Origin of the sequence: Leucobacter luti, assembly GCF_019464495.1 — a bacterium.
Taxonomy (GTDB): Bacteria; Actinomycetota; Actinomycetes; order Actinomycetales; family Microbacteriaceae; genus Leucobacter; species Leucobacter luti_A.
The window spans coordinates 114,403-172,073 of record NZ_CP080492.1 but is presented as its reverse complement, the minus strand read 5'-3'; the positions used below and the strand labels follow the sequence as shown (position 1 = coordinate 172,073).

The window sequence follows — 57,671 nt, the reverse complement described above, 5'->3', positions numbered from 1 at the left end:
CACCTCACGGTCGAGCCGATCAAGCCCGTGCTCGTCCACGTCATACAGGGCGAGCGCCGCCTGGACCGTCGCAGTATCCCCCGGAGTATCGTGCACGAGACTGAAGTCTCGCACCCGGCGGAGCAAGCGGTTCGCGATGCGCGGGGTCCCGCGTGAGCGCCCAGCGATCTCCTCGATACCCTGCTCGGACAGCCCAAAGCCGAGCAGACCTGCGGCGCGGCGGACCACACTCACGAGCTCGTCAGTTGCGTAGAACTCGAGGTGAGCCGTAAACCCGAAGCGGTCGCGAAGCGGATTCGGCAGGAGCCCCGAGCGCGTTGTTGCGCCGACGAGCGTAAATGGGGAGAGCTCCAGCGGCACTGAGGTCGCACCCGCTCCCTTGCCCACCATGATGTCGACTTTGAAGTCTTCCATCGCGAGATAGAGCATTTCCTCGGCGCTTCGAGCCATGCGATGAATCTCGTCTATGAACAGCACCTCGCCCGGGGTCAGAGCGGATAGCACAGCCGCGAGATCCCCCGCGTGCTGGATCGCGGGTCCGGACGTCTGATGCAGCGGCTTATCCAGCTCCGTGGCAACGATCATAGAAAGCGTGGTCTTACCCAGCCCTGGCGGGCCAGCCAGCAGGATGTGGTCGGGGGTGCGTTGTTGCATCGTTGCCGCGTTGAGGAGCAACGCGAGCTGGCTTCGCACCTTCGCCTGGCCAACAAACTCGGCCAGTGTTGCCGGGCGCAGCGCGCCCTCGTACCCCTGCTCAAACGTGGTTGCCTGCGGCGACAGCTCATCGCTCATCGGCCACCACCGGCCGTGCGTGAACCGGGCCGACCGGCCTGCAGCAGCGCGAGCGCAGCCCGCAGCAGCTCAGCGTTGGACTCCGGGGCACCCGCGTCCAGAGCATCGGCAACAGCGAGCTGAGCGTCAGCTGCCCCCAGCCAAGGCCCACCAGCCCGTCAGCCACGGCGTCAGCGACACTCGCGGCCGCTGGGCCACGCCCGGCAACGGACGGTTCGCCCAAATCAAGACTTGCGAGCTTGCCGGCGAGCGACACCACGATGAGCTTCGCGGTCTTCGGCCCAATGCCCGATACTTTGCGGAACGGCTTTTCATCTTCGCTTGCCACCGCTTCGGCGATTTCTGCGGGGGCCAACGCGGAGAGCACTCCGAGAGCGCTTCTCGGCCCGACGCCCGACACCGCAATGAGATGACCGAACACTTCAAGCTCGGCCTCCGAGTGAAAGCCAAAGAGCGTGAGCGAGTCTTCACGCACCACGAGCGAAGTGAGCAGCGCGAGGTCTTCGCCGGGCTGCGGCTGCGGCACGCGACCGCTCGGCACCTCCACGCGCATGCCGAGTCCGCCCAGGCCAATGACCGCCCAGCCCGCACCTGAGGCGAGCACCGGTCCACGAATCGAAGCAATCACATGCCCACCCTAGAATGCGCGACGAGGCGACGAAGCCCGCCACACCGATCATTCGAACAAAAGTACGAATACTCGGTTGGCGGGCCAGTCATTCTCGGGGTTCCGCGGCACGGATCCCCACAGCGATCGTCAGTGAGCGGCGACGGCGACCTCGGTCGGTGCGGCGTTGCGCACGGCCCGATTGACCGAGGAAATGATTGCCTTGAGCGTCGCACGGCTCGTATCGGGATCAACACCCACACCCCACAGCCGCTGCCCATCCACTTCGAGATCTACGTATGCCGCCGCCACAGCATCACCGCCCGAGCTCATCGCGTGCTCAACGTAGTCGAAGAGGGTGACACTGTGTCCGTCGGCGTTGAGCGCGTTGATAAACGCATCAACTGGACCGTTGCCGTGGCTTGTCGCTTGTTTCTGCTCGTCGCCTTCGCGGTAATCCACGACGAGTTCGGTCACACCGTCTCCCGCGCTTGTGCTCGCAGTGCGGAAGATCTCGTAGCGCCCCCAGCGTGCTGCATCCTCCGAAGAGGCAGGCAGATATTCGTCCTGGAAAATGCGCCAGATTGCGTCACTCGACATCTCACCGCCCTCACTGTCAGTGACGTTCTGGACCACGGCGCTGAACTCAATCTGCAACCGACGCGGCAGGTCGAGGCTGTGGTCCGTCTTCAGCAGGTACGCAACACCGCCCTTCCCTGACTGGGAATTCACTCGGATCACCGCCTCGTAGGAGCGACCCAAGTCCTTCGGGTCGACCGGGAGATACGGCACTGCCCACTCAATGTCATCGACGCTCTTGCCCGCGGCTTCTGCATCCGCGGCCATGCGCTCGAAACCCTTCTTGATAGCGTCCTGGTGCGAACCCGAGAATGCCGTATAGACGAGGTCCCCCGCCCACGGGCTGCGCTCTGGCACCCGGAGCTGGTTGCAGTACTCAGCGGTGCGGCGTACCTCATCAAGCCGGGAGAAGTCGATCTGCGGGTCGATGCCCTGCGTGAACATATTGATGCCCAAGGCGACGAGGTCCACGTTGCCGGTGCGCTCGCCATTGCCGAAGAGGCAGCCCTCAATCCGGTCTGCGCCCGCCAAATAGCCGAGCTCGGCTGCCGCTACGCCAGTGCCGCGGTCATTGTGCGGGTGCAGCGAGATGATGACGTTCTCTCGGTGGTTCAGGTGCCGCCCCATCCACTCGATCGAATCGGCGTAGACGTTTGGCGTCGCCATCTCAACCGTGGCTGGGAGATTGATAATGACCTTGCGCTCTGGTGTCGGTTCGAACACCTCGAGCACTGCGTTGCAGACTTCCGCAGCGTATTCCAACTCGGTGCCGGTGTACGACTCAGGAGAATACTCGTAGTACACGTCAACGTCAGGACAGATCGCTTCGGCGGCCTTGCACAGCTTCGCACCCTCGACGGCAATGCGCTTGATGCCCTCACGGTCCGAGCGGAACACGACGTCTCGCTGCAGGATGGAGGTGGAGTTATACAGGTGCACGATGGCTTGCTTCGCACCGATGAGTGACTCGTAGGTGCGAGTGATCAGGTGTTCGCGCGCCTGAGTCAAGACCTGAATCGTGACATCGTCGGGGATCGCGCCATCTTCAATCAGGTGACGTACAAAATCGAAGTCCGTCTGGCTCGCTGAGGGGAAGCCGACCTCGATCTCCTTGTATCCCATCTTGACGAGCAGATCGAACATGATGCGCTTGCGCTCGGGGCTCATCGGATCAATAAGCGCCTGATTGCCGTCTCGGAGATCTACGGCGCACCACCGTGGTGCCGTCGTGATCCGCTTCGTCGGCCAGGTACGATCAGGCAGGTCCACTGGAATGATCTCGTGGAACGGGCGGTAGCGGTGAATCGGCATACCGGAGGGCTGCTGCGTGTTCTTCATTGACTCGTCTTTCTCATCAGGTTCTCGTTCCTCAGCCAAACACAAACACCGCGACGAGGGAGGCCTGAGATTTAGGACTCGTCGCGGCAGCTAAGGAGAAGCGAGCCGAACAGCATATGGTCACTCTACCATGATCGTTTCCCGTCGCGCCTCCTAGGCTAGGGGTATGACCGCGCCGCGCCGACTCCGTGTTCTCCTCGCCACCGCCATAGCTGGGCTTGCTCTGACGCTCACAGGCGCACCCGCTGCCACTGCGCTTCCCGCGCCCCAGGACGCGGGGGCAGTCCGCACAGACTCCAATTCGTCAGTCGAGAATTTCCGCTACAGCAGCTGGGATGTGGACGTCGACGTCGACGTGACCGATGAGGGCAGAGCGATCGCCAACATCACTGAGACGATCGTCGCGGAGTTTCCTGAAACTGAGCAAAATCGCGGGATCATCCGCCGGATCCCGCAGGACTATCTCGGCGCTCGCACGGATCCGCGCAACATCACCGTCACCGACGCACGCGGTGCAGCCGTCCCGTTCGAAGTCGAGCGCGGCAGCGATGACGAGACCGATTCGGCATTCGTCGGTGTGCTCACTGGAACCGACGACTACGTCCACGGACGCCAGACCTACGTGCTGAGCTACACGCTCGATGACGTGATCTTGCACCGTGACGACCAACAGGCTGACGAGTTCTACTGGGACCTTGTCCCCCTCAATCGCGCGCAAGCGATCGACTCGGCGACCGGGTCGGTGACGTTCTCGCCACGCTTAGCTGCGCAGCTCACCGGCGCACAACGCTGCTATGCCGGCGCGTTCGAAGCGCAGACCGAGTGCACACTCGAGACCGGGGACGCCCCAGGCAGCATCACCGTCGCGCCGCTCCCCTCGCACCCCACGCGGGTCTCACCGTCGCGATTGGGCTCACCTCCGGAGCCGTGGTGCAACCCTCAACGAGACTGCCAAACTTCGCTCTTGACACGCTTCCGCTCATTCTCGGCGGCACCGGCATTGCCGCGTCCGGAGTCGGTCTCGCCGCCGTCGTCGCCCAGAACCGCAAGCGTCGCGGCAATCGCACCGTGATCGCGCAGTACGACGTCCCCGCCGAGCTTCCGCCGCTGATCGCTGGCCCGATCGCGGGGGCGCCAAAACCCACACCACCAGCAGAGCTCGTACACCTTGCGCTGCTCGGTGTGACGCGAATTGAGGAGCCACGCGCGCACGACGCGGCACGATCGAAGAAGAAGGATCCCGATCTCGCCCTGCGCCTGCTCGACCCCACGCGCACTCACGATGTGCTCGACGCAGAAACCGTCGCGGCGCTATTCCCCGACGCGGAGCCAGGAACGGTGTATGAGATCCCCAAGGAGGATAGCGAGTTCAGCGATGCAATGACGCGTCTCGCAGCCAGTGGTTCGCAGGCAGCGCTTGATCGCGGCTACTTCGAGCGAGTGCGGAGCCCGCTCGGCGTGGCAATGGGCTGGGTCAGCCTCGCCCTCGTTGCCACGCTCATCGTCTTCATCGTGCTCGGATTCACGACCCGGCTTTCACTCACCCCTATCATCACGATCGGCCTCGCCCTCATTGCCGGCGCCCTCGGGCTTATCGGGATGCTGCCTCACCGCGTCCTCACTCCGCTCGGTGCCGACACACGCAACGTCCTCCGAGGCGTCCGTGAGTTCATTCGCGTGGCAGAGGCCGACCGCATCACCATGCTCCAGTCAGTGGGCACCGCGGAGCGCCGGAGCGAGGGCAATACCGACGTCATACAGATCTACGAACGCCTGCTCCCCTACGCCATGCTGTTTGGTCTGGAACGCGAGTGGGCTCAGGCGCTCGCAACGCGATATCGCGAAGATCCAAGCTACCTCCCCCTGTGGTATCCCGGAGTCGCCGCTGGCGGATTCGATCGGCTCGATTCCTCCATCTCGCAGTTCTCCAGCTCGATCTCGGCGGCCGCGACATACTCAGCCAGCAGTTCAGGCGGGTCAACGGGAGGCGGCTTCGCAGGCGGCGGTGGAGGCGGAGGATTTGCGGGCGGCCGCTAGGCTGACGCTGGGGGGAAACACCGTTTCTGAATCGACCACCAAGGCAGGCACACCCATGATCACCGCAGCAGGCTGGTACCAGGACCCCGAGGGCGTCACACGCTACTGGGACGGCAGGCAATGGACCGCACACGTCGCAGCCAACACGCAGCAAGCGCAGCAAGCGCACCAAGCGACTGCGTACCAGCAACCGTTACAGCCCGAGTATGCAGTGCAATACGCCCAGCCGCAGTACCAGGCTCAGCCGTATCCCGGCCAGCAGGGCTACGGACCCGTGTACCGGGGCACAGCGTCGAACGGGATCGGCGTCGCCGGATTCGTCGTCGGCATCGTGTCCGTGTTTCTCCCCCTCATATTTGGCCTTGCTGCAGGAATCACCGGTCTCATACTCTCCATCTTTGGACTGACGCGGTCCACAATAACTGGGCGCTCTCGGGGCCTCAGCATCGCTGGCATCGTACTGAGCAGCGTCGGGATCCTCGTGATCATCTAGGTGCGTCTCCACTGCAGACTCCGTCACCGACGGAATACCCATTACACGCAAAACGGGGCCGTGGTGCATGCACCACGGCCCCGTTCATTGCTTCGTCTAGCGACGCGGCGTGTAGCGAGATCCACCGAAACCGAGAATCAGGTAGCCGATCGGTGAGAGGATCCAGAGCAAGAAGAACGAGAACACCCCGCCCTTCGCAAAGCGATCCCCGAGCCGAAATGCCACAAATATCGAGAAGATGAACCCGACGATCGGGATCACGTATAGCAGTGTCATCCAAGCAGAGTAGCCAGCAACTTTGACGAGCACGAAGATGTTCACGATCGGGATGATCGCAAGGATCCCCGGGTACCCCGCCTTCGAGAACACGCGCCACAGCGCGATCGCCACGACGACATACCAAATGATGGCGGCTGGACCGTAGTCCTGCATGAGACCGGTAATCGAAGCCTGATCAGTAATTGATTCCACGAGATTCCCCTCTGCGGTCGCTGAAGCCGGACCGGCTAGAACCCGAGCCTACCGAGTGCCTTCGGATCGCGCTGCCATTCCTTCAGCACCTTGACACGCATTGAGAGGAAGACTCTCCGCCCAATGAGGGCTTCAATCTCGTGCCGCGCGCGCTCGCCGACGTCACGCAGCCGCGAGCCGCCCTTGCCGATCACAATCCCTTTCTGGCTGTCGCGCTCAACATAGAGTGAGGCGTAGATCTCCAGCAGCCCGGGAGTGCCGTCCTCGGTTGGCTCCCGTTCGACCCGATCGTCCACCGTCGCCGCAAGCGAGTGCGGCAACTCGTCCCGGACGCCGTCGAGGGCGGCCTCGCGGATCAACTCTGCGATGCGGTCGTCCTCCCCCTCATCGGTGGTGTCCTCGGAATCATAGAGCGGCGGGGAAACCGGCATAAGGCCGAGCAGCACATCGGAGAGTACGTCGAGTTGTTCGTTGGTGAGCGCCGATACCGGAACGACCGCATCCCACTCCCGCAGTTCACCAAGCCTGGTGAGCTGATCGATGATCTCGCTCTGCGAGGCCTCGTCAACTTTCGTGAGGATCGCCACTTTTTTGGCCCGTGGGAAGTCTTCGAGCCGGTCGTTGATGAACCGATCGCCTGGCCCCAGTTTCTCAGTGGCGGGAACACAGAAGCCGATCACGTCGACGTCACCGAGTGTGGATTCGACGAGCGCGTTCAAACGCTCGCCAAGCAGCGTGCGGGGCCGGTGGATGCCGGGCGTATCCACGATGATGAGTTGGCCATCGGGACGATGCGCGATCCCGCGAATGGCCCGACGCGTCGTCTGCGGCTTCGGGCTGGTAATCGCGATTTTCTCCCCGACGAGAGCGTTCGTCAAGGTCGATTTTCCGACGTTGGGGCGTCCCACGAAGGAGACGAATCCGGCACGGAACTCCCCTTCTGGCTGATCCGTAAGATCCGTCATGCTGTGTCCTCCGCATCGTTGTTGCCCGCCCATCGGGCAGCGACGATCAGCAAGCGCTGCCGTCGGCGTTCCATAGTCATCGCCGTCAGTGCGATGCCTGCGACCGTGATGGTGTCTCCCTGTTCAGGGAGCCGCCCGAGTTGTTTTGCGACCAGACCCCCGACAGTGTCAACTTCGTCATCGTCGAGTTCGATCCCAAATAGATCTCCGAGTTCTTCCACCGACAGCCGCGCACTCACCAGGTACGAACCGTCGGGCTGCTGCGCCGCCTCCGGCACATCTCGATCGTGCTCGTCGCTGATCTCTCCGAGGAGCTCCTCAATAAGATCCTCAAGCGTCACCAGGCCTGAGATCCCGCCATACTCGTCAACGACGAGCGCAAGGTGGTTTGCTTCCGATTGCATCCGGCGCAACAGCTTATCGGCGCGCTGGGTCTCCGGCACGAAAACCGCAGGCTTCATGACCCGTGTCACGGGAGCGACAGGCGCCTCGTCCGGCCGGCGCAGCAGGAAACTGCTCAGATCACGCAAGTACGCGATACCAGCGACATCATCTACCTCACCTGCGATCACGGGTACGCGGGAGTGGCGTGAGGTGAGTACCTGATCGAGCGCTGCTTGCACGGTCGTTTCGCTGTCGAGTGTCACCATGTCGATTCTGGGCACCATCACTTCGCGCACGAGCGTATCTCCGAACTCGACGAGCGAGTGGATGTACTCCTGGTCGTCCGCTTCGAGCAGAGACTGCTCAGCGGCCTGATCCACCATCGAGAGCAGTTGCTGCTCATCGCGGATCCGTGCACCGCCATCACCGCGGCCCGGGGTCACTCGGTCGCCGAAGCGTTGCAGCCCGGTCGCCACCGGGCCCAGGATCACACGAATGGCGCGGATCGAGGGCGCTGCGAAGCGGATCACCTGATCCGGATGATGAGTCCCCACAGTGCGCGGGCTGGATCCCACCAGCACAAAGGTGAGTGCGGTCATCGCAAGTGTGGCAATCACCAGTTCAAGCCAGAGCTCATCAAGTGAATACGCAAGCACGAGCGTGATCAGCACCGCGGAGAGCGTTTCGGCGAAGACGCGCGCGAAGCTCAGGGCATTTGCGTGCCGCGCCTCATCCTCGGCAATTGCCTGAATCGCCGCCCCAGTGCGCGGGGACGCCTCGGCGAGCGCAATCAACTCGGCACGCGAACGCACGCCAAGCGCCGCGTCGGCAGCCGCGAGCAGGCCGCCGATTCCGAGAAGGAGGACGGCGGCGGCGAGCAGCAGAGCACTCAGGCCTAGCGTCATCGAGTGCGCTCACGCATCGCAAACGAGAGCAGGAGGTCTCGCTGCAGACCGAACATCTCAGCCTCTTCCTCGGGCGTCGCGTGGTCGAAGCCGAGCAAGTGCAGCATCCCGTGTGTCAGCAACACTGACATCTCCTGCATCAGATCGTGCCCTGCCGCCTCAGCCTGCACTTGTGCCACCTGCGGACAGATCACGATATCGCCGAGTAGTCCGGCCGGGGTCTGTGCCTCGGCGCGGCCGGGCCGCAGCTCGTCCATGGGGAAGCTCAGCACATCAGTGGGGCCTGGCTCATCCATCCACTGCACGTGCAGTTGCTCAATCGCAGCTTCATCCGACATCACGACGCCGAGTTCGGCGTCGGGGTGCACGTGCATCGATTCCAGTACGAAGGCCGCGAGTCGCTGCAGTCGTTCTTCTTCGACGGCGATCCCTGACTCATTGTTGATCTCGACGATCATCCCAGTTGCTCCTCAGCGTTCACGGATTCGGTGGCGGCACGTGCTGTGCGCGCAAGTTCTGCGGCCGATTGCGCGGCCGCACGCCGTTCATCGTGCACAGCGTAGGCGTCGACGATCCGACCAACGAGACTGTGGCGCACGATGTCGTCAGCGCCAAGTTCAGCGAAGTGGATGTCCTCAACGCCACGCAGGATGTTGTTCACGACGCGCAGCCCGCTTGCGGCGATTGGCAGATCCACCTGGGTGATATCACCCGTGACCACCATCTTCGAACCGTAGCCGAGCCGGGTAAGAAACATTTTCATCTGTTCGGGCGTGGTGTTCTGAGCCTCGTCGAGCACAACAAACGACTCGTTCAGCGTTCGCCCGCGCATATACGCGAGTGGGGCGACCTCGATCGTGCCGTTCGTGAGCAACTTCGGCACCATATCGGCATCCATCATCGATCCGATCGCGTCGAATAGCGGACGCAAGTACGGATCGATTTTGTCTTCGAGCGTGCCGGGCAAATAGCCGAGGCGCTCCCCCGCTTCAACCGCGGGGCGCGTGAGAATGATCTTCGCGACTTCGCGACGCTGCAGCGCTTGCACGGCCTTTGCCATCGCGAGGTACGTTTTGCCTGTGCCTGCAGGCCCGATCCCAAACACGATCGTGTTCGCGTCAATCGCGTCGACGTAGGCACGCTGCCCTCGGGTCTGCGGACGCACAGAATTCCCCCGCACCGTCAAAATCGGCGCGCTCAGCACCTGTGCCGCGGTGGGCCCATTGCCCTCGTGCACCATACGGGTGACCTCCTTGACATCAGAGCGAGACACCGGACCACTCCGGCGCGCAAGTTCGAGTACCTCACGGACGACGCTCTCCGCTGTGCGCACTGCGGCGACGGGCCCGCGGAGTGTGAGCACCTCGTCACGCGAATGAAAGGAGACTTCCGGGTGCTGAGATTCGAGGTCACGAATGAGCTGATCCCGGTGGCCGAGAAAGGACGCCAGATCGATCCCGGTCAGCAGCACAGTGCGCTGCAGTTCGGAACCATCAGCTGAGGTGGTGGAACTGGAATGCGTTGGTTCAGGATCCAACGAGTGAACTCTCCTCGAGATTTCCGGCGAGCACGTGTGCGTGCACGTGGAACACGGTTTGTCCTACGGATGCGCCATTGTTGAAAATAAGACGGAACTCGCCGTTCGCGTGTTCAGCTGCGAGCTGTTGTGCGACGGTCACCATTTCCGCTAGGGTCTCGGGATCGCCCGCAGCAAGCTCCGTCACATTGGCGTACGCCGTTGACTTGGGGATCACGAGCAGGTGCACGGGAGCCTGCGGGTGCATATCGGGGAACGCAATGACCCGATCTGTTTCCGCGAGAATCTCGACCGGGATTTCGCCCGAGACGATCTTGCCGAACACCGTTTCAGTAGCCATGCGATCAGTCTACGGCAGGGACGGGGCGCACACCCAGCGCTACCACCGCCCGAGCACCATGTTCAGCACAGCCAGGCCGGCAGGACCAGCACTGGAGGTGCGCAGTACTGTCGATCCGAGCGTGAGGATCTGCGCGCCGGCGGTGTCGAGCGCCTCAAGCTCTGAGTCATCGAAGCCACCCTCTGGTCCAACGACCAGGAAGAGATCGCGGACTTCCTGCGTGAGACAGACTGCTGCCCAACCGCTCAGCGTACCCAAGCCGCGCGGGTGCAACACCAACACCTCTGAGCCCTCGCGGCTGGCGTGCTGTGCAAGCTCTGCGAGGGTGGTAGGAGCCAAGACGTCCGGCGTCCATGGCCGCAGCGATTGCTTGGCGGCCTCCCGCGCGATGCGCTGCCACTTTGCCACTCCGCGCTCAGTCTTCTCGCCAGGGGCCCAGCGCGACACGGAGCGCGCGGCACCCCATGGCTGAATCGCGTCGATCCCGAATTCTGTGGCTTGCTCCACCGCACGTTCATCACGATCGCCCTTGGCGAGGGCCTGCACCAGCGTGATGCGCTGCCGAGGGGATGGCACCTGCTGGACCTCCGCGAGGCGAACGACGAAACGCTGCTTATCCGCAGCAATCACCTCACCGAGGCCGAGCGAACCCGCACCGTTTCCGAGCATGATGTGCTCGCCAACACGCAGGCGGCTCACCCGCACCGCATGGTGAGCCTCGTCACCGACCACCTCGAGTTCTGCGCCTGAGACAAACTCTGCGGCCGACAGCTCCTCGCGATAGTAGAGGTTCGCCACGGCTATCCCTGACGGAAGAAGCGATCGCGGATCTTGCCAAAGAAGCCTTGCTGGAACTCGCCGAGGTGTGGTGGCTCGTCCTTGCGGAGCGCAGCGAGTTGGCGCACGAGATCCTTCTCGCGTCCGGAGAGCTTACTCGGAGTGGCGACCTGGACCGCAATCTTCAAGTCGCCTCGCGTCGTGCTGCGAAGTCCCTGGATGCCGCGTCCGCGGACGGTCAAGACGTCACCCGACTGCACTCCGGCTTCAACCTCAACTTCGACCTCGCCGTCGAGGGCCTCGAGCTTGGCGTCGGCGCCGAGAATCGCGTCGGTCATCGAAACCTGCATGGTGCAGAGCAGGTCATTGCCATCGCGGCTGAAGATATCGTGGTGCATGACACGGAACTCAATGAAGAGATCGCCATTGGGGCCGCCACCGGGGCCAACTTCCCCTCCACCGCGCATTTGCAACCGGGTGCCGGTATCGATTCCCGAGGGAACATCGACGGTGAGCGTGCGGCGCTCGCGCACACGGCCCTTCCCCGCGCACTCGACACAGGGATGCTCGATGATGGTGCCGTACCCCTGGCAGCTGCCACACGGGTGCATCGTCACCACATTGCCGAACAGTGAGCGCACCTGGCGCTGCACCTGGCCCTGACCGCCGCAGACATCACAGGTGACTGGGTGAGTGCCCGGTTGCGTGCAGCTCCCCTGGCACACGGTGCAGAGCACCGCCGTGTTCACGGTGACGTCACGCTGCACCCCAAAGATGACATCCTGCAGGGAAACGTCCACACGAATCATCGCGTCATCGCCGCGTTCCGCGCGCGATCGTGGACCGCGCTGCTGGCCGCCGAAGCCACCGCCTCCGAAGAACGTCTCAAAGATGTCGCCAAAGCCGTTCGCACCGCCCTGGCCACCGCCCAGGTCGTACCGCTGCCGCTGCTCAGGATCGCTCAACACGTCATACGCGTGAGTCACGCTCTTGAACCGCTCCGAGGCGTCCTCGCTGGGGTTGACATCAGGGTGCAGTTCTCGCGCCAGCCGGCGATAGGCCTTCTTGATCTCCTCGGGCGTCGCTTCGCGCGAAACGCCCAAAGTCTCGTAGTGATCGGCCACGGGGTGTACTCCTCAGGGTTGTTCGTGTGTTCGTACAGTTCGGTGATGCTGACGGTGCGCGAGGCTACCGCTCTTCACCCAGGAATCGGTTCAAGTACCGTGCAACAGCGCGGACCGCCGCGATGTTCCCGGCGTAGTCCATGCGCATCGGGCCAAGCACGCCGAGCTTTGCGACCGTCGCTCCTTCTTCTTCGTAGCTCGAGGCGAGCACAGAAGCTGCTGAGAGTCCGTATGCGAGGTTCTCGCGCCCGATCGACGCGGTAACATCGCGACCATCCTGCACCAGCTCGTCAAAGAGACGCAGCAGGGTCACTTGCTCCTCGATAGCTTCAAGCACCACGGGCAACGCACCCTGGAACTCGCCGGGACGCGATACGTTGGCAGCACCGGCCACTGCGATCCGATCGGTGCGGTTCGCGCTCAGTTGTGAGCCAACCACATCGAGAACGCGGCGAACCAGATCAGCTTCGCCCGGCTCTGACCACTCAGAAATTCGGGCGGTCAGCGTGCCGATTGCCGCCGCGGCAGCCTCGACATCAGCACCCACCGCAGCCTCCGCGATCCGCTCACGCAGTCCGTGCACCCAAGCTTCAGTGACCTGTGAGGCGGGCAACCAAGCGACCTGTTGCTCGACGACTCCGCTACCCAGGATCAAGACGCAGAGCACTCGATCCTCCCCGATCGCCACCAAGTCAATATGGCGCACAACGGTGCGACGCAAGGACGGGTACTGCGCCACAGCCACCTGGTTCGTGAGCTGTGAGAGCAATCGAACCGTGCGTGCCATAACGTCGTGGAGATCGGTTGACTCGCCAAGGAATCGCTCGATCGCCGCGCGTTGAGCTCCGGTGAGCGGGCGAACGCTCGCGAGCGTATCGACATAGAGACGGTACCCCTTGTCAGTGGGTACGCGGCCGGACGAGGTGTGCGGTTGGGCGATGAGTTCGTCGTCCTCAAGCAAGGCCATATCGTTGCGAATCGTCGCCGCGGAGACGCCGAATTGGTGCCGATCAACAATGGCTTTCGAACCCACAGGTTCGTTGGAGGAGACGTAGTCGCTCACGATGGCGTGCAACACCGCCAGACTCCGTTCGGAAACCATGACCCCTCCTCCCGGCGCCGCACTATCTTTGGCACTCAGCATCACTGAGTGCCAAGTCTAGCGCAGGTGACCCGGCAGTTTCCGTGCACTGCCGAAACGTCAGCGAGCGCCAGCTGTGTCGCCAGCGAGCACCAGTTCCGGAGAGGTGCATCGCGCTCTCCCCCCGTACGCAGCGAAGAGCGACGACCGCTGTCTGCACAGAAGTGCAAGCAGCGTGCACAGATGGGCAAGGGCGCAGCTCTGGCCGGGGATAGCCTTGCCCCAGAGATCATCGACCTCCTCCCTTTGCGGCGTCCCGTCAGCCGCGTTGACGAACCCAGCGTTCAGGAGGAAATTGAGATGCGAAAACTCACCCCGCTCATCGCCGCAATTGCTGCGCCATTGCTTGCTGTGTCACTCGTTGGCTGCAGCAGCAACGACGAAGCCGGTGGCACGCAGACGATTCGCTTCGGCGTGGTTCCCGCCGAAACAGTTGAGGCGACGCTCGGCAACTATCGGATCTTTACCGAGCTATTCGAGCAGGAAACTGGGCTCGCGATCGAGATCCTCGAGGCCACCAACGTTGCCCCAGTGGTCGAGGCGACAATTGCCGGGGACCTCGATCTCGTGATGCTTGGGCCGTTCGCTCAGATCATGGCACGCGACAATGGCGCACAGATCGACACCATTGGCGCCCTGGTCGATGCCCCCACCGAGACTCACAATTCTGCGGTTGGACTGGTTCGTGCTGATAGCGCGATCACCGGGTTGGCTGACATGCGGGGAGCAGACGTCTGCTTTATCGACCCGGGTTCCGCCACCGGCTACCTATTCCCCTCCGCCGGCTTCCTTGAGCTCGGTATTGATCCGGAGGTGGACCTCAACGCTATCTTCATCGGCGATCACGCTTCCGCGGTGCAGTCGATGCTCGACGGGGAGTGCGCCGCGGTATTCACTTTTGGCACCAACCGCGAGTATCTGGACCGAGCGGACGAGTTCACCGAGGTGTGGCGGGCCGAGGTTCCGAGCCCGGGAATTTCGATTTCCACCGAGCTCGATCCGGAGCTTCGGAAGACCATCAGCGAAGCCGTCCTCAAGATCAACGGGGACTTCGCTATCGAGCAGAACGCGTGTCCAGCAGACCGGCGTAGTGACTCCGCCAACGGCGAGATTTGCCACGCCGTCGACGTGTTCTGGGGCGTCATTCCACAGGAAGAAAGCTACTGGGAAGCCCTCAGAGAGGTGTGCAAGATCACCCGTGCGCCGGCCTGCGAGGAGGTGTAGCCGTGCGGGATGCGGCTCTGGTTGATGCGCTCGCGAGTGCTGCACGCGTCGCGGCGGAGCTTGTCTCAGAAGATATCGCGGACCACTACCGCACCGACCTCGACATCAGGTACAAAAGCAGCGCAAGTGACCCGGTGACTGAGATCGACCGTCGCTCGGAGCAGCGAATCTCCGCACAGCTGCTGCGGGAGTTTCCCGGCTCAACAATTGTGGGTGAGGAGTTCGGTCATCGCACCGGAGGCGATGATGATGTGCGCTGGCACATCGATCCCATTGACGGGACGCTCAACTACATCAGCGGCATCCCGTACTTTTGCACCTCGATCGGCGTCGAAGTCGCTGGAAGGCTCGTCGCGGGAGCGGTGCATGACCCACTCGAGCGCGAAACGTTCTGGGCAGACACCACGGGAGCCTGGATCAACGACGCGCCACTCCCCTACACGAACACTCACGAGGGCAAGCCCGGCGTGCTGACGATCTGGCCCTTCGTCGGTGAAACACCCACCGCCCCAGGCTCGCCCCAGCTCCTCACGCACTTGCGTGCCCTTGGACCAGTCCGCGGACGCGGTTCGTTTGCGCTGCAACTGGCACACGTCGCAGCCGGGCGGGCACGTGTGGCGTTTGAACTCCGGGCAGCGCAACCCTGGGACGTCGCGGCAGGGTTTGCGCTCGCCAGCGCCGTCGGATGCAGCATTCGCGTGCTCGACCCCCCGCCCCCCGGATTCGGCCAGTGGGCCGGCCCGAGCTATGTGGTTGCGCGCTCCCCCCAAGTTGCGGATCAGATCGCCGCAGCCGCACACCCACTCCTGACCGGTGCGACACCGCAGTCCACCGTCGAGAAAGGAACGAAACATGGAAGCCACGACGCATCCGGCCGAACTGGCGGTTGACCTCCGCAACATCACGAAGTCGTTTGACGGGAGTGCGGTGCCAGCGCTCGCTGGCATCGACCTCGCAGTCCCGTACCGGCAACGTCTTGTCCTCCTCGGTCTCTCGGGCTCAGGGAAGTCAACCACGTTGCGACTCCTGAACCGACTCCACGATCCGAGCACAGGGGATCTGACAGTGCTCGGCACGGACCCGCTGGCGATGCGGGGACGCCAGCTCCGGCAGTTCCGCCAGCGCGTGGCGTTCGTCTTTCAGCATTTCAACCTGGTGGGCCGGCTCAGCGCGATTGAAAACGTACTGGCAGGCGGCCTCGGCACACTCCGCGGGCCACGTTCTGGCCTCCTGATGTACCCAAATCGGATGCGATTGGCGGCACTCGAACAGCTCGACCGTGTCGGGCTCGCTGATTACGCATTTCAACGCGCGGGCACACTCTCGGGCGGCCAACAGCAGCGGGTGGGGATCGCTCGAGCGCTGTTCCAGCAACCGGAGCTTCTGCTCGCTGACGAGCCAGTCGCCTCGCTCGACCCCGAATCATCGCGGCAGGTACTGGACATCCTCCAGCAGGTGAGTGAGGAAGACGGACTCACCGTGATCTGCAGTCTGCATCAAGTGGAGGTCGCGATCGACTGGGCCGACCGCATCGTCGGGCTCCGCGGGGGTCAGATCGTATTCGACCGGGATGCGGGCGACGTGCAACCAGACGACGTCGCCTTGATTTACCGAGCCGAAGAATCGAACGCACACACACCGGAGGCACCCGAATGACTCAGCGCTCGATGACGACACCCGTCGACCCTGCGCCGCTTCGAGCAGCACTGCGGCCGCCTCCGAACGCGCAGCGGCGCCGCCTCGTCGTCACCGCACTCATTCTGGCGGCACTGTTTCTGGCCGCGCTCTGGAACACGAACTTCACGCCATGGAACGTGTTCGGCCGCCTCGATTCGATCAGAGATCTGCTTGAGCGGCTGGTGCCACCGAACTTCACTGACTGGCGGCGCTATGTCCAGGCGGTAGTTGAGACGCTCTGGATGGTGACAGCTGGCACTGCCATCGCAGTCGTGATCGCGATCCCCCTCGCTGTGTGTGCTGCCCGGAACACCACAACGGGACCAGTGGCCTATAGCATTGCTCGCTTCGTGATCACGCTGACCCGAGCAATCCCGTCGCTCGTCCTCGCGCTCCTCTTCGTGCGCGCCATCGGCGTCGGACCGACCGCTGGCGTACTCGCCATGGGCTTCAGCTCGGTGGGCATGATCGGCAAATTCTTCGCAGATCGCATCGAGGAAATTGACGAGGGCATCGTGGAAGCAAGCAGGGCAACGGGCGCCACCAGACTGCAGACCTTCGTTGCTGCCGTGCTGCCGCAAGTCGCGTCGAACTGGATCTCGCTCGGCCTCTACCGCTTCGACATCAACCTGAGAAACGCGGTAATACTCGGCTTCGTCGGAGCCGGCGGGATCGGCTTTGAGCTGCAGCGCGTGCTGGGACAGATGGTGTACACCCGCGTGCTCGCAATTGCCCTCATCATCTTCGTACTCGTGCTCCTCGTCGAGCAGCTCTCCGCTATCGCCCGGACCGCGATCCTCGGGTCATCGGCCCCCGCACGGCACAATCCCTTCTCGGTACGTGCGCGCCTCATGTCGACACGAGCCCCCGTGAGTACCAGCACACACGCCACCTCGGCCCTCACGATTCCCGTGCGCCCAGCGCGCAGAGGCGGCCCCATCCGCGCAGGCTGGGGCCCAGATCGGCTGACCCGGTGGATTCTCGGCTGGAGTGCGCTCGCGCTGATCCTCACGAGCTTCCTCATGCTCAGACTCGGCCCAGGCCAAATAGGCGTGGCCCTCAGAGAGATTGGCCCGTATCTCCTGGGTATGTTCCCACCAGACTTCGTGACCAACCTCGCTCCCCACCTCTCCCTGATGCTGGAGACGCTCTCGATGGCGCTCGCCGCAGCGACACTGGGGCTGATTCTGGCGCTGCCAGTCGGGATCATCGCCGCGAAGAACGCCACGTTCCACCCGGTTGCCGCGCGGCTGAGCCGGCTGCTCACCCTCGTGGTGCGAGGCATTCCCGACCTCATGCTCGCCATCTTGCTCGTCGTCGCAGTGGGTCTTGGCCCCCTTGCCGGGGTCTTAGCGCTCACGATTGGTGCGATCGGTTTCACCGGCAAGCTCATCGCCGATGCCATCGAAGATACCGATCTGTCACGCACTACCGAAGCGCTGGACGCTGTCGGTGCCGGGTGGCTGCAACGTACCGTGACATCCACCATCCCGACCGCCTTCCCCGCAATCATCGGGGCCGGGCTGTTTACTTTCGACGTCTTTGTCCGTTCAGCCACCATCATGGGGGTCGTTGGAGCTGGCGGGATCGGGTTGGCCCTTGACGCATCGATTCGGGGGCGGCAGCTCGATCAAACGCTCGCGCTCATCATTATGATCCTCCTGACCGTATATGCCACAGAGCGACTCTCCGTTTGGCTACGGAAGCAGGTCTTGTGAACCGGAGAGCTCAGGCTGCGGGGCTGCGCTGAACTGCTGCGGTCACGGCTGGAGCGGCCGGGTTCAGTCGCGGCTCGGAGTCTCCTTCGCTGCAGTTCGCAGCTTCTGCAGGTTCTGCAGAAGCGGCAGGTTCTGCAGCATCTGCCGCGACAGCTTCTGCGAGCCCCGAGAAAGCCGCGCGGCACACGTTGCCAGTGTGCCGCCTGTCAAGCTCCGAGCAGGCGGTGCACCACGGTGTCGGCGAGGAGGCGTCCGCGCAGCGTTGGCACCACGCGCCCACCGATCGCCGCGCGGCCATCGACGAGCCCCTCGGCGATCAACGCTGAGACAACCGCCCGTTCGTCGGAATCCAGCACGTGGGTGGGCAGACCGTCAACAATCCGGGTTTCGAGGAGCACTCGTTCCTCGCGACGAGCGGTGTCGCTCAGCAGCTCACGGGCATGCGCCGGAGAGACACCCTCGTTCACCCGGGTGGCATAGGCACCGGGGTGCTTCACATTCCACCACCGCACTCCCCCGATATGGCTGTGCGCGCCGGGTCCAGCTGCCCACCAATCCTCACCGGTCCAGTAGGAGAGATTGTGTCGTGAGCGCGTGTCCGCACTCCGAGACCAGTTGCTGATCTCGTACCAGCCCAGGCCAGCTGCGGAGAATCGCGCGTCGGCGAGCTCGTACATCTCGGCGTGCAGATCCTCATCTGGCTGCGCAACTTCGCCGCGACGGATCTGTGCCGCAAGCTTCGTGCCCGATTCGACAATCAGGGCATATGCCGAAATATGATCCGGATTGCACACGAGCGCGGCATCGATAGATCGTTCCCAGTCAGCTAGCGACTCTCCCGGTGTCCCATAGATCAAGTCGACACTCACCTGCAAACCTGCCTCACGCGCCCAGGCGACCACCTGCGGCACGCGCTCAGGCTGATGCGTGCGATCGAGCGTGCGGAGCACATGCGGCACAGCAGACTGCATTCCAAAGCTCACTCGTGTGAATCCTGCGGCCGCCAGCTCTTGCAGGTAGGCCGCGTCAACCGAATCCGGGTTTGCCTCGGTCGTCACTTCAGCGCCTGGTGCGAGACCCCACTCGGTCTTGATCCTGCTCAGCATCGCAGTGAGGTCGCTCGCGGGCAACAGCGTTGGCGTACCGCCCCCGAAAAATACGGTGGACACCGCGCGCTCGGGAAGCCCAGCCTCGCGCATCACGCGGGCACCGAAGGCGAGTTCCCACTCCACCTGATCCGCGTACTCGTCGCGGCGGGTGCCCCCGAGTTCGCTTGCCGTGTAGGTATTGAAGTCGCAGTACCCGCAGCGCACGCGGCAGTAGGGCACGTGCACATACACGCCAAATCGGCGTGTCTGCGCACCGTCTAACACGCTCGCGGGCAACGCCCCGTTCGCAGGTGCCGGATCGCCCTCAGGCAGTGCGCTCGGCATCGGAGGTTCTCGCTCTCATTCGTTACGCACGGGGTGTGCCCGGGCGACGCTTATGTGTCACTCGTTGGTTCGCCGTATCGACTGAACCTGGAACCGGTGGGGCTTCTGGCGCCTGTGATCCCTCTGCGGTGTCGGTTGCGACCGAGCCGTCCTCAGATGAGCCCGCAGGAGCGGAGTCGTGCTCCCTCACAAGCTCCTGTTCCTGTTCCTGTTCCTGTTCCTCATCCTGCTCCGGATCCTGACGCGACGCAGTGTCACCGGCAGTCGCACTTGAGTCAGGAGTGGATTCCACCGGAACCGAAGGGTCAGCAGGCTCAGCAGGCTCAGCAGACTCAGCGGGAACCCCAGACGCTTCAGAGTCAGCAGGCTCAGCGGGAGCCCCAGACGCCTCAAGGTCCGCAGGTTCAGCGGGAGCCCCAGACGCTTCAGAGTCAGCAGGCTCGGCAGGAGCCCCAGACGCCTCAAGGTCCGCAGGTTCAGAAGGAGCCGCAGGTGCGGCAGCGCTCGTCGGGTCCGCAGCGTCCCCCGGCTCTGCCGCTGTCGGAGTACCACGCAATTCGGGGGCGGGATCCTCAGGAGCAGCTGTCGCCGTGGAATCAATATCCACGCCGTTGGCCTGCGCCCCAGGTGCGAGCGCCGCAAGCTGCTTGCGCACCGCCTCTACGGCAAGCTTGACCTCGGCCCGAGCCCGCAGTCCCAGTAGTCCGCTCTTCGGCGCCTCGAGGAAACCGCGGGAAATCGCCCACACGGTGTCGTCGTCACGGAGCTCGACGGCGAACAACTGCTCCCCGACGGGACCGTCCTCGTCTCTCGTGCCCCAGGCAAAGCCGACGCGGCGCGGCTCGGAGACCGTGTACACCACGAGAATATCGCGATCAGGCTTTCCCGGCGTACCGAGCACCGCCGTCGTTCCGGCAACCACGTACGGTTCACCCTCAGGGCCGAAGTGTTCCTCAACTTCGCCGGCGGCTTGCGGCATGCCAGCACCGTCGAAGCTCGGGCTGAGATAGGTGGCTCCCGTGCCGCGCTCAGTTTCGCGAACGGTGAACCCGCCGCCGCGCTGGGCGCCCCAGGTCATCAGCAGGCTGGATGCGAGGAGGAACCGTTCCTGCCCACTCCCCAGGCGCAGCTCCTCCTCGTAGGGAGTGCTGCCGCTCGGCGGGAAGCGCATCAGATCTGGTGCACGCGATGCGCCGACTGCCGCGTACGCAACGGGCATATCGACGTGGTTGCGGCGCCGCGGGGGCTGGCCCGCGCTCATCGCTTCGCCGCGTCCTTGCCTTCCACGTCCCCCGAAAGGGCGGCGATGAACGCTTCTTGCGGCACCTCGACGCGGCCGACCATCTTCATGCGCTTCTTGCCTTCCTTCTGCTTCTCGAGCAGCTTGCGCTTGCGGCTAATGTCGCCACCGTAGCACTTGGCAAGGACATCCTTGCGGATCGCACGAATCGTTTCACGGGCAATCACGCGCGCACCAATTGCAGCCTGGATCGGGACTTCGAACTGCTGCCGCGGGATCAATTTGCGCAGTCGCTCAGCCATCATCGTGCCGTAGGCGTAAGCCGAGTCGCGGTGCACAATCGCGCTGAACGCATCGACCGCTTCTCCCTGCAACAGGATGTCCACCTTGACGAGGTCGGCTTCCTGATCCCCCATCGGCTCGTAGTCGAGGCTCGCGTAGCCCTGGGTACGACTCTTCAGATGATCGAAGAAGTCGAACACGATTTCTCCGAGCGGCATGCTGTAGCGCAGCTCAACACGCTCACCGAGATACTCCATCCCCATGAGGTTGCCCCGTCGGCTCTGGCACAGCTCCATGATCGCCCCGACATAGTCTTTCGGTGCGAGGATGGCAGTTTTGACGACCGGTTCGCGGACGCTCGCGATCTTTCCGTCGGGGTATTCCGAAGGGTTTGTGACGGTCACTTCTTTGCCATCGTCCGTGGTGACCTGGTAAATCACACTGGGCGCGGTGGCGATGAGATCGAGGTCGAATTCGCGGCGCAGGCGCTCTGAGACGATCTCGAGGTGCAACAGGCCGAGGAATCCGCAACGGAAGCCGAAGCCGAGCGCGACAGACGTTTCCGGTTCGAACTGCAGCGCCGCATCCTCAAGCTTGAGCTTGTCCAGGGCTTCACGGAGCACCGGGTAGTCACTGCCGTCGAGCGGGTACAGCCCGGAGAACACCATCGGCTTCGGATCGGTGTAGCCGGGCAGCGCCTCAGAAGCGGGATTGCGCTTCGAAGTAATCGTGTCTCCGACTTTCGACTGACGCACGTCTTTCACGCCGGTAATGAGGTAGCCCACCTCGCCGACTGCGAGCCCCTTCGTTGGTGTCGGCTCCGGAGACGACACACCAATCTCAAGCGCTTCGTGATCAGACCCGGTCGACATCATCTGCACCTTTTCACGCGGTGAGAGTTTGCCGTCAATCATGCGCACGTAGGTGACAACACCGCGGTAGGCGTCGTACACCGAGTCAAAGATCATCGCCCGGGGTGGCGCGTCGGGGTCGCCAACGGGGGCCGGAATCCGCTGCACAACACTGTCGAGCAGCTCTTCGACGCCTGCCCCGGTTTTGCCAGACACCTTCAAAATGTCCTCGGGGTTTCCGCCGATGAGATCAGCGATCTCGCGCGACACGCGCTCAGGGTCCGCGGCAGGAAGATCGATCTTATTCAGCACGGGAATGATCTCAAGGTCGTTCTCCATGGCGAGATAGAGGTTCGCGAGCGTCTGCGCCTCAATCCCCTGTGCTGCGTCAACGAGCAGAATGGCGCCTTCACACGCTGCAAGTGAGCGCGAGACTTCATAGCTGAAGTCGACGTGACCCGGCGTGTCGATCATGTTGAGTGCGTACGCGGTGCCATCGGCATCCCAGTGCATGCGGACGGCCTGCGACTTGATCGTGATACCGCGCTCGCGCTCAATATCCATGCGATCGAGGTACTGCGCCCGCATTTCGCGGTCGGGTACGGTGCCCGTGACCTGCAACATGCGGTCAGCAAGCGTCGACTTGCCGTGATCGATGTGCGCAATGATGCAAAAGTTGCGGATGCGCGCGGGGTCGGTCGACGCCGGGACAGGAGGGTTCACGCTGCGTGGAGACATTGTGAGCCATTATCGCATGCAGCGAGCGCCAGTCGCTCATTGAGCCACGAACAGGCTCTGCAAAGATGGGGTCATGGCCACAGTCGTCGCGCTCTCGCGCTACCCAGTGAAGGGGTTTACCCCCGAACCCGTGCAATCGCTGCTGGTGCAGGATGATGGCAGGATCTCAGGTGACCGCGTACTGGCCTTCCGCTTCGCCGATGCGGTGGAGCCCGAGGACCGTGACGGCCTCGATTCGTGGCCGAAGGCTGGAGGGCTTTCGCTCCAGGACTTCCCAGCGCTCGCTGAGCTGCGTCTGGAGTATGCCGCGGAAAGTGGCACGGTTCGCCTCTCTCGTGACGGCAGGGTGCTCGTGCAGGCTGGTCTCGACACTGCAGGACGGCTGGCACTCGAGGACGCGGTGACCGAGTTCGTGCTCACCACTCCTGAGGCCAAACGTCTGCAGCGACCCGGACGCCTTCCCCTCAAACTCCTGGGTGACGGGATCACCTCCCGCTTTCAGGATCGCGCACGGGGCTACATTTCCGTGCACAGCAGCGCGAGCGTACAGGCGCTCTCCACGGTGCTCGACACGACGGTGGACGACCGGCGTTTTCGTTCGAACATCGTGATCGACGGCGTGCCCGCCGAGGCCGAGCTCGCGTGGCGCGGACCAGTCACAATTGGCGGCGTCGAGTTTGCTCCGCAGCACTCAATCGTGCGCTGCCTCGCCACCCACGCGAATCCAGACACGGGCAAGCGCGACCTGAGGATCTTGACCACTCTCACGCAGCAGCTCGGGCAACACGAACCAACGCTGGGACGGCTCTTGCTCCCCACCGGCTCAGGTGGCGAGATCCACGTCGGCGATGAGGTGAGCTGGTGAGTGGCGCTTGGCTCAGCTCCGACTTCAGAGAGGGAGACCCTCAAGCGCGCCGCGCCGCGTCCGGTCTCATTCGATTTACGCGGATATCTGCTAGAGTTGGTTCTTGGCTTGCGTGTGGCTCACACCACACACCCCGCAAGGTGCCCTCTCTCGCCGCGCGGATTCACCTGTTTAACCCGTACCGTTAAGGACACCCCACAACGTGGCAAACATTAAGTCGCAGATCAAGCGCATCAAGACCAACCTGAAGGCTACCGAGCGTAACCGCGCGTACAAGAGCGAGCTCCGCACCGCGGTCCGCGCGACGCGTGTGGCCATCACTGCCGGCGACAAGACCGTCGCTGAGGAGAAGCTCCAGGTCGCGAGCCGCAAGCTCGATAAGGCCGTTTCCAAGGGCGTTATCCACAAGAACCAGGCAGCGAACCGCAAGTCGGCTCTCGCGAGCCAGGTTGCTGCGCTCTAAGCATCGTGCTTCGAGATCCTCTGGATCTCACCCAAACGGGCTCCGCTACGGCGGGGCCCGTTTTGCGTTGCCCTCCGACGTCTCAGCCGCACCCGAGCGAACAGCCGTACCCCGCCCTCCCCGCAAACGATCCGAGTTGGGCGCGGCGCCGGGCAGTGTGCTGGCTCCACCGAGTACGCGGCGCCGGGCAAGCAATCTACTGCCGTTCGCGTCCCCGGCGCGCCACGAGGAGCACAAACTTCTCGAGGGCGTACTCGGGATCGCGTGTGCCGCCTTTGAGGAGCCACTCGGTCTCGGCCGCCTGGTCGATACAGCGAGCGAGATCAGCCTCGCGCCAGCCACGGAGCTCGCGCTGCGCACGCTCAACCTGCCACGGGGCCATGCCCAATTCCTTCGCGAGTTGGCCGCTTCCACCGCTCGCACCGTAGACGCGAGCCATAGCGCGCATTTTCATATTGAGCGCTGCGAGCAGCGGGATCGGGTCTGTGCCAGTGGAGAGCGCCTGGCGCAGCAGCACCAAAGCTTCCGCGCCTCGCCCGGCAGTAGCCGCATCAGCGACACGAAATGCGTTCGTCTCGACCCGGCCCTCTGTCGCGCGGTTGACCTCATCCTCGGAAATGCGCGCTCCAACGTCAGAGACGAGCTGCACGCAAGCGCCAGCCAGTTCGCCGATGCCACCAGAGTATGCACCGACGAGCATTCGGAGCGCTCCCGGGGTGATCTGCGCACCGAGGCGACGGAACTCTGCCTGGGCGAATGCGAGCCGGTCGGCGTCTTTCTTCACCTCAGGACAAGCGATCTCAATCGCATCGCCGGTTCCCTTACGAATCAGGTCCAGGAGCGCCTTGCCTCGCTGGCCGCTGCTGTGCCGCAGCACGATCGTCGTGTCGTCCGCGGGCTCGGTCAGGTAGCGTTTCGCATCCTCAATGAACGCATCTGAGCATTTCTCGACTCCGTCAATGCGGAGGAGTCTGGGTTCAGCAAAGAGTGACGGGCTCGCAAGCGTGAACAGCTCCCCCGCTGCATAGGATGCGGCGTCGACGTCGTGCACCTCCAGATCGGGGTGCGCTTCGACAAGTGTGGTGCGGATCGCCTGAGCGGCGCGGTCAGCAAGAAAGGCCTCCGGCCCGCTAATGAGCACGACCGGAGCAGGGCGTGCCTCCGTCCAGTCGAGCTGCGGGGTCTTCGCTTGGGTTCCTCGTGCTGCTGCCACCCCTCAACCCTAGCTGTGACCCCAGACACCCGGACTATCGACACTGTGAGAGTGCGGAGCGTTCAGTCTGAGCGGACCACGGTGGCTGATTCTGAGGGCGCCCTCGGAGATGTTCCCCACACGCGAAGCCGCCCCGGTTCTCCGCTCACCGCGATGCTCCCCAGTTCATCTGTGCGGGCTGGCCGCGTGCCCGCTGAGCGCAACTCAGCCAAGGTTTCTGTCGTGGGGTGTCCGTAGCGATTGTCCAGGCCCACCGAGATCAGCCCCAGTTCAGCCCTGACTCGTGCGGGCAACGCAGGGGCTTGGTCGCGCGAGCCGTGGTGCGCGACTTTTACGATGTCTGCGCGGAGCTCGCCAGCTGATCTGAGCAACTCAGTCTGTGATTCTTCACCGGTGTCCCCGAGAAACAACACCGTGAATGCTCCGGCACGCACGGTCATCACCACGCTTGCAGCGTTGGCATTGGCTGGCACGCGCTCCCCGCTCGGGCCCAGTATGCGCCACGGCATGCCCGCGCCGACAGTGCCCCGGGCACCGCCACGCGCGATGTCGACGGGGATACCTGCGCGCCCGAGCTCCTCGAGCAGGGGTCGCGTACGCCCACCCTCACGGTTTTCTGGGGCCACCAACGCTCGATCCACGCGGCTCGACACCGCGCTGAGTGCACCGAAGTGGTCCTGATGATCATGGCTGATGACCAACAGAGTGATCCGGTCGACCCGAAACCGTTCCAGGCATCCCAGGAGCGCTTCTGCGTCGTCACCGGTGTCCACGAGCAGCACCTCCGAGGGTCTCGCCGGATCACGGGCCAGAACGGCGTCTCCCTGGCCAACGTCGCACGCCACAACGCTCCAATCCTGCGGCACAGCAGTGCGCGCGGTGGTCGGCGCAACTACGGTGGGCCCCAGCAGCGTGCCCACTCCGGCTGTCGCGAGGCCGAGCGTCCAACGAACGGCCGATTTAGAAGCGGTCGTGGCGGAGCCCCAGGGCCGACCCCGCGCGGACCGACTGACTCTGCTGGAGAACAGCCACCAAGCGAGGCCGAGTGCGACCTCGACGCCCGCGAGCAGCAGAGCTCCTGGCCAGCCACCAGGCCACGGCCAACGTGCGTACGGCAATGCTGACGTCACTGCCGCCGTTCCAACAATCCACTGCCCTGCCACGCCAGCCAGCTGTGTGCACCACGCGCCCAAGTCCGGCGCGATCGGAAGTGTGATCAGGGCGACGAGGCCGAGCCCTGTTCCGAACGGCGCAGCAGGCGCGGCCACCACGTTGGCGAGCACGCCGACCGCGGGCAGTCCCGGTTGAATGAGCACCAGTAGCGGCGCACACGCCATTTGAGCCGCCGCGGCCACGGCGATCGGAAGGATGGCCCACCGGGGCACCCGCATCCAACGTGCGAGCGCGCGGGTGAACGCGGGCACCGCGAGTAAGATGCCGCCTGTTGCCGCAACGGAGAGCGCGAAGCCAGGATGCAAGGACTGCCACGGATCGCGCACCAGGAGTGCGATGATCGCACAGGCAAGTGCGGGAAGCGCGACACTGCGTTTCCCGCCATACCCAGACAGCAGGATCACCGCGGCCATCACTGCAGCGCGTTGCACGCTTGGGTCGGGACCGACGATATACACGAACACCATCAGCGCCGTGGCCTGCACGAGGACCCGTATCCGACGGCCCGCTCCGCAGCGCGCAACAACCCATCCGAGCGAGCTCGTAACAAGTGCGCAATTTGCTCCGGACACCGCGACCATATGGGTCAACGACGCGTTCCGCATCTGCGCATCGGTGTGTTGATCCACCAGAGCGGTGTCTCCGACAGCAAGGCCGGGGACGAGTTCCGCCCCTGAGATCTGCGCTGCCGCGGCCCGCAGGCCGGTCCTGAGTCCGGCCGCTCCAGTGCTCGCTGCTCCCCGCTGCTGCGTGACCGGGCCGCACTGACCCGGACACCGAACGCTGAGCTCGATCCTGCCTCCAGTTTGACGAGCGTACCGCGGACCACCACGGCAGCCCCTGGCCCCCACTCAGGTGCACACACGTCGCGTTCGTGCTCCGGCTCAGGCGCACTCCCCGACGGTGATCCCGACGGAGGCGGCGCGGCAGCGCTCATGGCTCCGGTCACTGAGCGAGCGGTCTCCGCGCGGGTATCGAAGGCATCGTTGCCACACCAGAGCACGATCGGCACCCAACCGTTCGCTCCGCGCACGCTCGCCACAATCCAGGTCGCGCCGTCCCCGGTGGTGGGGTATCCGCGCAGGATCACCTCGTAGCTGCGGGCGGTAGTTCGCTCCGCCTGAGCTTCGAGAGTCGCGTCACTGCGCACCGTCTCGCCGTGATCGATTCGAGCCCCGAGCAGCGCCACGAGGGCGCAGCTGATCACCACCGGCCCGGCGAGGTACCGCGGTGTCCGCGCGCGGGCAGTCGGTTTCCCGAGCGCTCGGTGGGCTGAGTCTGGTGGCTGTCGGCGATCATGCTCGCGCTTCCGCCGTGCGTCTTGCAGTCCGGCGAAGAGTTCGCCACACACGACGACAACGCCGAGCGCAGCACCACCGAGCAGCAGCCAGCGCCCCGTCCCGGGCCGGACCACCGCGAACGCGCTCAGCGCCCACGCGAGGAGTGCCGGAGCGAGGAGCCGCCAGATCCCGGGCGGTGGTTGCCCGCTGCGGAACGCTGGGTGAACAGCGCTCAGGAACTCACGGTCGGCTTCGACGCGGCTCGAGTCACGGTGAGCCCCAGTCATCGGCGAGTTCCAGTGTTCGCCCGGTGTCGGCCAATGGGCAGACCGGGCCCGCACTGCCCAGCCGCAGTCCCGCTCACGGCCACCGAAGCCCAGCGTCTCATTCGGTCACCGTGTGCCGGATCGGGAGGCGCACACACCGGAGCGCGCGCCCGCTCACTCTGCGCGGTCACGGCTCTACGCGGTCTCGAAACCCGTCCAGGGTCTTGACACCAATTCCGGGCACGTCGAGCAGAGCATCGACGGACGCATACGGGCCGTGCTCGATGCGCCACTCGATGATCCGCTGGGCGATTGCTGGGCCGATCCGTGGCAGTTGCTCAAGTTCGGCAGCATCGGCGATGTTGAGTCGAGTTTTGCCACCGGCCTCACCACGCGGAGACCGGGGATTCGCAGCCGCTGCCTCGGTCTCCCCCGCCACCACAGCAGCAGCATCGGGCACGACAATCTGTTCGCCATCCACCACGAGCCGCGCAAGGTTGACCCCAGCGAGCACCGCTTCGGATGTCGCGCCTCCCGCTGCGTCGAGTGCGTCCGATACCCTCGCGCCCTCGGGAAGCTCGACCACCCCGGCGCCAGGACTGCACCCACGACGTGGACAAAGTGTGGATCGTTCCCCAGCGCATCAGCGGGCTCGCCAGCTCGAGCTCCTGAGCCGCGAGTCATCGCAGCAGGCGCACCATCGGTTCCGGTTCCGTTGCCTCCGGCCGCCAATTCGAGCGCGTCCACCGTGCTGGGGGCCCCGCTTCCCGTGTCCTCCGGCAGCACGTTGCCCCGCGAACTCAGCAGGCTGACGACCAGTGCAACACCGAGCGCCACTACGAAGACCGTCGTCCCCACGGCCATTGGCGCGGCGATGCCGTGTCGTATGCGATCGCGGAGTGACACGGTAGCCGCCCAATGCAGGGCAGCGCCGTGACGTTCTGGCGTGGGCTCCCGCACCCAGGCTCCACGATCTGAGCGTGGCTCAGGCGCTGATCCATTGCTGTGCACCGGCTGTTCCCGGTGGGAGAGCCCGGTGAGCAGCACTTCCGAGTTCCAACGTTGCGGGGTCGGCTGCTGCGAGGCAGCGCTCAGCGACGAGGCGACGTCCTGCGGTACGACTCGCGAGTCGAGTGGGTATCGCTCGGGGTCCTCGCCCGGCGGCTCGGGTAGACGCAGAAGAGGCCGCTCGGTGGCTGGCAGGCGAGCACGGAGATGATCGGGAGTCATGCCCCTCAAACTAGGGAGACGCCGCGCCTCTCAACGCCCCTATGACGTCATTGGGGAGAACTTCGTGATTGAACCCTGAACCGCGCGGCTGGGGGCGAAGACCGTGTCAGGGCATTCCGAAGCGCGCCGGTGGCATCTTCTCACACGAGGGCATCCCGAATCGCGAGTACACCTCGCAGCGTCTCGGCATGGCTCGTGCTCAATGGAGACAGGCCGATTCGAATACCACCAGGATGCCGATAGTCAGGGAGCACCCCATCTCCCCACAGGCGCAGCGTGATCTCCTGGAAGCGCTCGTGCCCGAACGTCACGTGCCCACCACGCAGTTCCGGATCCCGCGCAGTGCGCAACGTCACCCCGAGTGGCGCCAGCACCTGGTCATACGCCTCGATCGCCAGGGCAGTCAGAGAGTGTGACTTCGCACGGATCCTCGCGAGCCCCGCTTCCTCCACCAGATCGAGCATGTCCATGAGGGGAAGCATGCCGAGCACCGGCGGAGTGCCACTGATGAATCTCCGCATGCCCGAAGCCGGCTCGTACTGCTCTCGCATCTCAAACACGTTGGCCGCGCCCATCCAGCCCCAGATCGGTTGTTCGGCGCTTCCCTGCAGGTCACTGCGGACATACGCAAATGCAGGAGATCCTGGCCCACCATTCAGATACTTGTACGTGCACCCCACCGCGAAGTCGACTCCGCAGCGATCCAGCTCGAGGGGCACGGCTCCGACCGAGTGGCACAGGTCCCACAGTATGAGCGCATCGGCCGCGTGCGCTGCAGCGGTGATCGCAGGCATATCGGCGACCGCGCCGGAGCGGTAATCGATGTGGCTGAGCACCACGAGTGCGGTCCGTTCTGAAACCGCCTCCGCGACGCCTTCGGCGGAAACTCCGGTCAGCGGATCACCCGCCAGCACCCGCAGTTCGAGCCCGTGTGCGGCCGCGATCCCCGACGCCACGAAGCGGTCCGTGGGGAAATTGCTCCCCTCGATGAGAATCTCGCTGCGTCCCGGCCGCAGGCCCACGGCCGCAGAGATGAGTTTGAACAGCATTACCGTCGTTGAATCGGCTACCACTGTCTGGCCAGCCGCGGCGCCGAGCGCGATCGCACCAACGCGGTCACCGAGAGTGAGCGGCAGTTCCATCCACTGCTCATCCCAAGATCGGATCAGACGCGAACCCCACGCACCGCGAACGAACGCATCAATCCGACTGCTCGTGGCGCGCAGGGGCCGCCCGAGCGAGTTTCCGTCGAGATACGCAACCACCCCGCTGGCGGGCACAAAGCGCTCAGCGAATTCCGCAAGCGGATCAGTAGCGTCAAGTGCGGCAGCGCGCGCGAGAAGCTGAGTCGTGTCATCGGTCATCGGAGATCTCCTGAATCAGGCAGTGTTGAGCTGGTGAGCGGCCGCGCCGCTGCGAGATCCAGGTGCTCCATGCCATCGCCTGGCACCCACAACAGCACACTGTCGTCCCGGGTGGGATCAGCCGGCGTCAGCGCCGCGAGCTGTGCAGCGGGGCTCAGCCCTGCCCGCCCGAGACCCGCGAGTTCCCGCGCGTTGAGCCGCGTCGGGAGCGGCCCGTTCCCGAGGTCAGTGCCGTACCGCACGCGCCCGCCCAGCCGGGCGAATCCTGCGAGGTTGTCGAGCGCGATCTGGAACTCCTCGTCTGGTGCGCCCCAGCCGTGGATGTCGAGAGTAGAGATCCAGATCGCCCCGTTCGCAAGCACCCGCAGCTCATCCTCACTGAGGCGCTCAGAAAACGGCGTGTGCGCGTACCAGGTCGCCCCGAGTTCGAACACCCGCATTGCCTCGCCTGGCCCCTCCGCATGCGCCACGACAGGGAGCCCAGCAGCTGTGGCAGCGGCCACCACCGCACGAAAGAGTTCATCACTCAGCACCGGGCCCGCTGCGCTATTGCTGGCCACTTTGATGTGGCTCGCACCGAGACTGGCCATCTCAGCCACGGCCGATGCGGCATCGGACACTGTTCGCAACTCGCGGAAAGAGCCGGGAGGCGCCCACGAGCGGTCACTGGGATAGCCACCCGGCGCGGTGAGGAAGGCACCAGCGAAATCGATCTGCGCAGCACTCCGCAGCTCCGCAGCCTGTCCGCGGTCACGCAACGCGCGGATCGTCTCCGGAGTACCGCCGAGGTCCAGCACGCGACCGATAGGACCGCCGTCGAGTTCAGTCGCGTCGATGAGCTGAAGATGCACATGCCAATCAGTGAAATGGCCGGTGACGATGCCCCCGCGCAGCACCGAGGGCGCGGGTCTCAGCACCAAGGGATCCGCACGGGCCCCGGTGCAGGAATCCGGTCGCATCCGGAGCGCGCCGTCCGCACGCACCTCCAGCTCACCCAGCCGAAGGTCCCCCGCCGCGTCGACGTACCGCGCATGTCGTGTCATCCGGGGTTCCTCCTCGAACAGCTGCGTGCGCGGAGCGCCGCGCTGTCTCCGAATGTAACACATCTCAAACGCCCGTCTGCATGGTGAAGCGGAGCTTGCAAGCGCTCGGCCCCATGAAACGCACAAGGGGGCCGCAGCCACCGGCCACGACCCCCTTGAGCGCACCCGCTAGGCGGGTTTCGTCGCGATGCTCACGATCTTCGGTACACGCACAATCACATTGACGATCTGGCGGTCCCCGATCGCGCGCTGTACCGCAGCCGACTCGCGCGCAGCCGCCTCAGCCTCGGCCTCAGTCACCGTTGCTGGCAGCGTCAAGCGATCACGCACTTTGCCGTCCACCTGCACGACCAGGGTGACCTCGTCCTCGACGAGCAGCGCAGGATCAGCCTTCGGCCAAACAGCGAGCGCCACAGTGGCCGGGTGCCCCAGCTTCGCCCACATGTCCTCAGCGGCATACGGTGCGAACAGCGAGAGAATCTGGGCGACCGCCTCAGCGGATTCGCGTACCGCAGGATCCGCAACGCCGGCGCCCGAGTCGATGGTCTTTCGCGTCACGTTGATCTGGTCCATGAGCCGCGCCACGACCACGTTGAACTTGTATGCCTCAATCAGGCCGGGAGCATCGGCGAGAAGCCGGTGTGTCGAACGCCGCAGCACTTTGTCACCCGCACTCGCGTCGGCACCTGCCGGCGCCCCACCCGACTCGACGTCATCCGCCACGCGCCAGGCGCGGGCCAGGAACTTCGCGGAGCCCTGCACGGAGACGTCAGCCCAGTCGATATCGTCCTCGGGTGGACCGGCGAACGCGAGTGTCACGCGCAGCGCGTCGGCGCCGTGCGCCTGCAGTTCGCTTGCGAACTCGACGAGGTTCCCCTTCGACTTCGACATCTTCGCACCGTCCTGCAGCACCATGCCCTGGTTCAGCAGTGCCGTGAACGGCTCTTCGAAGTCGAGGTAGCCGAGATCGTGCAGCACCTTCGTAATGAAGCGCGAATACAGCAGGTGCAGGATGGCATGCTCAACGCCACCTGCGTACTGGTCGATCGGCCCCCAGGCATTCACGAGCTCCGGATCGAACGCCTGCGTGTTGTCCGTTGCCGAGAGGAACCGCAGGTAATACCAGGAGCTGTCCACGAAGGTGTCCATCGTGTCCGGATCCCGCGTCCAAGATTCCCCGGTATCCGGATCCACCACAGTCGCCCACTCGGTGGCAGCGCCGAGCGGGCTACTCCCCTTCGGCTTCAGGTCGAGCCCCTCGGATGCTGGCAACTCGACCGGGAGCGACGCAGTATCGACCGGGCGCATGTCGCCATCGGCGCCGTGCAGGATCGGAATCGGTGTGCCCCAGTAGCGCTGGCGCGAAATCAGCCAATCGCGCAGGCGGTAGGTCGTGGCGGCGCGGCCAGTGCCGCGCGCCTCGAGCACCTCAACCGCTTTGGCGATCGCCTCGGTTTTGCCGAGCCCGTTGAGCTCGGCAGAGTTGACCATCACGCCCTCACCCGAGGTGGCCGTACCGCTCTCAGCCGGATCCGGCAGCGCAACGCCGTCCGTATCTCGGACGTCAACAACGACCCGCACCGGCAGATCAAGCTTCTTCGCAAAGTCGAGGTCTCGCTGATCGTGCGCCGGCACCGCCATGATTGCACCGTGGCCGTAATCAGCGAGCACGTAGTCGGATGCCCACACGGGAATGCGCTCGCCGTTGACCGGGTTCACTGCGAAGCGATCAAGGAAGACGCCCGTCTTCTCTCGCTCCGTGCTCTGCCGTTCAATTTCAGTCTGCTTTTGAGTCTGCTCCAAATATTCCTGGAACCGCATGCGCACCTCAGGCGAGGCATCTGCCACGAGCTCTGCGGCGAGATCGGCGTCAGGGGCGACCACCATAAAGGTGGCGCCGTGCAGTGTGTCGGGACGCGTGGTGAAGACGGGAACTTTCTCCGCCCGCCCCTCGATCTCAAATTCGACCTCGGCGCCACGAGAGCGGCCGATCCAATTGCGCTGCATGTTGAGCACCTTCGTGGGCCACTGGCCCTCGAGTGCGTCGAGATCATCGAGCAGGCGGTCTGCGTAATCGGTGATCCGGAAGTACCACTGCGTGAGCTTCTTTTTGACGACCATGGCCCCCGAGCGCTCGGAGGTGCCGTCCGCGAGGACCTGCTCATTTGCGAGCACGGTCTGGTCCACGGGATCCCAGTTCACCCAGCTGGCCTTACGGTAGGCCAGGCCCTTCTCGTACATCTTGAGGAACAGCCATTGATTCCACTTGTAGTACTCGGGGTCGCTCGTGTGCAGCACGCGGCTCCAGTCAAACGACGGCGCGTAGACACGGAAGCTGGCCTTCTGTTGCGCGATATTCGCGTACGTCCACTCGCGCGGATCGACGCCGCGCTTGATCGCGGCGTTCTCCGCGGGCAGCCCGAACGAGTCCCACCCGATCGGGTGCAGCACGTCGTAGCCCTGGCCTCGCCAGTAGCGCGCCAACACGTCGCCGAAGCAGAACGCCTCCGCGTGGCCCATGTGCAGATCCCCCGAGGGATACGGGAACATATCGAGGACGTACTTCTTCGGCCGCGAAGCGTCGCCAACGCCGACCTCAAACGGCTTCAGGTCCTCCCATACGGGAAGCCAGCGATCCTGAATCGCTTGGAAGTCGTAGCCCTCGGCATCACGGCTCAGCTGCTCGGTCACACACACCTCGATCTTGGTTTGGATCGCCGCACTCGCGCGCGGCACATACCCTCCAGAATACCGCGTCGGCGCCGGGAATCTGGCCGCGAGCAGAGCGAGCCGTCAGTCCCGGAGCGCTGTAAGCAGCGCGCTGGCCTTCAAGTGCTTCTCACGCACCTCGTTCTCAGGCACCGAGTCGGCGGTGATGCCACCTCCCGCCCCCACGAGTGCCCGTCCAGGGCGCAGCTCCACCCCGCGGATCGTCATCGCGAGCTCTGCGTCACCGCGATCGTCGATCCAGCCGAAACAGCCGGCGTAGAGCCCGCGTGGGCCAGCCTCAAGTCCTGCGAGAATCTCGACGGCGCTGCGCTTGGGCGCGCCGGTCATCGACCCACCTGGGAAACAGGTCGCGAGTGCGTCAGCGATGCCGCGTCCGCCGGCCAGCTGTCCGCTCACCGTGCTGACGAGCTGATGCACATGCGGGTGCGTCTCGACTCGGAGAAACCCGCTCACGGCCACACTGCCCGGCACGCACACCTGCGCGAGATCATTGCGCAGCAAATCAACAATCATCAGGTTCTCGGCGCGCTCCTTGGGATCCGCGGCAAGCTCGCGTGCGAGGCCAGCATCGAGCTGCGATGTGGCGCCGCGCGGCCGCGTGCCCTTGATCGGGTGGGTCGCGATGCGCCCGGAGTGCACGGAGAGGAACCGCTCTGGACTCGTGCTCACGAGTGACCGATCCGGCGTCACGATGACGGCACCACGGCTCGCTGGACCGTTCACGCGCAGCCGCTCAAACAGTGCGAGCGGATCGAAATCACCTCGCAGCTCTGCGGTGTCGGTGAGGCACAGCACATAGGCATCACCCGCTTTGATCGCCGCTTTGCAGGTCTCCACCTCGCTGATGTAGTCAGAGTCAGAGCGACGCCACACCGCTGAAGCCGGGGCCGGCGCTCGTTGCCCTGCCCCAGCACCCGCAGGATACGCCGCATCACCGGCGCCGGAAAGTACATCGCCGTGCGCCAGAATCCACGCGTCGAGCTCTCGCTCCGATCCTCCACGGAGCTCGCCCTGCTCGCCGGTCACGGCAAGCACGACGTCGAGGCGCAGCGCGAACCCTGCTGCAGCATCATCCGGTGCCGGATCGAGCCCGAGCAGGGCGACCCCGAACTCATAGCCGAGAGCAACGATCCAGCCGGAGGAGAAGCCTGAACCCGCAGCGCCTGAGTGTGGGTGATCGCTGCCAAGTCCCGCAAGAAACGCTCGTTCTCGACCCGACTCGGCGATCCGCACCTCGGAGGCGATGCCGCAGTAGCTCGTGCTCGTTTCACCCGGAGCCGGCGCTCCGCCGTCGAGCCAACACCACGCCGACTCGCGCGTCGCAATCCGCCGCGCAACCGCCGCAGCACCACCGGGAACCGCGACTGCGCGCTTCGCTCCGCCCTGTCCCCTCGCCGTCACGGGCACAGCATATCGCTGATGGTACGCTCACGGCATGACAGCGCCCCCCGAGCCCCGAAAGCTCCTCGTCGCGGATTCTTTCAGAGTCAGAGATCACGCTGATGTTGCCCAGGTGCGCGGGTTCGCGCACCACCTTGCACGGTTCAGCGGCACCGTGCGGGAGGCCTTTCTCGATTCACTCAGTGACACTGCCGCCCGCCGGCATGCACAGCGCCAGGCGGCAGCCGAGCAGAAGATGCGCGATTCCCTGGCGTCAGCCGACCGGGATTCGGCACTCATCGCAGCCCAGATCGAACTCCCAGATGGCGAAGCGACGCGACTCGACGCCTTCATTGAACAGGCACGGCACCGCATTGCCGCGTTCGGTGCGGGGTTTCCGCGCCTGGAGTTGTGGCGCACGGCCAGCGGACCTGAGTACGCGCTCTCGCTTCGGCCGATGCCCCAGCTCAGTGAGTCGCTCGCCATGCGCAGCGTGAGCGGGCTCAAGCTCACACACCCGGATCGCAAAGGGCCGAACATCGGCACCCTTACTGCGCTCAATCGTGAGCTCGAAGCCGAAGCCCTGCTCCTCGATACCCAAGGACGCGCGCTCGAGGGCGCCACAACGAGCCTGATCTATTGGGCCGACGACAGCCCGGAGTCCGGGCACATCATCTCGAGCCCGAACAGAGTGCGCTCAATTACCGAGTCACTCATCAGTAATGCGGCGTCGCGGAGGCTTGTTGGCGTCGCACCACACCGCCGCCGCACCGGGGGGTTCACACTGGGCGCGCCCACTCCGAAAACACTTCAGCAGAGCGAAGTCTGGGCGGTCAACGCGCTGCACGGCATTCGGCCGGTCACCGAGATTGACGGGGTACCCCTCTCTGCTCCAGTCCCGGGTCGGCTGCAGTGGTTTCGTGAGGCACTCGACCGCTGCTGGGAAACGGTTGCGTCGCTCCCCGCTGCGGGGCCCAGCGGCGAGGCCATGTTCTCCGAGCAGCGAGGCTGAGTTGCGCTGAGCTTCGAGCCACACGGACACGTGTGCAGAGAGCGATGCGGCTTCAGCGAGCTGGGCGGGTGCTTCGCTCTCGCTGAGCCCGCAGCACCCCCTGCCGCAGCTGGACCAGCCGGCCAATGCTGACAGACCTCACGCGCGCTGGCGCAGATTGGCAAGCCTACGCTGGCGCCGTCAGCTCCAGCGTTTCCGCCGGTATCTCGGCCGGCAACTCAGTGTGGGTGATCAGCACAACCGCGCGGTCAGCCGGCACGGCTCCGATCAAGTCCTGCAGCAGAAGATCAGCCAACTCGCGATCCACACCGGCGGTGGGTTCATCGAGCACCACAACCGGGAAGTCCGCAAGCAGGGCACGCGCGAGGGCAATGCGCTGGGCTTGCCCGCCGGACACGAGCGCCCCGTGCTCACCGACAGGCGCGTCGAGGCCGCCTCGCGAGCGGGCCCAGTCCCCCAGGCCGACGCGGTCGAGCGCGGCCATGAGCTCCTCGTCTGAGGCGGTATCGCGCGCAAACTTCAGGTTCTGGCGCAAATCAGCATCGAATAGGTGCGGGTTCTGCTCGCACAGCCCCACAGTGCGGCGCACCTCGGCAATCGGCAACTCGGAAACTTCAACACCGCGCAGCCGGTAGGACCCCGGTAGGCGAGGAAGCGTACGAGGGCGAGCGCCACCGTGGACTTGCCTGCGCCACTCTCGCCCGTGATCACCAGCGTCTCTCCCGCATGCAGCGCGAAGCTGAGGCCGTGCACTGCATCGCGCGGCGCACCGGGGTGCCGCACGGACATGCCGCGCACCTCGACCAGCGCGGCGGCAGAGTCGAACGGGATCGCTGTGCGCGCCTCCTCGCCGACCAACGCGAAATCTTCCGGGTCGGTAACGGGGATCTCGGCAGGGATCTCGGACTCCGTCAGCGCGGCGACCCGATCGGCGCTCGACTGCACTGCACGCCGCGCGGCCAGCGCCTGCGGCACCTGCGCAAACACTTCAAACACGGCGGCAGGGATCACCACAGCCGCCGCGAACAGTGGAGCCGATACCCCGCTCCCGAGTTGCGGGAGCAGCACCAGCAGGGTCAGGATCGACGCGAGGCCCGAGGCCAATGCGAGGATCGCGCCTGTCGCACCCACCGATCGCGCACGGCGCAGCTGCACCGCGGACAGCCGGGCTTCAGCCGCTGCGATGCGCGCGCGCTGCTGCGGAATCGCACCAAAGGCACTCAGCACCTCCGCGGCGGTAAACCGTTCGAGCAGTGCATCAACGAGCGCCGCGCGCGCAGTGCTGAGTTCGCGATCTGAAGCACCGGCAGTGCGCTGGGCAAGCACCACTGCGAGCGTTCCGGCAGCCACGAGCATCACAGCGAGCACGAGCGCCGCCAGCGGCGAGATCAGCGCAACTACCACCAAGCTCAGGATCACGACCACCGCGCTCACCGCAATCGGTTGGCGCACGCGCAGCGGCTCGTCCTGCAACTGATCCACGTCGTCGACAAACGCTGCGAGCACTTCGCCACGGCGGTGGGACTCGATCGCGCCAGGTACGCGCGGGAGCAGCGCGGTAAAGGTGTCAGCGCGGAGCGTGGCCAGTTGCGCGAGCGCAGCGTCGTGGCTGAACAGCCGCTCTGTGTAGCGGAAGGCAGCGCGTCCGATCGCGAGCGCACGCACGCCAACGATCGCGAAGGTCAAGTGCAGGATCGGCGGCTGCTCCCCCGCGCGCACAATCAACCACATACTCAGACCGAGCAGGCCAACGACGCAGACATCGGCGAGGACACCGAACGCGATCCCTGGGAACCGGCGCCGTGGGCTCGGCATCGCCCGAGCAAGCACTGCGTTGCGTGCTGCTTCCGTGTGCGCGCTCATCGCGTTCCCTCCTGCGCCGTCGCTGCGGTAATTCGTTCGACTCGGTCGGCGGCATCGAGCACCGCCTGCCGGTGGCTGACGACAAGCACGGGGCGTCCACTCTCCGCCTCTGCGCGGAGTGCCGCGCACACGCGCGCCTCTGTGGCTCGATCGAGCGCCGAAGTGGGTTCATCAAGCAACAGTGCCGTGCCCGGCCCAAGCGACCAGGCCCGGTACAGTGAGCGTGCAACCGCGATCCGCTGCGCCTGGCCGCCTGACACTCCCGCTCCAGCCGCGCCGAGCTCACGATCACCGGGAAGCTCGGGGAGCCCTGCCGTGTCGAGCGCGCGGCGCACACGGTCGGCGTCAGCCTGCTCGGCACCCAGCGCAACGTTGGCTGCGACAGTGCCCTGCAGCAGGCCGGCGCGTTGGCCGGTCCAGGCCAGCTCGGCCGGGCGCTCAAGCGCTCCCCTGAGAGCGGCACGAACCCGAGCAGCGCGCCAAGTAGCGTCGATTTTCCGGCGCCGGATGGGCCGGCGAGCGCGACGAATTCACCCGGCGAGACCGAGAACGAGACGGGGCCGACGACGTCGCGATCACCGCGAGCGATCCGCGCGGCGTTGAACCGCACGGCCCCGTCCGGAGCGACAGTGGAAGCGCCAGAAACAGGAGCGCCTGCGGAGAGATCGGTGACGGCAGTCGGATCTGCGGCGACTGGATCGGCAGCGGTGTCGATCCCTGATCCGGCACCCGCGTTCCCCTCGATGAGGCTGAATACTTCGCCTGAGGCGGCGAGCCCCTCAGTTGAGGCGTGGAACGCTGCACCCACCTGCCGGATAGGTATGAACACCTCCGGCAGCAACAGCAGCACAAAGAGGCCGAGACCGAGCGGGAATTCCCCGTTCACGAGCCGTGTGCCCACGGTGACCGCGACGAGCGCAATCGAGAACGTTCCTGCGAGGTCGAGCACAAAGCCGGAGAGAAAGGTGACGCGGAGCACCTTCATTGTGCGTGAGCGGTATTCCTCAGTCTCGGCGGCGATGCGCGCTGACTGCCGCCGCTCACGCCCGAAGATCTTGAGCGTTGCCAGCCCGGAGACGGCGTCAAGAAAAGAGGACGAGAGCCGCTGCAGCTGTGCCCACTGCCGATCCTGCACCGCCTGCGTTGCCATCCCGATGAGGATCATGAACACCGGAATGATCGGGAACACGATCAATACCGTGATGCCACTGATCGGATCCGCCAGCAGCACAGCGACCACGAGAATCGGCGTCGCCACGAGTGTGAGTACGAGCTGCGGCACATAGCCAGAGAAGTAGCCATCAAGCGCATCGAGTCCGCGACCGAGCGTGGTTGCGAGCTCGGCGTCCGAGCGGCCGTCCGACCGTTCCGGCGAGCGTCCGTCGAGCGCATCGAGCGCTGCTGCCCGAAGCTGCGTCTTGACGCGCACTGCCCCGCGCGCGGCCACAGCGTCCATCCCCCACGCAGCGAGCGAGCGGACGCACAGTGCCAAGAGCCCGCCACCGATGAGGAACGGGAGCTGCTCAGGGGTGAATGCCCCCTCCGCTACCCGTCCAGCCGCGCCACCGAAACCGCCGAGCGCCGGGAGCGCAACGGCGGTGATCGCCTGTGCGAGGCACCAGCTCCACGCGAGAATTGCGAGCGTCCGCACGAGGCCCAGCATTCCGCCGAGCAGGAAGACGCTGCGTGAGGCGCTCGCGTAGCGCAGCAGCCTCGGGTCAAAAGGTTTCACGAAAGTCCTGGTGTTGTGGTGACGGGAGAACGGCCATGAACGGGCGCCATTCGGGAGTCTACGGGAGGGCCGGCACGTACATCTGATGAAACACCGGACCTGAAGTGGGGCCGGACACGAACGCCCCGGGACGCGGTGAGGCGGCCCGGGGCGAAGATGCGGCGATGGCCGCACCGGCACACGCGAGCGCGTGCCGGTGCGTCATCTAGTGGGCGCCGGCCGGGATCGACTCCCGCGAGAGGCGCTTGCGGAAGATCCAGTACGTCCACGCCTGGTACGCGAGCACCAGCGGGAGCGTGCAGGCCGCGACCCAGGTCATGAGCTCGAGCGTCTTCTGCGAGCTGGCCGCGCCCACGATCGACATGGATTCAGCCGGATCGATGCTTGAGTGCATCAGATTCGGGAAGAGCGCCATGAATACTGCGAGCAATGCAAACACGATTGCCGCTGCGTTCGCGGTGAAGGCCCAGCCCTCGCGGCCACGCAGATTCGCGAGCCATCCGCCAATCAGGGCAATAGCCGCGAGTGCGGAGCACAGGATGATGGCCCAGAGCGTGTCGCTCTCGAGGTGCTGCATGATCGTCCAGATCAAGAATGCCGCTCCCACGATGATCGTGACAACTCCAACCTTCGTTGCCAGTGCACGCGCACGCTCACGCATGTCGCCCAGCGTCTTCAGCGCCACGAACACGAGGCCGTGAGTGAAGGTGATGAGCAGGAGCGTGAGGCCGCCGAGAAGACCATACGGGTTGAGCAGTGTGAGAAGCGTGCCCTCGTAGATCCAGCCACCGTTGTCCATCCGAGAAATCGGGAGCCCCTGTGCGAGGTTCGCGAACGCAACACCCCAGAGCAGCGGGGGAAGAACCGAACCCCAGAAGATGAAGTGGTCGAACCAGCGAGTCCAGCGCTGCCCCTTGCCCTGGTGGCGGTACTCAAAGGAGACTCCACGAAAGATCAGGGCAACCAGGATCAGCAGCAAGGCGAGGTAGAAGCCGGAGAACATCGTGGCATACCACTCGGGGAACGCCGCGAACAGGCACGCGCCCGCCACGATCAGCCAGGTCTCGTTCAGATCCCAGACCGGTCCGATCGTGTTGACGAGCAAGCGGCGATCCGTGTCGTCCTTGCCGAGGAAGGGCAGCGACATGCCCACGCCGAAGTCGAAGCCGTCGAGCACAAAGTACCCGATGAGCAGCACACCGACGATGAAGAACCAGAGTGTGGTGAGTTCCATGTTCGTGTTCCTCCTAGTAGACCGTCGCCAGCGACTGATGATCGGGTTCACCGTCAGCATCGGTTTCGATCTCCGGCGGTCCCTCCTTCGCAGCCTTGGTGATCAGTTTGAACTCGACGACAGCAAGGGCGCCGTAGACGAGCGTGAACACGATCAGCGAGACGAGCACTGCCCACCCCGGAACTCCGGGCGAGACACCTCGTTCTGTGGTCATTACGCCAAACACGATCCAGGGCTGGCGGCCCATCTCGGTGAAGATCCACCCAACGAGCGACGCGAGCATCGGGATCGGTGCGGTCCAGATTGCGACCTTCCACATCCACTTCGGGAGCTCTGCGTTCTTGCGCGTGACCCATAGGCCAACTACGGACACCAAGGTGGCAAGGATGCCAAGGCCCATCATCCAGCGGAATGCCCAGTAGGTGACCCAAATGATTGGGGTGAAGGAGCCATCTGTGGGGCAGGTGAGCGCGCTCCCTGCGTCACCGCAGTACATCTCGGTGTAGGCCGCCTGCAGGTCATTGATGCCCTCTACGGTGCCATCGAATGTGCCAGTGGAGAGGAACGACAAGAGGTACGGAATGCGAACAGAGAAGATCTCGTGCAGTCCGTCAGGGGTGCCAAGGCTGAACAGCGAGAACGATGCATCAGCGCCGGAGGAGGTCGCGTAGTGCGCCTCAGCCGCAGCCATCTTCATCGGCTGTGTCTCAGTCATGACGAGTCCAAGCGAGTGGCCGGTCAGTCCCACACCAACGAAGGCGAGAATGTTTGCCCACGCGCCAAAGCGGAGTGCCGTACGCATCTCATCTACGAACTGGTTGCGCTGCAAGTGCCACGCAGCGACCGCGACCAAGACAACACCGGCGAACATGATCGCGGCAAAGATGGTGTGCGGGAACTGGGTCAGCGCCACCGGGTTCAGCAGCACGGCCCCGATGCTCTCGAGCTCGGCGCGGCCACGCTCCTCGTTCAGCGTGTAGCCCTGCGGGTTTTGCATGAAGGCGTTTGCCGCGAGGATGAAGTATGCGGAGAGCACCGTTCCGATCCACACGAACCAGATCGACATGAGGTGGAGCTTCTTGGGCAGTTTGTCCCAGCCGAAGATCCAGAGACCAATGAACGTTGCCTCAAAGAAGAAGGCAATTAGGCCCTCCATCGCGAGTGGCGCACCGAAGATGTCGCCGACAAAACGGGAGTAGTCTGACCAGTTCATTCCGAACTGGAACTCCTGCACGATGCCAGTCACGACGCCCATCGCGAAGTTGATGAGGAAGATCTTGCCAAACAGCTTGGTGAGCTTCAGGTACTTCACTTTGCCCGTGCGCACCCACACTGTCTGGAGAATCGCGACGAGAAGGCTCAGCCCGATCGTCAGCGGAACAAAGATGAAATGGTACAGCGTTGTCAAGCCGAATTGCCACCGGGCAAGCGTCAACGCGTCGAGAAATTCGTTCATGTATCGCTCCTGAACGAAGAGTACGTCCCCCACGAAAGGGCCACACTCCCTTAGTGAGTTCCGCACCGAGATGTCATTCTCGCCGGAGCTACCGGTCGGCGACCAGTTGTGGCAAGACTACCAATATCTGTGAATGTCCTCCGAATCAGTTTTGACGTCGAGCAAGATTTTGCTTCGCGTGAAGCGACTTGCCCGGAGCCTCAGAAGACGCGCCCGAGTGGGCGTCCAGCGTGTACGGAACACCCCACCGCACCCCGAAGAATCACGGGCAACCGACAGCTTGTATTCGGCCTCGAATCAGCCCCGTTCTCTATCATTAGTGCAATGACCGAGCTGCTCGACACCCTGATCGCGGCGCTGCGCGACCTGGACCCCGTGCTGCGAACCATCATTGCGGGAATCGGCATGCTGCTCGAAACCTCTGTTTTTATCGGCCTCATCGTGCCGGGCGACACGATCGCGATCGTTGCATCGCTCGGCGTCTCGAGTCCCACACAGTATGGCTGGCTCGTGTTCGCACTCGTGTGCGGCGCTGTGGCAGGCGAGAGCATCGGATTCGCGCTCGGGCGGTGGGTCGGCCCGCGCCTGCGCACCAGCAGGCTCGGCCGCCGTCTGGGCGAGCGGAAGTGGGCACTTGCGGATCACTACCTCGGAAAGCGCGGCGGCGTCGCCGTCTTCCTCTCTCGCTTCCTTCCCGTGCTGCACTCCCTGATCCCATTGACCGCAGGCATGGCCGGAATGCGGTACCGCAAGTTCCTCGCGTGGACCGCCTCGGCCAGCATCATTTGGGCCGTGATTGTGGTCTCGCTTGGCGCAGGCGCCGCAGCGGGCTACGAGCAGTTGGCCGGTCGCGTGAAGGGCGCAGGATTCATCTTTGTTGGCGGCGCGCTCCTCGTCGTAATCGTGCTCTGGGTGCTGAAGCGCGCGTTCATGAAACGGGAGCGCGCACACCTGGAACTCGAGCCGACTGCGCCCGCCACCCCCGCGCCCAGTGTCAGCGCCGTGGACTGAACAGCCCTAGACTGAACTCGTGACTGCCGCCGATCAGCCCGACACCCGCCCTCGTTTTGCGGCGAGGCTCGAGGACTGGATCCATGTGCGCCGCTCGCGCCGCGCGGTGGCCAAGGGCAAAACTCCCTCGGTGATCCCGTACATCGGCTACGGGGGCACGGACTGGGTCCGTGTGCTCGGCCGCGTGCTGTACCTGAAACCTGACACGCGTGAGCACACCCGGTTCCGTCCGGACGTCGCGCAGGTGTCGCGCGTGCGGGGATGGCGCACCTTCACGAGCCTCTCCGTGCCGCACCAGCCGGTTCGCGTGCACATCGACGGCCAATTCGTTGCCGAGGTGACTGCCGATCGCGGCGGTGTGATCGACTCAATTGTGCCGGTAACGCTCACGCCCGGCTGGCACACCATCACGCTCCGCGCAGGCGAAGGCGAGGCGGCGGACGCGCCGGTGAACATCGTAGATCCGGAAGCCAAGTTTGGGGTGATCTCGGACGTGGACGACACGATCCTGTTCACTGCCCTGCCCAAACCATTTGTCGCCGCCTGGAACAGCTTCGTACTCGACGAACATGCGCGATCCGCGACCCCGGGAATGGCGGTGATGCTGGATCACCTCGTGGCACACCACCCCGGCTCCCCCGTGATCTACCTGTCGACCGGCGCGTGGAACGCAGCCCCCGCGCTGAGCCGTTTCCTCGCGCGCAATCTCTACCCGATGGGCCCGCTTCTTCTCACTGACTGGGGACCAACACACGATCGCTGGTTCCGGAGCGGTACCGACCACAAGCGTCGGGAGCTCAAGCGCATCGCTGTTGAATTCCCCGAGGTCCGCTGGGTACTGATTGGCGATGACGGACAGCACGATGAGTCGCTCTACCATGAGTTTGCGACCGCGCACCCTGAGAACGTGGCGGCGGTCGCGATCCGGCAGTTGTCTGTTGGTGAGGCCGTGCTCGCAGGCGGACGCTCCAAGGCGCGACTGAACCGCACCACGAGCGGCGTGCCCTGGGTCTATGGGCCTGACGGTGCGACGCTGCGGGAGGAGCTGCGGAAGCTGGGCGTCCTGTGACCGGCCCGGTGACCCGCCCATGGCGCCGCTTCGAGCGCGATGTCACCGGCAGGTTCACCGTGCAGGTGCGGCCGTCCTGGTACCAGCTCGCGAAGGGCGCGGCTGCCGCGATCCTGGCCTGGTTTGTGTGCCTCCTGATCTTCCCGGAGCAACTCCCCATTTTCGGGGCGATTGCCGCTTTGATCGTCATGCAAGACAACGTCGACCAGTCGCTCACGCGCGGGATCGAGCGAGTGGTCGGAGTGCTCGTCGGCATCTCCGTTGCGCTCGGCGCGGGCGCCCTATTCGGGCAGCAATCTTGGCTCTTCATCGCGGCGATCATTGTGGCGATGGCCGTAGGCTGGTTGCTGCGCATGACGCCGTCGTCAACGAACCAAATCGCCATCACGGCGCTACTGATGATCGCGCTCGGCGGGATCGAACTGCTCTACGGCGCCGAACGCCTGATCGAGACCGCGATCGGAGCGACGATCGGAGTTGCGCTGAACGCCCTCGTGATCGCTCCGGTCCGGACATCATCGGTGCATGACGCCATCGTCGGGCTCACTGAGCACTCCTCAAAAGTGCTGCTCCGCATCGCTGACGCACTCGATGCACCGCGCGACGCGGCCTGGCTCGCCGAGATGCTCGCCGACGCACGGAGCTTGCAGGCTGAGCGCGGCCGAGTGCACGATCTGCTGCGCCAGGCCCGCGAGAGTCTCCGCTTCAATCCGCGCAGTCGGCGCTATCAGCAGGGGCTCGCGGAGGACGACGAGTTGTTCCAGCGACTCCAGCGCATCGTGACCCAGGTGATTGGAATGGCGCGAGCACTCTCGGATCTCTACGATGCAGACCTCGTGACCGATCCCTTCGTGATCGGGATGGTCGAGGAGATGCGGCGTGCAGCTCACGACCTTGAGCGGCTGGGGCGGCCAGCGGCCGATCCTGAGGACGCAGCAGAGCCGCCGGCACTCACGAAGCCGTACACAATCGCCCGGCCACACCCGACACACTGGGTGCTCATCGGCTCCCTGATGGAGGATCTGCGCCGCGTACGCGGGCGGATCACCGGCGAGCTGGACTGATCCGGATCCCGCGTGAACTCCACGGTCTGGTCGGTGAACTCCACAGTCTGGTCAGCGTCGCGCACAGCGCAGTCCGCCGTGGTCATGGCGATGTGAGGAATCGGCTCGAATGGGAGCGCCACCGCGCACACGAATCCCAACACCACACGGGGTCACTCTCGCCGGCGTTCTTCGACTGAGCCGCGAGCCACGTGTCTCTCTGTTGGTCAGCCTTCCAGCAGACATGACGGTTCCGAAATGCACAGCGGGGCGGGGCCGATTGGCCCCGCCCCGCTGTCTATCTCGCGGTCAACGCGAGCGCTGCTGCCTACGCCTGGAGCGCTGCCTGCACGTCGATCGAGATCGTCACGTCGGAGCCGAGCAGCAGGCCACCCTTCTCCAGCGGGGCGTTCCAGGTGAGGCCGAAGTCCTCACGCTTGACGACAGTGGTGGCGGTGAAGCCGGCCTTGTAGTTGCCGTAGGGGTCTTCGCCGAAGCCACCGAACTCGAAGTTGAAAGTGACCGGCTTGGTCACGCCACGCATGGTGAGCTCGCCGTCGACCAGGAGGTCACCCTTGTCCTCGCGTGCGCCGGTGGAAGCAAAGGTGAGCTGCGGGAACTCTTCTGCGGCGAAGAAGTCGCCCGTGCGGAGGTGGCCGTCGCGGTTCTTTTCGTTGGTGTTGACCGAGGCAACCTCGGCGCTGGCCTGGACGGAGCTCTCGAGCGGGTTCTCGGCGGTCACGAAAGTGGCGTCAAAGTTCTCGAACTTTCCCTTGACCTTGCTGATCGCGAGGTGGCGGACAGAGAAGCTGACCTCGGAGTGCGTGGGGTCGATCACCCAGGTGCCTGCGCGGTAGCCGGGGATCTGATCAGCGGTGATAGCCATGTTGTGTTGCCTTTCAATCGAGTACGTCGGTCTGAGAGATGCAACAGATACATGCAGACGAATATTCCTTGGATCTTGAAAAAGTTTTTGCGACAGTGGCATTGCTCGAAAGGCACCGAACTTTCCCTGGCCACCCACTGCACTTCGCAGCCCCAACTCATAGCTGATCAATAGAACTCTAGGCTGAGGTCATGATCACCGAGACATTGAAGTTTTCAGACGCAATCGAACTGGCAAAGCTGGGTAGCGAGCCGCTCTCCGCCCTGCTTGGCAATGGGTTTAGTCGCGCATGCAGAGACGACACATTCAATTACGGTTCCCTCTGGGATCGCGCAGATTTCACTCTCACTGGCGAGAAGGTCGAGATTGAGGAAGCGATGAACAGCAAGGACTTTGAAACCGTCATTCGCCGATTGGACCGATGTGCAAACCTTCTTGCCGTCTACGGAGGCGACTCCGAGATAATTGGTCAGATTGAAGCGGATAGCACGGCGATTCGTACGGGACTTGCTGCGGCCATTGCACGGCTCCACCCGGCGCACGCTTGGACGCTTGACTCGGAAGAACGACGCAACGTCAACGAATTTCTCGCGCACTTCACATCGCTATTCACCACGAACTACGACCTGCTCCTCTATTGGGCCGTCAACCATGCCGCCAGTCAATCAGTCCCCAAAGACGATGGGTTCCGGGGCTCCTACGACAACGGCTTTAAGTGGCGCCTGTCGAACTCCCAGAAGATTTACTATCTACATGGCGCGATTCATCTTTTCGAGGAGAGTTCAGTGACGACCAAAGCGGCACGGCAAGACGGACTCATTATGGATGAAATTCGTGATCGAATTGCCTTGCAGCAACACCCGCTGATCGTCACAGAAGGGAGTTCCATAGACAAACGAGTTCGAATTGAGGAGAGCAAGTATCTGAGCAATTGCTACGACCAGCTGGGCAGCCTCTCAGGAGCTCTCTTCATCCATGGCTCCTCGCTCAGCAGCAACGACGAGCATCTCTTCAACCAGATCACCAGGGAAGAAAGCGGGATCACTACATTGTTTGTTTCGGTTCGCCCGGGTTCTTCTGAAGCTCAGATTCGAGTCCGAGCTCATGATCTCAGCAAGAAGCGTAGGTCCAACGGCGGAACGCCACTCAAGCTTCACTTCTACGACGCCGAGTCAGCTCATGTTTGGCGCTAGCCGCCTGCACCTCTCTCCCACCCCGACCAGCATCCTTGATGCGCAGATCACTCTTCGGTGCCGCAAGCTTCGGGAACAATCGAGACGTTCAGGATAGGTTCCGACGCTGAGGACGCAGAGGGCGGCGCTGGACGAAGTTGGGCGCCAGCTCGGATGGGCAGAGCAGGGCAGGGCAGAGGGCTAGCGGGGGCGGCGCTTTGCGCTTTCGCGGGCGCGGCGGACGGTTTCGTTGAGCTCGGCGCGAGGCTCGAACGAGCCGTAGCGGCGCCGGGCCGCCTCGCCAATCAGGAAGTCGCTCAGCGCAGGGTTCTTCGGCAGCAGTGAGCCGTGCAGGTAGCTGCCAATCACGTTGCTGCTGCGCGCACCCTCAACACCGTCATTCGGGTTGTTGCCGGCTCCCTGCACCACACGGCCGAGCGGCGTCGATCCCGGGCCGAGTGTTGTGTTGCCGCTGTGGTTCTCGTAGCCGATAATCTCACCGAATTCGGCCGTGTCGAGCACGATATTGCCAATCATGCGCTCGCTGCCACCGCGAGTCTCCACATCAAGCACTCCGATGCCCGCCAGCTCCTCGCCGGTGTGCGTGACGAAACGGTGGCCAAAGAGCTGGTACAGCCCGCAGATCATGAGCATCGGCACGCCGTCATCCGCCAGCGCACGGAACTGGTCAGCGCGCAGCGCAAGATCAGCGGCAACGCGGCCCTGACCGGAGTCCTGGCCGCCGCCACCCACGATCAGGTCGATGGTCTCGGGCAGCGGATCGCCAGGATTGACCTCGACAATGCGGGGAACAAACCCGTGCGCTGTTGCCCGACGTTCAATCGCGAGCACATTGCCGCGGTCACCGTAGATGTTCATATCGCGCGGGTAGAGCGACACGATCACGAGTTCCTGCGGGGTCTCCCCCGCGGCTGCAGCTGCGCTCACCAGATATCCTCCACGTCGGTCACTTCTGCGAGGGCGCGACGCAGTTCAAGCATCGCCGTGTAGGTGCAGTAGATTCTGCGCGGCTGACCCATCGTGCGTGCGCGGAACTCCGCCAGCGCGCGTCCGAGGTTCTCCTCGACAGCTGCGACGGGCACCTCGTCGTGTTCGAGCCGCAGCGCCATATCCCAGGCACGCGTTCCGCTCACCGTGTCGACTCCGCCGCTCTGCAACGAGGTGAAATCGACGTCCCAGAGCCACGACATGTCGCGACCATCAGCGTACTGATCATTGATCGCGATCATTGCGGCAACACCGTCAGCAGCGAACGAGGCGAGCCCGAGGCGGAACCCGGCCGGGTTCTTCACGAGCACAAGTTCAAGCGGTTGACCATCAAGTTCAAGCTGCTCGCCACGGCCAAAGGCGGGGCGCACCTGGGCCAGCGCCGCAACGATTTCCGCGGTATCTGGTGTCACCGTGACGCGCGCCTCACGGCCAGGGAGTGGTCCGGCCACCAGGATCTGACGCACCACCGCGAGCGCAGCAGCCGCATTGAAGGTGTTGTATAGCCCCTCAAGCTTGAGCGGTGTGCGATAGTCACTGCCCTCAACACGGAAGACAGCCTCGTGATCGCCGAGCTCAATGAGCGTGACATCCGCATCAGCGACAGCGACGCCGCCGGCAACGGCGGACACACTCCCAGCATGAAAGTCGTCATCGCTCGGGAAGGTTGCGAGCAGATCAGCGGAGAGCCCAAACTCACGAACGTCCACCGCTGCGGTGCGCTCACGCGTCAGATCACCGATCGTACGGATCAGTCGATCCTCGCGGTTGACTACGAGTCCTTCGGTCGTGGCATCGGCAATCCGCTGCAGGAGCTTCGCGGTCGTATCGATCTCGCCAAAGCGGTCGAGTTGGTCTCGGAGGACGTTCAGCAGCAGCGTGAAGCGCGGCGGCACGCGATCAATGAAGAACATCGCGTGGGCCTCATCAAGCTCAAGCACCGCAATATCGGCGTCAAGACGGCCACGCAGAGAGCCCTCGGCCACCGCCGCAGCAACAACGCCGCGAGAGAAGTTGGAGCCCGTGCGGTTCGTGAAGACGCGCAGCCCCTCGGCTTCGAGCATCTCGACGATCATCTTCGTCGTGGTGGTCTTGCCATTCGTACCGCTCACCGCAACGACGCCATACGGCAGCCGTCCCAGCACGCGCCCGAGAAAGCCGGGGTCCATCTTCTCAACGACGAGCCCGGGGAGTGCTGATCCGCCGCCTCGCAATCGGGCGACTTGCCGCACACTCTTCCCCACGAGGGCGGAGATCACATCACGCATGGATCAAGCCTAGTGGAGCGAAGCGCTCAATCAGCTGCGTGGCGCCCGCGGGACTCGCCGCGCTGCTCGGGGGTGAGCAGTTCGGGGCGCACGCGACGAGTGCGCTCGATGCTCTGCTCGGTGCGCCAGGCAGCGATTGCGGCGTGGTTGCCTCCGAGCAGCACCGGCGGAACTGCGCGTCCACGCCACAGCGCTGGCTTGGTATAACTCGGGTACTCCAGCAGCCCGTCCTCGTGCGACTCTTCGACCAGGCTCTCCGGATTGCCGACGACACCCGGAACGAGCCGAGCGATCGCCTCGACCATTGCGATCGTGGCGACCTCTCCCCCGTTCAGGATGTAGTCGCCGATGCTCACCAGCCGAACGCGACCGCTTTCGGCGTATTCCTCAAACACCCGCTGGTCGATGCCCTCGTAGCGGCCGCAGCCGAACACGAGGTGCGGCTCCTGTGCCAGCTCACGCGCCATCCGCTGCGTAAACACCTCACCGGCAGGCGACGGGAAAATGATGAGCGGTTCAACGCCATCTTCTGTGGTCCCAAGGACTGAGTCCAGCGCCTCACCCCACGGTTCAGGTTTCATCACCATTCCGGCGCCACCACCCGAAGGCGTGTCGTCAACCGTGCGGTGTTTGTCGTGCGCGTGCTCGCGAAGCTCGTGCACGCGCACATCGATCACTCCGCGCTGCTTCGCTTTGCCGAGCAGTGAGAGCTCGAGCGCATCGAAGTACCCTGGGAAGATCGAAACGATGTCGATCCTCATGCGGAGGGGTCCTCCGCTACCGGCTCAGTGGTGGCAACCTCAGAATCCGCTGGACCGGCGGTGGCATCGGCTGACGGAGTAGACGTACGCTCCGGTGCAGGCCCGGAACCCGGCCCACCAGCGATCTCCGCCTCGCGGTCTTCGAACAGACCGGTCGGAGGCGTCACGTAGACAATTCCGGCCTCGATATCAACGCGAGGCACAATAGCCTCGACGAAGGGCACGAGCACAGCGCCTGCCTCAGTGTTCACCACGAGGAGATCTTGCGCCGGGAAGTGACGCACCTCTGCGACGGTGCCGAGCTTTTCGCTGTCACGCACCACGTCAAGCCCGACGAGTTGATGGTCGTACCAGGCGTTGTCTTCTTCCCCGTCGGCAACCGCCTGCTCATCGATCCACAGGATCGCGCGCACAATGCTCTCCGCATCCGAGCGGTCGTTGAGTTCCTCAAAGAAGCCGACCGGCGACTCGTTGAACCAGCGCAGCTCGCGCATCGTGATCGCGCGCCCAAACCAGGGAGAGTCTTCCGGCACTTGAAGATGGAACTCGGCGCCAGGAGTGAACCGCAGCTCGGGGTTGTCCGTAAACAGCTCGAGCTTGATTCCCCCTTTGAGCCCGTGGGGTTTCGTGAGGCGGCCGACACGCAAACTCCCCGCCCCGCTAGCGGGACGGGGAGCATGCGCACGCCCGGGGCGTCGGCCATCAGGCGTCGCTTCCGGTCGTCGCGGTGTCGGTCGCTTCGACTGCGTCGCCGGAGTCACTCACATCGTCAGTGTCGACCACGTCGACCCGGACGCGCTCACCAGCGGCGAGCGAAGAAACTACGGTGCGCAGCGACGAGGCAGTGCGCCCGCCACGGCCGATCACACGGCCGAGATCCTCGGGGTGCACACGCACCTCAAGGACCTCGCCACGCGAACCGCCGCGCGCGTCGACACGCACCCGCTCGGGGTGGTCAACGATGCCGCGTACGAGATGCTCGAGCGCGTCAGCAAGCGCCTGCTCAGCCAAGAGAATTAGGCCTCGGTGGTCTCGGCTGCGTCCTCAGCGGGAGCCTCAGCGGCGTCCTCCGCGGGAGCCTCTGCAGCGGCTGCAGGCTTCTCGGCCTTGGGGCGGAGCACGGCCTTCTTTGAGGAGTCGACCTCGAAGGGAACCTTGGCCGTCGGTGCGAGCACCTTCGACTCGGTCGAGCCCTCGCCCGAGAACTTGCCCCAGTCGCCCGTAAGCTTCAGGATCGCAGCAACCTGCTCGGTCGGCTGTGCACCAACGCTGAGCCAGTACTGTGCGCGCTCCGAGTCAACCTCGATGAACGAGGGGTTCTCCGTCGGGTGGTACTTGCCGATCTCCTCGATCACGCGGCCGTCGCGCTTGGTGCGCGAGTCGGCTACAACGATGCGGTAGTACGGTGCGCGGATCTTGCCGAGGCGCTTGAGGCGAATCTTGACTGCCATGAATGACTCCTTGAATGTCTGATGACGACACGCTGCGGCGAAGTGCCGCTGCGCGAAAGCCTGGGCACGCGAATTGCGTGAACTTGTCTATTTTGCCACAGGTGGGGCATAAATCGCAATTTTTGTCGCGACCAGGGGTTTTTCACAAACGATCACGTGGAGTCCCGCCGATTCGGTGCGCAAGAGCCGTGAACAGGCGCTCTGCAACCCCCTCGTGGTGCACGCCGTCATGCTCATACTCGTTCGTGACCCAGGCGTTCACCCCTGACACACGCGCCGCAGTGTCCAGTGACAGCCCGGCGTCCACGTACATGTCTTCAAAATAGACCGCGGCCTCAACCGGCACGGGATTCTGTGCAAGCCGTTCGACGTTGTAGAGGTCAATCGGCCAGGTCCCCGCTGCCAGCACCTCAACTCCGGCGCGGAACCCGCGCAGCGCACGGATTTCCTCGAACATCCACGGAAACACCATCTCTCCGGTGAACTGCAGCGGGCGGGACGTCTCCGCAAACCCGGGCAACCCATCGCGGGCGCGCTGTGCGGCCCAGGCGGAGGGGCCCGGTCCATAGATGCTTTCCTGGAGCGCGATAAACAGCGGGTTCGCGGCAAAGCCGGTAGCTGATCCGACTGTCGCAAGGAACGTCTCACTCAGCCTCGTCTCGGCCTCGTCAGCAAATGCTTCATCGAGCAGCCAATGCACACGGTCGAAGCCGGGAGCCATCCCAAAGTCGAGGCCGAGCGTCTGGAACCGCCGCACCGTCAAGCGATCCCCATCGGGGAGACGCACGTCCTCAGCCGCGAGCAGATCGGCGATCCGCGAGATCCGATCGGTGAGGTGCGGAGTGCGTTCGCGGAACATCCGGTTCTTGGCCGCCACGCGAGGAAACGTGCGGCGATACACCTCATCGGGATCAGGGTCCAGGCCAGCGAGACCCCCGGTGACCGCAGACGCGATCAGCGCTTCTGGCGCGACGGACAGATAGTGCAGGGTCAGGAAGCCACCGTAGCTCTGGCCGATGCTCCACCACTGCCGCCCGTCGTAGTGCGTCGCGCGCACTGCTTCGAGATCCCGAACGATCGAGTCGGCTCGGTGCAGCGAGAGCCTGCGCGCTGCCTCCGCGGCAGGCATCGCAGCGAAGTCAGCCCCCGACAGCGGCGTGGAGCGCCCGGTGCCGCGCTGATCCGGAATGACGACCCGGAATCGCCGCAGCGCGGCCCCCACCCAGGCCGATCGCCCGAGTGGCCGCGTACCCTTGCCGCCCGGACCGCCCTGCAGGTGCACGAGCAACGGGAGATCCTCAGTGCGGCGTTCCGCGGCCACGAGCTCTCTGGCGAATACGCGAATCGTCTCCCCGTGCGGCTCCGCCCAGTCAAGCGGCACCGTGGTCCACACATCGCGGGCGACGATGTCGGTCCCGATGAAGTATTCAGCGCTGTGCGTCATTCCATTTCCCTCTCACTCACCAGCGTGTGCGGTGCTAGCTGTCAAGGATCCAGCCCAGCACGAACGGATAGCCCAGCATGATCGCAACGGCAAGCGCCAGGATCACGGTGGCGATCCAGCCCGATCGCCGCCTGAGCCGTTGCCCGGCCTCCGCTACTTGTGTGCGCGGCCGGAACGCGCGCGGATCAGAGTAGTGGGTGGCCTGCTGCACCAACTCGGACCCGACGAGCTCAGCGAAGAGCAGCATGGCACAGGTCTCGGTGCGATCGTTGCGCCGCCTGATCCGGTTCGACACCGCGATCAAGCGATCCTCGACGACTTCGATGTCCCACTCACGTCCGTAGTCGATGAGGCTCGCCATCACGTCAGGTGTCAGGAGTTCGAGCGCGTCCCGCTCATACCCCTCTGGTACATAGACCACAAAGTGGCGGTCGAAGTCACCCTCCAGTTTGAGGCGCAGCGTGCCTGGAAGGATCTGGCGGAGGCGACCATTGCGCACTGAGTCGATGAAAAGGTGCGGAAGCTGACGCGGCACGCTCAGCTGCAGATACCGAAACGCGGCGCGCGGACCACGCGGATCGTTCTTCCCGCCGGTGTACCCGGCAACGGCGATCTGCAGATCGGGTTCGACTCCTGCCCCGCCGCGCGACAGTGCAAAGTTCGCCCGGAACCGGCTCTGCGATCCGTCCAGCTCCGGTATTCCGCGCGAGCGATTGCGCGCATTCACCCGCGCCGTGCCATCTGTGCCCTCGGCGAACGAGATGCCTCTCGCGGGCGGTTGCACACCGTAGCGCGCGTACAGCAGCCCGCGCTCAGCGGCAAAACCGCGGAACGCCAGCTCGCGTCGCAGCTCACTCGGCCGGGTGATCAGCACCGCGGCACAGATCCCCAGGAGCAGACCGCCCCACATGATCGCGACGATGAGAAAACCACGCGTCCAGTCCAGCCACTCAGGGAGCTCCACTTGGATCGGAAATTCAAAGCTCAGCGCCACCCAGAGCACCAGCAACGCTGCCGCTGGGACACACAGGATCGCGCCCCACGCAGCCTGACGGAATACCGTCGGCTCCGCGGCGCGCACCTGCGCCCAGGTAATGCGAACCGGCCACTCCGCGCGAAACTGCGCGAGCCGCTCCCCGACGCCCCGTCGGAATGCGCCGGGGCCGTCACTTACCGCAGACCCTTGCCGAGCATCTGCTGCAACTTCGCCATCTCTTCTTCGGAGGGCTGCGCGTTGCCACCGCCGCCGGCGCCTAGGCCAAATCCTGAGCCAGCCGCTGGCGCGGCGCTCTGCTTCGCTGCGATCCCCGCCTGCTCCTGCGCACGCTTTGCCGGGTTTCCCGACTGCTTCTTGCCCTTGCTCTTGGACTGGACCTTCTTCTTGCCGCCGTGACCACCCATGCCGGGCATCGGCCCCATCCCCGGGATCTGGGGCACGCCGCCACGGGCAACGGTCTTCATCATCTTGGCTGCCTGCTCAAAGCGCTGCACGAGGGCGTTCACATCGGTGACGGTCATGCCCGATCCGCGCGCGATACGGAGGCGACGCGAACCGTTCAGTAGCTTCGGGTTCTGACGCTCGGCGAGGGTCATCGACTGGATAATCGCCTCGGTGCGCACGATCTCGCGCTCGTCGAAGTTCTCGAGCTGATCCTTCATCTTGCCCATGCCCGGCAGCATGCCCATCATCTTCTTGATGGACCCAGCACCTCGCAGCTGCTGCATCTGGCCGAGGAAGTCATCGAGGGTGAACTCGTCTTTCGCGATCTTCTCGGCAACTTTGCGAGCTTCGCCCTCGTCGAATGCGCTCTGCGCCTGCTCGATCAGGGTGAGGATATCGCCGAGATCCAGGATCCGGCTCGCCATGCGGTCCGGGTGGAACGGCTCGAAGTCACCGAGGCCCTCGCCGGTCGATGCGAACAGGATTGGACGGCCGGTGACGCCACGGATCGAAAGCGCCGCACCACCGCGAGCGTCGCCATCGAGCTTGGTGAGCACGACGCCGGTGAAATCAACGCCCTCTTGGAACGCCTGCGCCGTCGCGACGGCATCCTGGCCGATCATTGCGTCGATGACGAACAGCACCTCGTCGGGATCGATCGCCTTGCGAATGTTCGAGGCCTGCTGCATGAGCTCCTCGTCAACGCCCAAGCGGCCCGCCGTATCAACGATCACGAAGTCGTGCAGCTTGGCGCGCGCCTCAGCAACGCCTCCCCGTGCAACCTTGACCGGGTCGCCCACACCGTTGCCCGGCTCCGGCGCGTAGATCGCGACGCCGGCCTGCTCAGCAACCACGCTGAGCTGGGTCACGGCGTTCGGACGCTGGAGATCACACGCGACCAGCATCGGCGTGTGGCCCTGATCCTTCAGCCACTTCGCGAGCTTGCCAGCGAGCGTGGTCTTCCCGGCGCCCTGGAGACCGGCCAGCATGATGATGGTCGGCGGCTTCTTTGCGAACTCGAGCCGGCGTTGCTCGCCGCCCAGGATAGCCACAAGCTCCTCGTTGACGATCTGAACAACCTGCTGCGCCGGGTTCAGTGCCTGGTTGACCTCGTCGCCGAGGGCACGCTCGCGCACCTTGCCGGTGAAGTCTTTCACGACGTCGAGGGCCACGTCGGCCTCGAGCAGTGCGCGTCGAATCTCGCGCACCGTGCTGTCAACGTCTGACGCCGACAGCTTGCCCTTCGCCCGAAGGTTCTTGAAAGTGTCGGTGAGCCGCGCTGAGAGGTTTCCGAAAGTAGCCATGATGGATCGATTCTACCCCTGTCAGGGCGTGCCGGCGCTGCACCGGCACGCCCCGAGCGCTACTTCCCGCTGTAGTCGTAGAAACCGCGCCCGGAACCCTTGCCGAGCCAGCCCTTATCGATGTACTCGCGCTTGATGTACTCGGCGAACTCACGCATTTCCGGGTCATCGCCACTCATGCCCAGGTTGTACGGCGTCATCATGCCCACCACGTCGAAGATCTCAAATGGGCCGTTCGGCGACCCCGTGGCGATCTTCCACGTGTTGTCGATGTCCTCTGGGGAGGCGACGCCGCGCACGAGCAGTTTGGCCCCTGCATTGAGGAACGGCACCAGCAGCGAGTTCAGCACATAGCCCGGCTGTTCCTTATGGATCCGAATCGGGACCATGCCGATCTCTGCGGCGAAGTCCGCCACCTGTTCGAATACCGCGGGATCAGTTCCCGGGTGACTCATCACCTCACCGGTGTTGTGCAGCCACACCTCGTTTGCGAAGTGCAGCGCGAGGAACTTCTCCGGTCGACCGGTGAACGGAGCAATATCGCTCGGGAGCAGCGTCGAGGAGTTCGTGCAGAAAATCGTCTGCTCTGGAGCCAGTGTGCCGACCTGTTCCCACGTGCTCTGCTTGATATCGAGTCGCTCGGGAACAGCCTCGATGACAATGTCGGCCGCGGAGAGCGCGTCCGCCAGATCTGAGGAGGGGCGGATCCGCTGCACCGCAGCGTCGAGCTTTTCTGGGGTGGCGTCCGGAAGATCACGCAGGTAGAACGGCTTCAGATACTCCCAGCGCTCCGGCAACTTGGCCAAGATCTCGTCGTTCAGGTCGTAGGCGACAACCTGCTTCCCGGAGTATGCCG

General features: G+C 64.4%; 53 protein-coding genes and 1 pseudogene (2 of these 54 only partly in view). 15 read left to right on the top strand and 39 right to left on the bottom strand.

What is annotated here, in order from left to right; genetic code table 11:
- The 3 genes from ruvB to leuA all read right to left on the bottom strand — a co-directional run.
- Window positions 1–792, bottom strand: partial view of a Holliday junction branch migration DNA helicase RuvB gene (gene ruvB, locus K1X41_RS00800; protein ID WP_132203101.1) — the 5' portion only. It extends 219 nt beyond the left edge of the window; the window shows 792 of its 1,011 coding nt (coding positions 1–792); it begins with the start codon at window positions 790–792; the stop codon falls past the left edge of the window.
- The gene (gene ruvA / locus K1X41_RS00795; protein ID WP_258566596.1) at window positions 782–1,420 is read right to left on the bottom strand and encodes a Holliday junction branch migration protein RuvA; all 639 of its coding nucleotides are present in this window, start codon (window positions 1,418–1,420) and stop codon (window positions 782–784) included. The genes ruvB and ruvA overlap by 11 nt, the downstream gene beginning before the upstream one ends.
- A 129-nt stretch (window positions 1,421–1,549) precedes the next feature.
- Window positions 1,550–3,316 carry a 2-isopropylmalate synthase gene (gene leuA / locus K1X41_RS00790; protein WP_220175095.1) on the bottom strand — a complete coding sequence of 589 codons (1,767 nt, stop codon included), beginning with the start codon at window positions 3,314–3,316 and terminating at the stop codon, window positions 1,550–1,552.
- Window positions 3,317–3,482: 166 nt separating this feature from the next.
- Between leuA and K1X41_RS16060 the strand changes: the two genes are divergently transcribed.
- From K1X41_RS16060 to K1X41_RS00780, 3 genes are read left to right on the top strand one after another with little or no spacing between them, the layout of a single operon-like run.
- The gene (locus K1X41_RS16060; protein ID WP_396426493.1) at window positions 3,483–4,388 is read left to right on the top strand and encodes a DUF2207 domain-containing protein; all 906 of its coding nucleotides are present in this window, start codon (window positions 3,483–3,485) and stop codon (window positions 4,386–4,388) included.
- Entirely contained in the window at window positions 4,385–5,353 is a 969-nt protein-coding gene (locus tag K1X41_RS00785; protein ID WP_396426514.1) for a DUF2207 family protein, read from the top strand. The genes K1X41_RS16060 and K1X41_RS00785 overlap by 4 nt, the downstream gene beginning before the upstream one ends.
- A gap of 55 nt (window positions 5,354–5,408) precedes the next feature.
- Window positions 5,409–5,846 carry a DUF2510 domain-containing protein gene (locus K1X41_RS00780; RefSeq protein ID WP_220175093.1) on the top strand — a complete coding sequence of 146 codons (438 nt, stop codon included), beginning with the start codon at window positions 5,409–5,411 and terminating at the stop codon, window positions 5,844–5,846.
- 96 nt (window positions 5,847–5,942) lie between these two features.
- On the opposite strand, the gene K1X41_RS00775 is transcribed toward K1X41_RS00780, so the two are convergent.
- The 9 genes from K1X41_RS00775 to hrcA all read right to left on the bottom strand — a co-directional run bounded on the left by K1X41_RS00775 (window position 5,943) and on the right by hrcA (window position 13,451).
- Window positions 5,943–6,317, bottom strand: coding sequence for a DUF5684 domain-containing protein (locus K1X41_RS00775; RefSeq protein ID WP_243642818.1), 375 nt, complete (start codon window positions 6,315–6,317; stop codon window positions 5,943–5,945).
- A gap of 35 nt (window positions 6,318–6,352) precedes the next feature.
- Window positions 6,353–7,282, bottom strand: a complete 930-nt coding sequence (era, locus tag K1X41_RS00770; RefSeq protein WP_220175092.1) for a GTPase Era — start codon at window positions 7,280–7,282, stop codon at window positions 6,353–6,355.
- Complete coding sequence (locus tag K1X41_RS00765) at window positions 7,279–8,571, bottom strand: hemolysin family protein (protein ID WP_220175091.1); 1,293 nt, start codon at window positions 8,569–8,571, stop codon at window positions 7,279–7,281. Before K1X41_RS00765 ends, era begins: the two co-directional genes overlap by 4 nt.
- On the bottom strand, window positions 8,568–9,029 hold the full coding sequence (ybeY, locus tag K1X41_RS00760) for an rRNA maturation RNase YbeY (RefSeq protein ID WP_220175090.1): 462 nt from the start codon (window positions 9,027–9,029) through the stop codon (window positions 8,568–8,570). Before ybeY ends, K1X41_RS00765 begins: the two co-directional genes overlap by 4 nt.
- Window positions 9,026–10,108 (bottom strand): PhoH family protein, encoded by a 1,083-nt coding sequence (locus K1X41_RS00755; RefSeq protein WP_220175089.1) that lies wholly within the window; start codon window positions 10,106–10,108, stop codon window positions 9,026–9,028. The genes ybeY and K1X41_RS00755 overlap by 4 nt, the downstream gene beginning before the upstream one ends.
- Entirely contained in the window at window positions 10,098–10,448 is a 351-nt protein-coding gene (locus K1X41_RS00750; protein WP_132203085.1) for an HIT domain-containing protein, read from the bottom strand. Before K1X41_RS00750 ends, K1X41_RS00755 begins: the two co-directional genes overlap by 11 nt.
- A 39-nt stretch (window positions 10,449–10,487) precedes the next feature.
- Entirely contained in the window at window positions 10,488–11,246 is a 759-nt protein-coding gene (locus K1X41_RS00745; protein WP_132203083.1) for a 16S rRNA (uracil(1498)-N(3))-methyltransferase, read from the bottom strand.
- A gap of 2 nt (window positions 11,247–11,248) precedes the next feature.
- Window positions 11,249–12,349: a molecular chaperone DnaJ gene (gene dnaJ / locus K1X41_RS00740; RefSeq protein ID WP_132203081.1), complete on the bottom strand. Its 1,101-nt coding sequence runs from the start codon at window positions 12,347–12,349 to the stop codon at window positions 11,249–11,251.
- Window positions 12,350–12,413: 64 nt separating this feature from the next.
- Window positions 12,414–13,451 (bottom strand): heat-inducible transcriptional repressor HrcA, encoded by a 1,038-nt coding sequence (gene hrcA / locus K1X41_RS00735; protein WP_132203079.1) that lies wholly within the window; start codon window positions 13,449–13,451, stop codon window positions 12,414–12,416.
- 222 nt (window positions 13,452–13,673) lie between these two features.
- Between hrcA and K1X41_RS00730 the strand changes: the two genes are divergently transcribed.
- From K1X41_RS00730 to phnE, 4 genes are read left to right on the top strand one after another with little or no spacing between them, the layout of a single operon-like run.
- Window positions 13,674–14,714 carry a phosphate/phosphite/phosphonate ABC transporter substrate-binding protein gene (locus K1X41_RS00730; RefSeq protein WP_220175088.1) on the top strand — a complete coding sequence of 347 codons (1,041 nt, stop codon included), beginning with the start codon at window positions 13,674–13,676 and terminating at the stop codon, window positions 14,712–14,714.
- A 2-nt stretch (window positions 14,715–14,716) separates the two neighbouring features.
- Window positions 14,717–15,604, top strand: coding sequence for an inositol monophosphatase family protein (locus tag K1X41_RS00725; protein WP_220175087.1), 888 nt, complete (start codon window positions 14,717–14,719; stop codon window positions 15,602–15,604).
- Window positions 15,567–16,370 (top strand): phosphonate ABC transporter ATP-binding protein, encoded by an 804-nt coding sequence (gene phnC, locus K1X41_RS00720; protein WP_132203073.1) that lies wholly within the window; start codon window positions 15,567–15,569, stop codon window positions 16,368–16,370. The genes K1X41_RS00725 and phnC overlap by 38 nt, the downstream gene beginning before the upstream one ends.
- Window positions 16,367–18,109 (top strand): phosphonate ABC transporter, permease protein PhnE, encoded by a 1,743-nt coding sequence (gene phnE / locus K1X41_RS00715; protein ID WP_220175086.1) that lies wholly within the window; start codon window positions 16,367–16,369, stop codon window positions 18,107–18,109. Before phnC ends, phnE begins: the two co-directional genes overlap by 4 nt.
- Before the next feature lie 206 nt (window positions 18,110–18,315).
- Here phnE and hemW read toward each other — a convergent pair whose 3' ends face one another.
- Genes hemW through lepA form a run of 3 tightly spaced genes read right to left on the bottom strand, consistent with a single transcriptional unit; the run spans window position 18,316 to window position 22,653 of the window.
- Window positions 18,316–19,542 (bottom strand): radical SAM family heme chaperone HemW, encoded by a 1,227-nt coding sequence (gene hemW / locus K1X41_RS00710; RefSeq protein WP_220175085.1) that lies wholly within the window; start codon window positions 19,540–19,542, stop codon window positions 18,316–18,318.
- A 22-nt stretch (window positions 19,543–19,564) separates the two neighbouring features.
- A complete protein-coding gene (locus tag K1X41_RS00705; protein WP_220175084.1) occupies window positions 19,565–20,803 on the bottom strand; it encodes a DUF1990 family protein in 1,239 nt (412 codons plus the stop codon).
- On the bottom strand, window positions 20,800–22,653 hold the full coding sequence (gene lepA, locus K1X41_RS00700; protein WP_132203065.1) for a translation elongation factor 4: 1,854 nt from the start codon (window positions 22,651–22,653) through the stop codon (window positions 20,800–20,802). Before lepA ends, K1X41_RS00705 begins: the two co-directional genes overlap by 4 nt.
- A gap of 73 nt (window positions 22,654–22,726) precedes the next feature.
- Here lepA and K1X41_RS00695 point away from each other — a divergent pair, with 73 nt between their 5' ends.
- Window positions 22,727–23,518, top strand: coding sequence for an MOSC domain-containing protein (locus tag K1X41_RS00695; protein ID WP_220175083.1), 792 nt, complete (start codon window positions 22,727–22,729; stop codon window positions 23,516–23,518).
- A gap of 202 nt (window positions 23,519–23,720) precedes the next feature.
- Window positions 23,721–23,981, top strand: coding sequence for a 30S ribosomal protein S20 (gene rpsT / locus K1X41_RS00690; protein ID WP_132203063.1), 261 nt, complete (start codon window positions 23,721–23,723; stop codon window positions 23,979–23,981).
- Window positions 23,982–24,177: 196 nt separating this feature from the next.
- On the opposite strand, the gene holA is transcribed toward rpsT, so the two are convergent.
- On the bottom strand, window positions 24,178–25,194 hold the full coding sequence (holA, locus tag K1X41_RS00685) for a DNA polymerase III subunit delta (RefSeq protein WP_220175082.1): 1,017 nt from the start codon (window positions 25,192–25,194) through the stop codon (window positions 24,178–24,180).
- Window positions 25,195–25,256: 62 nt separating this feature from the next.
- On the bottom strand, window positions 25,257–27,218 hold the full coding sequence (locus K1X41_RS00680; RefSeq protein ID WP_396426492.1) for a ComEC/Rec2 family competence protein: 1,962 nt from the start codon (window positions 27,216–27,218) through the stop codon (window positions 25,257–25,259).
- Between the two features lie 84 nt (window positions 27,219–27,302).
- Here K1X41_RS00680 and K1X41_RS16055 point away from each other — a divergent pair, with 84 nt between their 5' ends.
- The gene (locus tag K1X41_RS16055) at window positions 27,303–27,464 is read left to right on the top strand and encodes a hypothetical protein (protein WP_396426491.1); all 162 of its coding nucleotides are present in this window, start codon (window positions 27,303–27,305) and stop codon (window positions 27,462–27,464) included.
- Between the two features lie 636 nt (window positions 27,465–28,100).
- Here the strand turns inward: K1X41_RS16055 and K1X41_RS00670 are convergent.
- The 5 genes from K1X41_RS00670 to K1X41_RS00650 all read right to left on the bottom strand — a co-directional run bounded on the left by K1X41_RS00670 (window position 28,101) and on the right by K1X41_RS00650 (window position 35,681).
- A complete protein-coding gene (locus K1X41_RS00670) occupies window positions 28,101–28,499 on the bottom strand; it encodes a ComEA family DNA-binding protein (RefSeq protein WP_258566594.1) in 399 nt (132 codons plus the stop codon).
- Between the two features lie 784 nt (window positions 28,500–29,283).
- Window positions 29,284–30,507 carry a kynureninase gene (locus tag K1X41_RS00665; protein WP_133617430.1) on the bottom strand — a complete coding sequence of 408 codons (1,224 nt, stop codon included), beginning with the start codon at window positions 30,505–30,507 and terminating at the stop codon, window positions 29,284–29,286.
- On the bottom strand, window positions 30,504–31,550 hold the full coding sequence (locus tag K1X41_RS00660; RefSeq protein WP_220175079.1) for an amidohydrolase family protein: 1,047 nt from the start codon (window positions 31,548–31,550) through the stop codon (window positions 30,504–30,506). Before K1X41_RS00660 ends, K1X41_RS00665 begins: the two co-directional genes overlap by 4 nt.
- A gap of 168 nt (window positions 31,551–31,718) precedes the next feature.
- Window positions 31,719–34,241, bottom strand: a complete 2,523-nt coding sequence (gene leuS, locus K1X41_RS00655) for a leucine--tRNA ligase (protein WP_220175744.1) — start codon at window positions 34,239–34,241, stop codon at window positions 31,719–31,721.
- 102 nt (window positions 34,242–34,343) lie between these two features.
- Window positions 34,344–35,681 (bottom strand): anthranilate synthase component I family protein, encoded by a 1,338-nt coding sequence (locus K1X41_RS00650; RefSeq protein WP_220175078.1) that lies wholly within the window; start codon window positions 35,679–35,681, stop codon window positions 34,344–34,346.
- Window positions 35,682–35,715: 34 nt separating this feature from the next.
- On the opposite strand from K1X41_RS00650, the gene K1X41_RS00645 reads away from it, so the two are divergent.
- A complete protein-coding gene (locus K1X41_RS00645; protein WP_220175077.1) occupies window positions 35,716–36,672 on the top strand; it encodes an aminotransferase class IV in 957 nt (318 codons plus the stop codon).
- A gap of 166 nt (window positions 36,673–36,838) precedes the next feature.
- On the opposite strand, the gene K1X41_RS00640 is transcribed toward K1X41_RS00645, so the two are convergent.
- The 6 genes and pseudogenes from K1X41_RS00640 to K1X41_RS00620 all read right to left on the bottom strand — a co-directional run bounded on the left by K1X41_RS00640 (window position 36,839) and on the right by K1X41_RS00620 (window position 42,957).
- Window positions 36,839–37,261: an ATP-binding cassette domain-containing protein gene (locus tag K1X41_RS00640; protein ID WP_258566593.1), complete on the bottom strand. Its 423-nt coding sequence runs from the start codon at window positions 37,259–37,261 to the stop codon at window positions 36,839–36,841.
- Complete coding sequence (locus K1X41_RS15905) at window positions 37,192–38,358, bottom strand: ABC transporter transmembrane domain-containing protein (protein ID WP_309478059.1); 1,167 nt, start codon at window positions 38,356–38,358, stop codon at window positions 37,192–37,194. Before K1X41_RS15905 ends, K1X41_RS00640 begins: the two co-directional genes overlap by 70 nt.
- A 173-nt stretch (window positions 38,359–38,531) precedes the next feature.
- A complete protein-coding gene (locus K1X41_RS15280; protein WP_258566748.1) occupies window positions 38,532–38,930 on the bottom strand; it encodes an ATP-binding cassette domain-containing protein in 399 nt (132 codons plus the stop codon).
- A gap of 107 nt (window positions 38,931–39,037) precedes the next feature.
- Window positions 39,038–40,198, bottom strand: a pseudogene (locus K1X41_RS00630) (ABC transporter transmembrane domain-containing protein); the annotation flags it as partial.
- A gap of 274 nt (window positions 40,199–40,472) precedes the next feature.
- On the bottom strand, window positions 40,473–41,501 hold the full coding sequence (gene cydB, locus K1X41_RS00625; RefSeq protein WP_220175075.1) for a cytochrome d ubiquinol oxidase subunit II: 1,029 nt from the start codon (window positions 41,499–41,501) through the stop codon (window positions 40,473–40,475).
- 13 nt (window positions 41,502–41,514) lie between these two features.
- Window positions 41,515–42,957, bottom strand: coding sequence for a cytochrome ubiquinol oxidase subunit I (locus tag K1X41_RS00620; protein WP_132203043.1), 1,443 nt, complete (start codon window positions 42,955–42,957; stop codon window positions 41,515–41,517).
- 324 nt (window positions 42,958–43,281) lie between these two features.
- Between K1X41_RS00620 and K1X41_RS00615 the strand changes: the two genes are divergently transcribed.
- The 3 genes from K1X41_RS00615 to K1X41_RS00605 are packed head-to-tail and all read left to right on the top strand — an operon-like array spanning window position 43,282 to window position 46,101.
- Window positions 43,282–43,968, top strand: coding sequence for a DedA family protein (locus K1X41_RS00615; RefSeq protein WP_220175074.1), 687 nt, complete (start codon window positions 43,282–43,284; stop codon window positions 43,966–43,968).
- Between the two features lie 19 nt (window positions 43,969–43,987).
- Complete coding sequence (locus K1X41_RS00610; protein WP_165875581.1) at window positions 43,988–45,037, top strand: App1 family protein; 1,050 nt, start codon at window positions 43,988–43,990, stop codon at window positions 45,035–45,037.
- A complete protein-coding gene (locus K1X41_RS00605; protein ID WP_133617438.1) occupies window positions 45,034–46,101 on the top strand; it encodes an FUSC family protein in 1,068 nt (355 codons plus the stop codon). Before K1X41_RS00610 ends, K1X41_RS00605 begins: the two co-directional genes overlap by 4 nt.
- A 307-nt stretch (window positions 46,102–46,408) precedes the next feature.
- Here K1X41_RS00605 and K1X41_RS00600 read toward each other — a convergent pair whose 3' ends face one another.
- The gene (locus tag K1X41_RS00600) at window positions 46,409–46,966 is read right to left on the bottom strand and encodes a YceI family protein (RefSeq protein ID WP_133617439.1); all 558 of its coding nucleotides are present in this window, start codon (window positions 46,964–46,966) and stop codon (window positions 46,409–46,411) included.
- Window positions 46,967–47,157: 191 nt separating this feature from the next.
- On the opposite strand from K1X41_RS00600, the gene K1X41_RS00595 reads away from it, so the two are divergent.
- Window positions 47,158–48,159, top strand: a complete 1,002-nt coding sequence (locus tag K1X41_RS00595; RefSeq protein WP_220175073.1) for a DUF4917 family protein — start codon at window positions 47,158–47,160, stop codon at window positions 48,157–48,159.
- 180 nt (window positions 48,160–48,339) lie between these two features.
- On the opposite strand, the gene K1X41_RS00590 is transcribed toward K1X41_RS00595, so the two are convergent.
- The 10 genes from K1X41_RS00590 to K1X41_RS00545 all read right to left on the bottom strand — a co-directional run.
- On the bottom strand, window positions 48,340–49,017 hold the full coding sequence (locus K1X41_RS00590; protein ID WP_258566747.1) for a type 1 glutamine amidotransferase: 678 nt from the start codon (window positions 49,015–49,017) through the stop codon (window positions 48,340–48,342).
- 65 nt (window positions 49,018–49,082) lie between these two features.
- Window positions 49,083–50,414, bottom strand: coding sequence for a Mur ligase family protein (locus K1X41_RS00585; RefSeq protein ID WP_220175072.1), 1,332 nt, complete (start codon window positions 50,412–50,414; stop codon window positions 49,083–49,085).
- Between the two features lie 26 nt (window positions 50,415–50,440).
- Window positions 50,441–51,175, bottom strand: a complete 735-nt coding sequence (gene trmD, locus K1X41_RS00580; protein WP_220175071.1) for a tRNA (guanosine(37)-N1)-methyltransferase TrmD — start codon at window positions 51,173–51,175, stop codon at window positions 50,441–50,443.
- Window positions 51,172–51,822, bottom strand: a complete 651-nt coding sequence (rimM, locus tag K1X41_RS00575) for a ribosome maturation factor RimM (protein WP_220175070.1) — start codon at window positions 51,820–51,822, stop codon at window positions 51,172–51,174. The genes trmD and rimM overlap by 4 nt, the downstream gene beginning before the upstream one ends.
- Window positions 51,823–51,877: 55 nt before the next feature.
- Window positions 51,878–52,186: an RNA-binding protein gene (locus K1X41_RS00570; RefSeq protein ID WP_132203020.1), complete on the bottom strand. Its 309-nt coding sequence runs from the start codon at window positions 52,184–52,186 to the stop codon at window positions 51,878–51,880.
- A gap of 5 nt (window positions 52,187–52,191) precedes the next feature.
- Window positions 52,192–52,626: a 30S ribosomal protein S16 gene (gene rpsP / locus K1X41_RS00565; protein ID WP_132203018.1), complete on the bottom strand. Its 435-nt coding sequence runs from the start codon at window positions 52,624–52,626 to the stop codon at window positions 52,192–52,194.
- A gap of 142 nt (window positions 52,627–52,768) precedes the next feature.
- Window positions 52,769–54,070: an alpha/beta fold hydrolase gene (locus K1X41_RS00560; protein ID WP_220175069.1), complete on the bottom strand. Its 1,302-nt coding sequence runs from the start codon at window positions 54,068–54,070 to the stop codon at window positions 52,769–52,771.
- A 34-nt stretch (window positions 54,071–54,104) separates the two neighbouring features.
- A complete protein-coding gene (locus K1X41_RS00555) occupies window positions 54,105–55,151 on the bottom strand; it encodes a hypothetical protein (RefSeq protein WP_220175068.1) in 1,047 nt (348 codons plus the stop codon).
- 89 nt (window positions 55,152–55,240) lie between these two features.
- Window positions 55,241–56,815 carry a signal recognition particle protein gene (gene ffh, locus K1X41_RS00550; RefSeq protein ID WP_133617446.1) on the bottom strand — a complete coding sequence of 525 codons (1,575 nt, stop codon included), beginning with the start codon at window positions 56,813–56,815 and terminating at the stop codon, window positions 55,241–55,243.
- Between the two features lie 59 nt (window positions 56,816–56,874).
- A protein-coding gene (locus tag K1X41_RS00545) for a 3-hydroxyacyl-CoA dehydrogenase (protein ID WP_132203010.1) crosses the window boundary here: on the bottom strand, window positions 56,875–57,671 show its 3' portion. The gene runs 58 nt beyond the window's last position; the window shows 797 of its 855 coding nt (coding positions 59–855); its start codon lies off the right edge, out of view; the stop codon is at window positions 56,875–56,877.

Coding starts and splice junctions, on each gene's coding strand:
- K1X41_RS00765 (WP_220175091.1), bottom strand. CDS start 8,571: ATGACGCTAGGCCTGAGTGCTCTGCTGCTCGCCGCCGCCGTCCTCCTT.
- K1X41_RS00645 (WP_220175077.1), top strand. CDS start 35,716: ATGACAGCGCCCCCCGAGCCCCGAAAGCTCCTCGTCGCGGATTCTTTC.
- K1X41_RS00620 (WP_132203043.1), bottom strand. CDS start 42,957: ATGAACGAATTTCTCGACGCGTTGACGCTTGCCCGGTGGCAATTCGGC.
- era (WP_220175092.1), bottom strand. CDS start 7,282: ATGACGGATCTTACGGATCAGCCAGAAGGGGAGTTCCGTGCCGGATTC.
- K1X41_RS00590 (WP_258566747.1), bottom strand. CDS start 49,017: ATGAACATCTACGGTGACCGCGGCAATGTGCTCGCGATTGAACGTCGG.
- rpsP (WP_132203018.1), bottom strand. CDS start 52,626: ATGGCAGTCAAGATTCGCCTCAAGCGCCTCGGCAAGATCCGCGCACCG.
- phnE (WP_220175086.1), top strand. CDS start 16,367: ATGACTCAGCGCTCGATGACGACACCCGTCGACCCTGCGCCGCTTCGA.
- K1X41_RS00600 (WP_133617439.1), bottom strand. CDS start 46,966: ATGGCTATCACCGCTGATCAGATCCCCGGCTACCGCGCAGGCACCTGG.
- ffh (WP_133617446.1), bottom strand. CDS start 56,815: ATGGCTACTTTCGGAAACCTCTCAGCGCGGCTCACCGACACTTTCAAG.
- K1X41_RS00585 (WP_220175072.1), bottom strand. CDS start 50,414: ATGCGTGATGTGATCTCCGCCCTCGTGGGGAAGAGTGTGCGGCAAGTC.
- lepA (WP_132203065.1), bottom strand. CDS start 22,653: ATGTCTCCACGCAGCGTGAACCCTCCTGTCCCGGCGTCGACCGACCCC.
- K1X41_RS00780 (WP_220175093.1), top strand. CDS start 5,409: ATGATCACCGCAGCAGGCTGGTACCAGGACCCCGAGGGCGTCACACGC.
- K1X41_RS00705 (WP_220175084.1), bottom strand. CDS start 20,803: ATGAGCGCGGGCCAGCCCCCGCGGCGCCGCAACCACGTCGATATGCCC.
- phnC (WP_132203073.1), top strand. CDS start 15,567: ATGGAAGCCACGACGCATCCGGCCGAACTGGCGGTTGACCTCCGCAAC.
- K1X41_RS00595 (WP_220175073.1), top strand. CDS start 47,158: ATGATCACCGAGACATTGAAGTTTTCAGACGCAATCGAACTGGCAAAG.
- K1X41_RS00615 (WP_220175074.1), top strand. CDS start 43,282: ATGACCGAGCTGCTCGACACCCTGATCGCGGCGCTGCGCGACCTGGAC.
- K1X41_RS00660 (WP_220175079.1), bottom strand. CDS start 31,550: ATGACACGACATGCGCGGTACGTCGACGCGGCGGGGGACCTTCGGCTG.
- K1X41_RS16055 (WP_396426491.1), top strand. CDS start 27,303: ATGGCTCCGGTCACTGAGCGAGCGGTCTCCGCGCGGGTATCGAAGGCA.
- K1X41_RS00560 (WP_220175069.1), bottom strand. CDS start 54,070: ATGACGCACAGCGCTGAATACTTCATCGGGACCGACATCGTCGCCCGC.
- leuA (WP_220175095.1), bottom strand. CDS start 3,316: ATGAAGAACACGCAGCAGCCCTCCGGTATGCCGATTCACCGCTACCGC.
- K1X41_RS00730 (WP_220175088.1), top strand. CDS start 13,674: ATGGGCAAGGGCGCAGCTCTGGCCGGGGATAGCCTTGCCCCAGAGATC.
- K1X41_RS00695 (WP_220175083.1), top strand. CDS start 22,727: ATGGCCACAGTCGTCGCGCTCTCGCGCTACCCAGTGAAGGGGTTTACC.
- cydB (WP_220175075.1), bottom strand. CDS start 41,501: ATGGAACTCACCACACTCTGGTTCTTCATCGTCGGTGTGCTGCTCATC.
- K1X41_RS00665 (WP_133617430.1), bottom strand. CDS start 30,507: ATGACCGATGACACGACTCAGCTTCTCGCGCGCGCTGCCGCACTTGAC.
- trmD (WP_220175071.1), bottom strand. CDS start 51,175: ATGAGGATCGACATCGTTTCGATCTTCCCAGGGTACTTCGATGCGCTC.
- hrcA (WP_132203079.1), bottom strand. CDS start 13,451: ATGGTTTCCGAACGGAGTCTGGCGGTGTTGCACGCCATCGTGAGCGAC.
- K1X41_RS00750 (WP_132203085.1), bottom strand. CDS start 10,448: ATGGCTACTGAAACGGTGTTCGGCAAGATCGTCTCGGGCGAAATCCCG.
- K1X41_RS16060 (WP_396426493.1), top strand. CDS start 3,483: ATGACCGCGCCGCGCCGACTCCGTGTTCTCCTCGCCACCGCCATAGCT.
- ybeY (WP_220175090.1), bottom strand. CDS start 9,029: ATGATCGTCGAGATCAACAATGAGTCAGGGATCGCCGTCGAAGAAGAA.
- hemW (WP_220175085.1), bottom strand. CDS start 19,542: ATGCCGAGCGCACTGCCTGAGGGCGATCCGGCACCTGCGAACGGGGCG.